Source organism: Paraburkholderia sp. SARCC-3016, assembly GCF_031119615.1.
Lineage (GTDB): Bacteria > Pseudomonadota > Gammaproteobacteria > Burkholderiales > Burkholderiaceae > Paraburkholderia.
In genome coordinates this window covers 1-55,876 of the sequence record NZ_JAVHZD010000006.1, presented here as the reverse complement: position 1 = coordinate 55,876, position 55,876 = coordinate 1, and the positions used below count along the sequence as shown (strand labels likewise).

Here is a 55,876-nt window from a genome sequence, read left to right as displayed (position 1 = left end):
CTTGACCTGGCGCTGCTCGGTCACGAGCACGAGGTCCGCATCGCGCACCATCCGTTTGTTCAGGCGCCGCGCATGGTGTTCTCCGGCTACGATGCCGCGCTCGGCGAGCAGGCGCTGCATGACGGGATCCATGCTGTCGCCGTCCACCGCGCGGATGCCGGCGGAGTGGAACGCAATTGGCGCGCCCGATTGTCGGTACTGGCCCGCCTTGAACAGCATTTCGGCCGCGGGCGACCGGCAGACGTTGGCGTGGCACACGATCAGGACATTGGCGAACATGTCAGTATCCCTGGATGTCTTGCGGGTTGAACGGTTTTTTGTCCGATAGTGGTCAAAAGTTCTCAAGCGGTTTGTCAAAAAAACCTGGTCGCGGCCTTGCGTACGTGAAAGCTTGCAAGGCCGCAGCGCACGGCGCCGATGCCTAGAGCGTGGTCGCGGGCGTGGCCGCCGCCAGCGCTTTCGATCCATCGCGCACGGCCGCATCCTGCTGCGCGTGCTGGCGGCCGATCGCGTGATACTCGATACCGAGCTCGCGCATCGAATCGGGCTCGTACAGATTGCGGCCGTCGAAAATCAACGGTGTCTTCAGATTCGCCTTCAGGCTGTCGAAGTCGGGGCTCTTGAAGACTTTCCATTCGGTCAGGATCACGAGCGCGTCGGCGCCGTGCAGCGCATCCATTTCCTCGTCGACGAACGAGAGACGCGCGTGGCGCTGCGGCATCGATTCGAGATCGAGCGCGAGCACGCGCTTCGCTTCATCGATCGCGACCGGGTCGTAGGCCTTGACCCTGGCGCCGCGCGCAAGCAGCTCGGCGATCAGCGGACGGCTCGGCGCTTCGCGCATATCGTCGGTATTCGGCTTGAACGCGAGGCCCCAGACGGCGAACGTGCGGCCCGACAGATCGCCGCCTAGACGCTCGACGATCTTGTTCGCGAGAACCTTCTTCTGCGCGTCGTTGACCGCTTCGACGGCTTCGAGAATCTGCAGGCCTTCGCCGTGCTCGCTGGCGGTGCGGATCAGCGCCTGCACGTCCTTCGGAAAGCACGAGCCGCCGTAGCCGCATCCCGCATACAGGAAGTCGTAGCCGATGCGCGGGTCCGAGCCGATGCCGCGGCGCACGGCCTCGATATCGGCGCCGACGCGGTCCGCGAGGTTCGCGAGTTCGTTCATGAAAGAGATGCGCGTCGCAAGCATCGCGTTGGCCGCGTACTTCGTGAATTCGGCCGAACCGACGTCCATATACAGCGTGCGCTCGCGGTTGCGATTGAACGGCGCATAGAGCCGCTTCATCATGTCGCGCGCCTTCTCGCCGGGTACGTCTTCGTCGCAGCCGATCACGATGCGGTCCGGCCGCGTAAAGTCTTCGACGGCCGCGCCTTCCTTCAGGAACTCGGGGTTCGACACGACCGAGAACATCTGCTTCGAGCCGCGCGCGGCGAGCTCTTCGGAAACCGCCGCGGCGACGCGGCGTGCGGTGCCGACCGGCACCGTCGACTTGTCGACGATCACCTTGAAGCCGTCCATATGCTTGCCGATGTTGCGCGCGGCGGCGAGCACGTATTGCAGGTCCGCGGAGCCGTCTTCGTCGGGCGGCGTGCCGACCGCGATGAACTGGATGTCGCCGTGCGCGACCGACGCCGCCACGTCGGTCGAGAACGTGAGGCGTCCCGCCTTGCGGTTGCGCGCAATGATCTCGAGAAGACCGGGCTCATGGATCGGCACGCCGCCGTTGTTCAGCACATCGATCTTGCGCTGATCGACGTCGAGACAGAACACGTCGTTGCCGATGTCGGCGAGACAGGCGCCTGTCACGAGGCCTACATAGCCGGTTCCAATGATCGTCACGTTCATGAATCACACCTCAAATAGTGAGTAGTCCACCGTGGACACGAATGACACAACCGAATAACGAATGAGTCGCGGCGCCGCATCGATGCGAAAGCGCGACGCAACCCATGCTTGCATGCGTGGGTTGCGCAAGCCGTCCGCCGCTTTCAATATGCGTTGCTGCCGACGAAACCTTTCCAGAAAGTCAGCACGACGATCTTCATGTCGAGCCAGAAGGTCCAGTGCTGCATGTAGTACAGATCGAGCTTCACGCGGCCCATCATCTTTTCGATGCGGTCCGTTTCGCCGCGATAGCCGTTGATCTGCGCCCAGCCGGTAATGCCCGGCTTGATCCGGTAACGGTGCATATAGCCGCGCACCAGGTCCTTGTAGATGTCGTCGTGCTCGAGCGCGTGCGGGCGCGGGCCGACCACCGACATTTCGCCCCTCAGCACGTTGATGAACTGCGGCAGCTCATCGAGGCTCGTACGGCGCAGGAAAGCGCCGACCGGCGTGATGCGCGGATCGCGCCGCGTGGCCTGCGTCACCTTGCCGGCCTGCTCCTTGTGCACCTTCATCGAGCGAAACTTGTAGATCTCGAACTCGTTGCCGTCGATGCCCTTGCGCTTCTGCCTGAAAAACACGGGCCCCGGCGACGACAGCTTGACGAGCACCGCGATCACGAGCATCACCGGCGACAGCGCGGTCAGCGCGGCGAGCGCGAACAGGCGATCGAACACGCGCTTGGGCAGTACGCGCAGATCGGTAATCGGCGACGCCGCGAGGTTGATGGCCGGCACCCCGAGCAGATCGACCATCGGCTGATTGAACAGCGTGAGGCTGCGCACGTCCGGAATAAAACGGATGTTCACGAAGTCGTTGCGGAACTCGGTGACGAAGCGATGGATCGTGCGCTCCTTCGACATCGGCAGCGCCATCCACAGCTCGCGCACCGCGCCACGCCGCACCATCTGCACGAGGTTCTCGTAGTCGCGCACGACCGGCACGCCTTCGATATCGGGCGGCCCGAACTCGCTCGCACCGGGATCGTCGAGCGGATCGTTCTCGCGGCGGTTGTGCGCGCCGTCCTCCGTATAGAAGACGACCGGCGCGAAGCCCGCCTCGGGGCGGCTTCTCATCTGCTCGATCAGAAACTTGCCGTACGGCACGCTGCCGACGATCGCCACCGCCTTCTGATTGAAGCCTTCGCGGCGCAAGCCCTTCAGCACGGTATGCACGAGCGCCTTCGTGACGATCAGCAGCACGACGCTCGCCACGGCCCAGTAACCGAGCCACAGTCGCGACAGAAGTTCCGCGCGATGCAGGCTGAAGCTCATCAGGATGCCCGTCACTTCGACCAGCAGCCAGCCGCACGACACACGCCACATCAGGTCGTACAGCGATTTGCCGCGCCACGACTGGTAGATGCCGAGCGCCGGAAAGAACAGCACGATCAGCAGACAGTCGAAGGTCAACGAAATGCTTTGCATATCGTCGAGCCACACGAAATGCCCGCGGTGCACCGCGGCCGCGATCATGGCGCCCAGGGCGACCATCGCAATGTCGATGATTCTCGATAGCACGCTCAACATACTGCTGCACCTCGTTGATCAACACGGTCCGGATCACGGCCGCAACCCATGCAGGACACCTCTGAAGGCAATCCGGCTGGTCCGTTTATTCGCGCGGGGATGCACTGGCGAATTGGTGAATACCCTCGTACTAGTATGAATAAAGAGGCATTAAAATTCGCGCCGCAAGTTTCTAAAAAAAACAATTTGTATCGGAAACTATTTCGCGATTTTTTTCTGATTTCTGCGGCAACAATTACCTCTTTTCTACCGGTGGGAATGCGTTTCGAGCGCCATCCGGCCGTGCTTCCCGATATTTTTTACATTTCTTTCCTGCAACTGTTGTATTCATGCATGCGCGATTCCGCCGGAACAGCGCCAGGGATATTTCGCTAATTCTCATATTTATGTGAATTTTTTGGGTCGCTCTGACTTAAATCTATCGCAATTCCGGGCGGGAAGTTTTCTGGAAAAATTCGCTTTGAATTAAGCTTTCTTTTATTGACCAATTACTACGTGTTAAAACTCCGAGAACTCATTCCAGCTCGAGGAGTCAACCATGAGTGCTCTCGGCACGGCGTCCACTGCCGTCCAATCCCGCTCCGCGTCCACCGCGCCGCTTTCCGTCAAGCTCAAGGTTCAACCGGTGATTCTGGCCGGCGGCTCAGGTACGCGCCTATGGCCGATGTCGCGCGAGCAGCATCCCAAGCAACTGATCGGCCTGCTTGGCGAGGACTCGCTGCTGCAATCGACGACGCGCCGTCTCGACGCGCTCGACGCCGGTTACGCGGTGGCCGACCAGCTCGTCGTGGTGTGCAACGAAGAGCATCGCTTTACGACGGCCGAACAGTTGCGCGTGGCCGGCAAGGCGAGCCGGCTCATGCTCGAGCCGGTCGGCCGCGACACGGCGCCCGCGCTGACGGCGGCCGCGCTGTCGGTGGCGGCGCAGGACGACGATGCAATCATGGTCGTGATGCCCGCCGACCACGCGATTGCCGACCTCGCCGGCTTCCAGGCGGCCGTGGCCGCGGGTGTCCAGTACGCGGCGGCCGGCCATGTCGTGACGATGGGCATCGTGCCGACGCGCGCGGAAACGGGCTACGGCTATATCCGCCTCGGCGCGCCGATGCCGGCGACGGCGGGCGAAAGCGGCGAAAGCGCGCCGGCAGGCGGCGCGCGGCACCTCGACCGCTTCGTCGAGAAGCCGCATTTCGAACTCGCGCAGCGCTATGTCGAATCGCAGGATTACTGGTGGAACAGCGGCATTTTCATCATGCGCGCATCGACGTGGCTAAAGGCGATCCGCCACTTCCACCCGGCGATTTACGATGCGGCCGCCGCCGCTTACACGGGCGGCACCGCGGACGGCGACTTCTTCCGCCTGCAGCGCGAGGCGTTCGCCAGCTGTCCGTCGAACTCGATCGACTACGCGGTGATGGAGAAGCTCGGTGGCGACGCGTCGGTGGCAAGCGGTGTCGTCGTGCCGCTCGCGGCCGGCTGGTCCGACGTCGGTTCGTGGGATGCGATCTGGCAGATCTCGCCGAAGGACGACGCGGCGAACGTGAGCCGTGGCCGCGTGATTTTCGAAGGCGCCGAATCGACGTTCGCGCATTCGGAAGGACGGCTGATCGCTTGCGTCGGCACGCAGGATCTCGTGGTCGTCGAAACCGACGATGCGATTCTCGTCGCCGATAAATCGCATGTGCAGGATGTGAAGAAGGTGGTGGGCCGGATTCGCAGCGAGCGCGGTACCGAAGCGACGAACCATCGCAAGGTGCATCGCCCCTGGGGCCACTACGATTCGGTCGACACGGGCGAGCGCTTCCAGGTGAAGCGCATCGTCGTCAAACCGGGCGCGCAGCTGTCGCTGCAGATGCACCATCATCGCGCCGAACACTGGATCGTCGTGCGCGGCACGGCGCTCGTCACGCGTGGCGAAGAGCGATTCATCGTGTCGGAAAACGAATCGGCCTATATTCCGCTCGGCGTCACGCACCGGCTCGAGAATCCGGGCAAGATGCCGCTCGAAATCATCGAGGTGCAGTCGGGCTCGTATCTCGGCGAGGACGATATCGTCCGGTTCGACGATACGTACGGGCGGCGGTAAAGGGGCGGCCAACGGGGGCGGCGCGAGGGGTCGTGCGCGCCATTCCTTCGCTTCGCGCTACTGTGCTTTCGCGTGCTTTGCTCCGCCGCCATAGCGATAAGGCAACGGCTCGCTTCGAAAACTGCATTGGCCCGTAGGCCAATGCTTGAAACGCCAATGCTTCAAACGATCGCGCCGCGGACCTCGAAAGGTTCGCGGCGCGATCGTGTTTGCAAAATGAAAACGCCGGCGTGTGGCCAACGTACGACGTGATGAGACCGTCCGCCTAGCGGACGTGCGAAAGGATCTTGCGCGTCGGCGGGAAGCGGTCCGTCGTTTTCTCGGCGGGCGCACCACTGCCGTTGCCTTCACTCGGATACCGCCGCAATTGCACGCGGTGTGCATTCGCATGCTGCGGATAGGCGCCCGACGCAGTCGCCGAACCATTGCCGGCGTTGCCGGCGCTTGCGCTGCCGCCACTGCCGTTGCGGTTCGCGCCGGCCGGCAACGCATTCTTCACCGCGGCCGACTCCGGCATCGCACGCGCCACCGGCGCTGTCGCAGGCGTGGCCTGCTCCGGCGTACGCGCAGTCAGCGCGACCACGCTCTGCTGCGCGCTCACCGTCTTGACGTTGACCGACGCATAGCTCGGCATCTGCTCATGTCCGGCCGCCGCCGCGCCGTCATCGCCGTACGCGTGCGCGCCGGTCTCGCCACCCGTCTCGCCACATTCGCGATCGATCCATTCGGTCGCCCATTCGAGCGCGAAACGGCGCGCCGCTTCTTCGTCCTCGAAACGCGGGCCGATCAGCCCGGACCGCTCGATGCGACGGCCATCTCTCAAGATTTCGGCCCACGCGCGATACATCGAACTGGCGACCTGCTCGGCAACGACGTAAATCACATAGCCGCGATCGTCGTCGAACTGCGCGCCGCCCGGCATCGCGAGATTCATCCACAGCGGCGCGTGATAGTTCGCAAGATCGTGCTGACGGCTGTGGCCCCAGTCGTCGTCCGACGCGCCATCGGCTTGCGTATGGCCCGCGTACGCCCGCTCGTATTGATCCTCGTGACCGCCGTCGAACCGGCGGCCGTCGGCGCGCCCGTCGAAGGCATAACCGCCGGCGCCCTCCGGGTGATCGTCGAACTGGCGAGTGCCGTTCGGCAGATCGTTGAATCGCGAACCGTCGAACTGCTCCTCGTCGGGCGGCGCCCGGTCCGATGCAGCGTCGTATGCCGCGCCATATCGCGTGTCGCGTTCGACATGTGCGTCAAGCATCTCACGCGACGCACGCGCGTGCGCCGCATGCGCAGCGGTGATCTCGCGCGTCACGTCTTCGTCGGGCGAACTCGACGCGCCGGCGCCCGATGCATCGGTGTGAGCCGGCGGCGCGACGTCGTCCGCGAAAGTTTGCTCATCGACCGCGCCCGCGAGCTGGCGCGTGATATCGGCCATTGCGCCAAGCGGACGCCAGCCGTTCGCGACGCCGGTGGCGGAGCCGCCGGTTTGCCAGGACTCCGGGCTCTTCCAGTAGACGCCGCGCACGGTGTCGTCGCGCGGCTTCGGCTGCTCGACTTCAGGCGCCGGCTTCGCCACGGCGGGCGGAGTCGGTTCGGGGATATACGCGAACGTGCGGCCCGTCTCGGAAAGGAGACGAACCATTTCGATCAGGGTTCCATTGGCCTGCCATTCTTCGAAACGGCGGCGGCAGGTCGGGCCGGACGGATAACGCCCGGGCAGCTTCGACCAGGGTTCGCCGGTTGTCAGAATCCACAACACAGCGTTGGCGACGATGCGTGGTTCGGCTCGCGGCCGTCCACGGCGATTTAACCGGACGGCTGGCTCATCGGAAACGAGCGCGGATAGCCGAGCCCATTCGTCATTGCTTAGCTCATCGAAAAACATGCATTTCTCCACGCGGGCCAGGCCAGGCCGCGGCTTTGGGCCGTCACGAACTTCTACGGTTCGTGTAAGCGCCCCCGGTTGCACAATATGTTTTTCCGTTCCGGCTGCATTGCGAAGAAAGCGCATGGCGCACGGCGCCAGTGCGTGTTTTCCCAATTAACGCGCACGAAACGTGGTCTCACTCATGCATGGGAGAATTTGTGCACGAAGCATACCATTACCAGGGTAAGCGTGAATGGCCTGCGGGCAAGTGTTACGGATAGAAACAATCTTGTCCTGTTTGCCCGGCTGTTTTGAATGCGTTTGTCACGCAAACGTCGTGCATTGTGTTGCAGCGAACGCGCGCTTCGCGGCAAGCATCGGCTGCTTATGCGCTTCTTCGTTTAACTTATTCAAACGATCGCGCCAACCGCCGCACAACCCACTTTGCAAGCGATTCGAACGGCATGCGTTGCGTGATTCATACGCTTCGTCACGCGTCGCTGTTGCGCCACTGTTGCGCCTCGCTTACGCGAATCTAACCGGCGAGATGCTTTCGATGTGCACGCATTCGCCTGGCGGGTTCGCAAATCGCGAGTGCCGCTCGCGTCCACGCATTCTGCAGCGCGACTTCGATCGCCGGTGACGCTTGCCGATATGCCGCAATCGCGCGTTTATCCTGCTCGTCATCACGGTCGTGATCGCGGTTGGAGAATGACGAAGCGCAGGCTGCACGGATTCGTCTCAACGCACGGGCGTTGCCGCGTCCTCGCCGACGACCGTTGTCCATGGACGCACGCGCCAGCGCTTGACGAGTCCGGAACGTACATATGGATCGGCTTTCGCAAAGTTTTCGGCGACCACCGGCGACTCGCCGCTGAAGAGCAGCACTGCAAGGTCGACGGGTTCGCCGACCGCGCCACCGAGTTGCAGCTCGCCGCGGCCGGCCGCTTCCCATGCAAGCTTCAGATGCTCGGCGCGAAATTCGCCGCGCCGTTCGAGGTAGTCGTCGACGAGGTCGTACATCAACAGGTAATGCATTGCGAGTCTCCTTCATTGCGAAAAGCGGGTGGACGAAACGGCAACGCTATTGCGCGAATCGCGCATCGGCGCAAGCCCCGTTACCCCGGATATCCGGATACCAGGGAAACACCTGCCCTGCCCGCGCGTATAAGCGTCAACCGGTGCACCCGTTTGCCCGTTCTGACATTTACCATTCAATACGATGGTGCAGTCAACGGGCCGGACGTCTTTGCCCCGGATCGAATAACGACGAATAACCGATAACCGATGGAGTCTCCCATGAAGATCCAATCCGCAATCGCCGCGCTCGTACTCGGCGCAGTCCTCGCAACGCCCGCCTTCGCCGAAAACAGCCAGCAGAACAAGATGACGATGTGCAACAAGCAGGCCGGCGACAAGAAAGGCGATGAACGCAAGGCGTTCATGAAGAACTGCCTGTCGGCATCGTCGGCGATGGCGGCTTCCGCGCCAATGACGCAGCAGGAAAAGATGAAGGCGTGCAACGCGCAGGCCGGCGACAAGAAAGGCGACGAGCGCAAGGCATTCATGAAGAGCTGCCTCAGCAACAAGGGGTAAGCGCGGGTTCGCCGCCGATACGCTGCGGCGAGGCGGCACGCCTCGCCTGAACCGGCGCGTTCGCGCGACGCGCCGGCCAGTCGTTGCACCCGCAAGCATCGACACCTCCCGAACGACGGCAAGTTACGCCGGGGCCGTTTTCTTCTATGATGGCGGCACAAACGGCCCACAATACGCAATAGAAAAGACAGCCGACACACCAGAAAGGGCCGCCCGCTTGGTCGTATGCCAAAGCGCATGCACGGAGGCAACAATGGTTGGGAGACACAAGAATCGATGGCTGCGCCGCTGGCTCGTCACGATCATCTTCTGGTCGGTGCCGGTGGGGATCGTGGCAGTGCGCGAAATTCAGGAGGAGATGGCCTATAACCGGGTCGACCTGAACAACGCGCTGACGAGCTGGCAATTCACCGATGCGCAGCGCGCCGCCGGCGCGCCAGCTCATTGCCGCGGCACGCCCGATGTCGCACGCGACGCCGGCTGTCCGGCCGACGTGCTCGCCGCGAACGCGCCACGCCAGCAGGAAGCGATCGACGAATACAACCTGCGGCGGCGCACGCTCGCGTCCTACCTGTGGCATGCGTTCGTCGGCTACTGGGTCGTGCCGGCGGCGACGCTGTTCGTGATCGGCGCGCTGATCGGCGGCATCCGGCGCGCGCTGCGCCGGCCGCCTGCCGATCATGTCGCGAGCCACATCGTGCCGGGCACGGCTCCCGGTGCCGCGCAGCATCCTTCGAAGGGCACGGCGAATCGTTAGGCCCCAGTCAGTGATGCGCAGCCGCAACACTTTCAGGAACATTTCAGTGGGCGCGGCAGCCACGCGAATCGAGTAAAAACAACCCGTTTTTGCGACCTTGCCCGGCCTGCCAATCATCAGCCAAAAGCCGCGGCCGCAAGAGCCGCGCACCGTGCGAATCTGCCGTGCGCGCCTATGCGGTACAGGTCACGGGCGAGGTCAGATTTACCCGAAGTTTTGCCCATACGGCCGGAAACGCCCATCACACAAGGCGTTGCGGGCGGCCCCCAAAAGGCACTCTTTACTCATCTGTGTGTTATAACTAAACGGCAACCCGCGTGAACTGAGGCTGCATCCCCGGAACCACGATGGAGAAAAACGATGCAAAGACGAAACTTCATTCTAAAAAGTAGCGCTGCGCTCGCTTTCGGAAGTCTTGCACTGGCAGGCTGCACCACCACCGGGAAGTCTGGAGAATCGGCCGCGACAGACATGTCGAAGCGCCAGTCGATCGACGCGAGCGTCGACGGCACGATGTCTCGGCTCTATTCCACGGTCACCGGTTCGCGCGAACTGGTCGCGAAGTCGCGCGGCGTACTCGTGTTCCCGTCCGTGCTCCAGGTCGGCTTCATCGTCGGCGGACAATACGGCGAAGGCGCGTTGCGCGTAGGCGGCAGTTCGGTTGGGTACTACAGCACCGTGTCGGGCTCGTTCGGTCTGCAAGCAGGCGCGCAATCGAAAGCGATCATTTTCTGCTTCATGACCCAGGATGCGCTCGATCGATTCCGCAGCGCGGATGGCTGGTCGGTCGGCGCCGATGCATCGGTTGCGCTCGTGAAGGTCGGCGCAAACGGCGCGGTCGACTCGACGACGGCAACTGCGCCCGTCGAGGTATTCATCCTGACGAATGCCGGCTTGATGGCCGATGTGTCGCTGGCCGGCACGAAGGTGACAAGGCTCAAGATCTAGCCGGCAGCCGATCCGCCATCGGCATCCGGGGAACTCGCGCGGCACTCCCGCCCGGGAATCCGCGTGCGGCACCGACGGACATCGGCAGGAAAGTTGGCCCCACGTCTGCTTACCGGGACGTGGGGTTTTGTTTTGCGCACGGTATCCCCGCATTGCCTCGTCGAGCGGCTCGCTGAACAGAATAGGACGTGTCGTCGCCGTCGAACGACACGTCGAATGCCCGGCCCGCGTCACCCGCGTCACCCGCGTCACCCGCGTCACCCGCGTCAACCGCGTCAGGGCCGCGCAACCGCCAACTTCTTCTTTTGCAGGAAGGTAACGATGAAAATCACGAATCAGCAGCAACCGTTTGCCGCCATGCAGGCTGACACGTCGGCGTCTCCGGTAACAGCCGGACTTAACGGTCCGCGCATCACGCCCTTGCCGACCGTCGATCGGGACGCGGCCAACGACTTCGCCAATGGGGGCTGGGAGCGGCGCTCGTCCCTGCCGCCGATGCTCTCGAGCAAGCCATGGCAGCCCACCACGGACCACCATGCCGATTGCCGCTGCGAATCGATGACGAAGGTGAAGTCGTCGGAGCCGAAGGGCAAGCACCTTTCCGAGCCGCCCGTGACGTTCCTCGCCCGCGATTCGCTGTTTGGGCTCGCGCGCGAGACCCGCAACGACGCGGCGTAAAAGCGCTGTGCAACGCACGCTTGCGTGCCGCCCGCACGCCTCGCACGCGGTGCAACGCAGGCGTGTCGGCGTCACACGTTCGTCGACGACGCGTCGATAACCTTGAATCGCGAACGCTTCTGCGCGCGGATCACCGACTGATAGGCGTCGACGTACTGCTGGGCCATCCGGTGCGACGTGAAGCGCTCTTCGAAGCGTTGACGCACGCCCTTGCGCGGCACCTTGTGCAACCGGTTCAGCGCCGCCACCGCGCCGATCTCGTCTTCGACGATAAAGCCCGATATGCCGTCATCGACCACTTCCGGCACCGCGCCTCGATTGAACGCAACCACCGGTGTCCCGCAGGCCATCGCCTCGATCATCACGAGGCCGAACGGCTCGGGCCAGTCGATCGGAAACAGCAGCGCGTGCGCACCCGACAGGAACTGGGCCTTCTGCTCGTCGGCGATCTCGCCGATGTACTCCACGTACGGCAAATCGAACAGCGGCTTGATATCGCGTTCGAAGTACTCGCGGTCGGCCGCGTCGACTTTTGCCGCGATGCGGATCGGCATGCCGCAGCGGCCCGCGATGCGAATCGCCGTATCGACGCGTTTCTCCGGCGAAATGCGGCCGAGAAACGCGAGGTACTTCTGCTCGACCGGCTGCGGCGTATAGAGCGTTTCGGGCAGCCCGTGGTAGACGGTCGTGAGCCAGCGCGCCTGCGGCAGCGGCTGGCGCTGCGAATTCGAAATGGAGATGACGGGCGCGGTGTTGAAGGTGTCGAACACCGGCTGCTGTTCGGGCAGATCGAGACGGCCGTGCAAGGTCGTGACGAACGGCGTCTCCTGGCGCTTGAACACCGAAAACGAGTAGTAATCCATATGAAAATGCAGCACGTCGAACTGACTGGCCTGGCGGCGCACCAGTTCCATCAGCAGCATGTGCGGCGCGACGCGGTCGCGAATGCCGGGGTCGAGGCGCAGCGCGCGCGGCCAGACCGCTTCGAGCTTCGCGTTCGTCACCGAATCGCCGCTTGCAAACAGCGTCACGTCGTGGCCGAGGTCGACCAGCGCCTCGGTGATGTACGACACGACGCGCTCGGTGCCGCCGTACAGCTTCGGCGGGACCGATTCGGTCAAGGGGGCGATCTGTGCAATTCTCATGGCGTCTCCGTAGTGGCGAGCGACTGTGCCATTGCGGCGGGCCTGCGGGCAAGCGGAGCGAACCGCGGGGTTCGACGATGCGTCGACCGCGCGATCCGCTCCGCATGCACGCCCTCCCATGCACGATGGCTTGTTGCCTTGTCTGCTTGTGTCCTGCTTTTGTCGTTTTAGCCGGCCCGTTTTTGCCTGGCCGTTCATTTTGCTTACATGTGTCGATTATTGCCTGGCTCGCCGAAAAAAACTGCGTCTATTTCACTTGAAGAGCGCTGTTACAGTCGGGAAACATTCGCTCACGAATCGCCATGCGCGGCAATCAGGCGCGACGCGCCGCTGCGCATCGCGTGCCGCACGGCTTAACGCGCCGGCCATTTCCACGCCGGGATGTCGAGCTCGTCGCTGCCCATGATGCGCGTCGCGCCGAGTTCCTTTTCCAGCACGAGCGACTGGCTGCCGCTTTCGCGTTCGAGGGCCGCGATCAGGCGCGCCGCATGCGAGACGACGAGCACCTGCGAATGCGCCGATGCTTGCACGATCAACCGTCCGAGCGCGGGCAACAGGTCCGGATGCAGGCTCGTCTCCGGTTCGTTCAGCACGAGCAGCGCGGGCGGCCGCGGCGTCAGCAGAGCCGCGATCAGCAGCAGGTAGCGCAGCGTGCCGTCCGACAGCTCGGCGGCCTTCAACGGCCGCAGCAGCCCATGCTGGCGCATCGTCACCTCGAAGCGTCCGTCGAGGTTCGCGATGTCGATGCGCGAGCCCGGAAACGCATCGGCGACTGCGTCGTCGAGGGCCTGCGGCGAACCGATCTCGCGGATCGTCTGCAGCGCGGCGGCAAGGTCGGCGCCGTCGTCGGCGAGCACCGGCGTATGCGTGCCGATTTGCGGCAGCCGCGCGGGCGCGGTCGCGTCGGTGCGGAAGTAGTCGTAGAAGCGCCACGAGCGGATCTGCTCGCGCACCGCGAGCATTTCCGGCGCGCCGCGCGGATCGGCGAACTCGGTCATCATGCTGTCGAAGCTCGCCACGCTTTGCGGCACGGTTTGCCATTCGCCGTCGTCGGCGCGCGTGCGCAGCGAAGCGCCGTGGCGGTCGACGAGCAACGCCGACGGACGCAAGACGGGCCCGCTCCAGATGCATTCGCGCTTGATCACGGGGTCGAGGCCGAACTGCGTGGGTCCCGGAACCGGCAGGCCGAGGTCGATCGCGTAGCCGAAGTCGTCGCCGGCAAAGCCCAAGCGCAGATTCACGGGCTCGTGGCGGCGCGTGCCCTGCACCGGCTGCTCGCCTTCGCGCATCGCGCGCGAGAAACGTTCAGGGCCCGCCCACAGCGTCGATTGCAAGCCGCCTTCGCGCGCAAGCGACGGAATCACGCCGCCGCGCGCGGTTGCCGCAAGCAGCCGCAATGCGCGATAGACGTTCGATTTGCCGCTGCCGTTCGGGCCCGTCACGACATTGAGCCGGCCAAGCGGCACGATCATGTCGCGCAGCGAGCGGTAATGGGCGATCGCGAGTGTGGTCAGCACGCGGATGTCGGGTTGCCGGTTGAATGCGCGGCGCTCAGGACGACGCCGCCCCGCGCGCGTTGCCCGACGCGCCCGCGGTTTTGCCATCGGGCCTCGCCTTGGCGAGCGGCACGGCGCGCAGATCGCGCAGATACGTATCGCGCCACACGCCGAGATCGTTCTTGCGCAGCGCGGCCATATTCGTTTCATAGCGGCGCTTGCGCTCGTCGAGCGGCATCGACAGCGCGCGCTGCAATGCCTCGCACATGCCGACCGAATCGTGCGGGTTCACGATCAGCGAGCCGGTCAGCTCGGCCGCGGCGCCGGCGAACATCGACAGCACGAGCACGCCCGGGTCGTCCGGGTTCTGCGCGGCCACGTATTCCTTCGCGACAAGGTTCATGCCGTCGTGCAGCGGCGTGACGAAGCCGATCTGCGATTCGCGGAACAGCGACATCAGTTTCCAGCGGTCGTAGCGCTGGTTCAGATAACGGATCGGCGTGTAGTCGAGGCCCGAGTAGCGGCCGTTGATGCGCCCTGCTTCATATTCGAGGTCCTGACGGATGTGCTGGTACGTCGAAACGTCGGCGCGCGTCGGCGGCGCGATCTGCACGAGCGTCACGTTGCCGCGCCACTCGGGCGAGCGCTCGAGCAACTGCTCGAAGGCGCGGAAGCGCTCGACGAGCCCTTTCGAATAATCGAGCCGGTCGACGCTCATGATCAGCTTGCGCCCTTCGAGGCTCTGCTTCAGATCCATCACATGCTGCCGGCTTTCGTAGCGCTTGGCCTGCTCGGCGATTTCGTCCGGGAACACGCCGATGCGATAAACGCCGGTGCGCAGCTTGCGGCCGAACGCTTCGACGTAGCCGCCCGGCTTCACGGTGCCGCGTGCGTGGCGCTCGATATAGTCGTGAAACGCGAGCTGATCGGTCTCGGTCTGAAAGCCGATCAGGTCGTAGCAGCACAACGATTTCACGAGCTCTTCGTGCGGCGGAATGTTGATCAGAATCTGCGGCGACGGAAACGGAATATGCAGAAAGAAGCCGATCCGGTTCGTGACGCCCTCGGCGCGCAGCGCTTCGGCAAACGGAAGCAGATGGTAGTCGTGCGCCCAGATGATGTCGTCGGGCTGCAGCAGCTTGACGAGCTTGTGCGCAAGCCATGCGTTGACGCGCCGGTAGCCCGCGTATTCGTCGCGCTCATAGCGCGCGAGGTCGTTGCGGTAGTGAAATACCGGCCACAGCGTCGCGTTCGAAAAACCGCGGTAGTACTGGTCGTAGTCCTTGCGGGTCAGTCCGACGGTCGCGAACGTGACCGCCCCGTCCTGCTCGAGCGTCGGGCCCGCGTTCGCAACCGTCTCGCTGACGACGTCGCCGCTCCATCCGAACCAGACGCCGCCCGTGTCCTTCAGCGCGCCGAACACGCCGACCGCGAGTCCGCCGGCGGAGCCTTTGGTTTCAGTGGGCGTCGCCACACGATTCGATACGACAATCAGTCGGCCCATGCTGTAGTCCTCCTTATCCCGTTCAGGTTCGATCAGGCCGAGCCCTGTGTCTGGTTCGACCGGCGTGACGCCGGCCCCGTTGCACAATCATCCGCTTGCGCGGCGGCGAAGCGCTTCGGCTCGGCGCTGCGTCTGCGCTACGTGCGCGCTGCGTGCGCGGCTACGTCGTGCGATCGGGTATGCGCGTGCGGCCCGCTGACGCGCGCGGCCCGTCGGACGGCTCATTGGACCGATCGCGCTCGCCACGTGCGCCTCGTTTCGCCACCGGGTCGGCCGCGGTGTCGGCCGCGGTGCTCGATGCCGGCGAGGGCGTCGCCTTCGGCATCCAGTCTAGCTCGCCCGTCTGCGCACCGGGGCCGGTCCGGTCCGCGGCGCCCCCCTTCGTTACGTGTTCCAGATCGCCGGAAGCCGTGCCCCAGTTCGCCGCGAGATCGGCGCGTGCGCGCGGCAAATACTGAGGATAGTGCCGCTGCACGAAGCTCACGAGCCCTTCGCGCACGCGGCAGCGCAAATCCCAGTTGAGCCCCGAGTCGTTCGAGCTGACGAGCACGCGCAATTGCATCGCACGCTCGGTCGCGTCGGTCACCTGCAGCACCTGCACGCGGCCGTCCCACTCGGGCGCCGCCTCCACGATGCGCGCGAGCTCATCGCGCAGCGGCACGAGCGGCATCCGGTAATCGACGAACATGAACACGCTGCCGATGATCTGCGCATCGTTGCGCGTCCAGTTCTGGAACGGGTTTTCGATGAACCATTGCAGCGGCACGATCAGGCGCCGCTGGTCCCACAGGCGCACCGAGACGTATGTACCGGTGATTTCCTCGATGCGCCCCCACTCGCCTTCGATCACGACCACGTCGTCGAGGCGAATCGGCTGGGACAAGGCGATCTGCAGGCCCGCGATCAGATTGCCGAGCACCGGCCGCGCCGCAATACCGGCGACGAGACCGGCGACACCGGCCGACGCGAGCAGGCTCGCGCCGATCTGCCGCACGTTCGGGAAAGTCATCAGCGCGGCGCCGATCCCGATGATGACGATTACCACCATCACCGAGCGCGCGAGCACGCGCGCCTGCGTATGGATGCGGCGCGCCTGCAGATTGTCGGCGGTATCGAGCGGATGCGCGGCGACGATCGCTTCGCCGATCGACGCCGCGATGCGCACCGTGAGCCACGTGATGGCCGCAATCAAGGCGAAGGCCGCGGCATCGCGCAAGCCGCCGATCAGCAGCAGCGTATCGGGCGCTTCCCACCAGACGATCTCGAGCGCGACGATCGCCATCACGAACTGCGTCGGCCGGCCGATATGGCGCACCACGACGCTCATCAGCGGATAAGGTCGCACAATGCGCATCAGCACGCGCTGCCCGACCCAATGCAGACCGATCGAGCAGGCGACGAGGCACACGGACACGATCAGCGTGCCGAACCACGAATGGAGCGGTGCCGCGGCGATGCGGCTGAAGTCGTCGAACGTCACCATCAACGCAATGATTCCTCGTCAAGGTTTCGGAGCAAAGGTCCGGCGCGAGTCCGGCGCAAAGCCGGGAACCCGCGGGCCGGTGCGGTCCGCGCGGTTCATGTCGACATGCAGTCGACATGCAGTCGACGCACGGCGAACTGCGCGCGCACGTTGCGCGCGAGATATCGTCCAGAGCGCCGCCCCATGGGTTCACCGCTGGGTTTACTGCTGCGTTCACCGCTGCGTTCAGCGATGTGCACGCTGCGGTGCGCATCGCAGGCAGGCCGAGCGGAGAAGCAGCGCTCGTGCCTGTGTCCGACGGCGCGGAGCCGATCGAGGCAGCAACGCCGCGCAACGCGCGGCCATCGGCCTGGCGGTACAACCGGTACTGCAAGTGATCAGGCGCGGTGGTCACGCAACGACCCGCATCAGCGTGACGGGGTCGCACGGTACGCCCGCGTACGCCCGGGTACGCCTGGACGCACGCCCTGGTTCGTCCGTCAGTTGGACGACCCTTTGCATGGAAATGCCTTGCCAAGCCCGAGCGAGACGGCCGTGCTCGCGTTGAAACTCGCCGCGCCCGGATTTTCCGCGATGTATTTGCGTACTGCATCGGTCAGCTGTTGCGAGCGCGCCTCGGGCGGCAGGCAGAAGTACTGCCCGACGCGCGGCCCGGTCGTGCCGCCGATCGCATCGATCGTATTGAATACCCCGTCGGCCGCGCCTTCGATATACGCGCCGCATGCACTTCGCGAAGCGATATCGGTCTTCGTGCACAGCTTGTTGAGGTCGGCCCCCGTAAACGCATTCGCTGTCAGCGGCACGGCGAGCACGCTGGCGCAAATCAGAACCCGCAGCATGTTGATCCTTCAAGGTATAAGCGGAGCAGATTTTTTCCGGCCACTCCGTGCTTCGGCCGGTCCGCTATTTTGCACTGTTTTGCGAGGCCGGCGCAGTGGCGCCGGCGGGCGTCTGCTGCTGGGTCTGCCGCAGCCGCGCCGTCAGCCCGTCGACGACGTCGGGCTCCTTGTACTGCTTCGCGAAGTCGAGCGCCGTCAGACCCAGCTGGTTCTTCACGTTCAGGTCCGCGCCGCTATCGAGCAGCAGCTTCACCGTCGACACATGGCCGCCGCGCGCGGCCATCATCAGCGGCGTCGTGCCGTTCGGCGAACCGGCGTCGATATAGGCGGAGTGGTCGAGCAGCACCTTGACGACGTCGTCGTGGCCATTGGTGGCCGCATAGTGCAGCGGCGTCCAGCCCTTCTTGTTGACCTCGGCGTCCTTCGAGATCAGCAGATTCACAAGCGCGACGTCGCCGTTCAGCGCCGCCATCATCATCGCGTTTTCGCCAGCCTTGTCGACGATCTCGATGTTCGTCTTCGGATTGTCGAGCAGCAGCGCCGCGACGTTATCCGACTTTTCGCGCGCGGCCAGCACGAGCAGCGGGTAGCCGTACGAGTCGGCCATGTTCGGGTCCATGCCGTTGGCGAGCTGCTTCTTCACTTCGCTCACGTCGTCGAACTTGACGGCTTTGATCATCGTGTCCGCGGGCGCCGCCACCGCCGGCTGCGAGACGAGCGCGGCGAATGCCGCGCAGACGAGCGTGCCGGCCGCGACCGCGCGAGCGGCGGCGCGTGCGATGCCGGCGCGCGCTTGCGACGGCCCACGCAGTTCACGAATACGGAGATCGGTGAAATAGTTTCGCATATTTAACTTTAATAATATTCGGTATCTTATTGATATCAAGGAATAAAGACTTTGGACCCGAACGCCGTGCGGCGTTACGCGCCGGCCGGCGCCTGAAGGGCGAACAGCCGGAAGAAGTTGCGCGTCGTCGCGGCGGCCAGTGCCTCGTCCGGCATCTCGCGCTGCTGCGCGATGAAGCGTCCGACATAACTTACGTACGCAGGTTCATTAGGCTTGCCGCGATACGGCACCGGCGCGAGATACGGCGAGTCCGTTTCGATGAGCAAACGATCGAGCGGCACGCGACGCGCGACGTCCTGCACGTCGACCGCGCTCTTGAACGTCACGATCCCGGACAGCGAAATATGGAAGTTCTGCTCGAGCGCCCGCTCGGCGACCGGCCACGGTTCGGTGAAGCAATGCATGACGCCGCCGGTGTCGCCCGCGCGCTCTTCGGCCATGATGCGCAGCGTGTCGTCGGCCGACGCGCGCGTATGGATGATGAGCGGCTTTTTCGTCGCGTGCGCGGCACGGATGTGCGTGCGGAACCGCTCGCGCTGCCATTCCATATCGTCGATCGTGCGGCCTTCGAGGCGGTAGTAATCGAGGCCCGTCTCGCCGATCGCAATCACCTTCGGGTGCTGCGCCAGTTCGACGAGCTCGGCGACGCTCGGCTCGCGCGCATCTTCGTGATCCGGATGCACGCCGACCGACGCGTAGATGTTGTCGTGCCGCGTGGCGATATCGAGCACCGACGGCAGCGTTTCGAGATCGACCGAGACGCACAGCGCATGCGTGACCGCATGCTCGCGCATCCGGTCGAGCACCTGCGGCAGGCGGTCGGCGAGTCCTTCGAAATTGATATGGCAGTGTGAATCGACAAACATGGCAGGTCCTGGTCAAGCGTTAATCCGGCGTCCAATGTCGGGCCGCATTCGACGCCGCCGTCGAGCACGGTCCCCTGATCCACATGCGCTACGCAAACAGGTCGCGGTATCCGAGAAATAGCTCTTCAAATACAAGTCGCGCATTGAGGGGATGGTTTTCGACAGCCCGCTGCCGCGTGACGGTTCTCATGAAACGCGCGAACGCGCCGGCATCGGCGGCCTGCGCGCAGCGCGCAAGCGCGGCCGTTGCGTCCGGGAAATAACGCGGCGCGCCGGCCGTGCGCTGCGCGAGCAGATCGTAGAGCCAGCGCTGCAGCCAGCCGAGCACGAGCGGCACCGGCAGCTTCTGCAGCGTTTCGCCGCACGCGAACGCATCGCACTCCGGGCCGGCCGCGAGCTGTTGCAACGTCCAGTCGCGCAGCGCACGGTTTTCGTCGTGCGCAAGCGCAAGCGCCGCGAGCGGCGCGCCGCCCGCTTCGGCGAGCAGTGCGCGGGCGTCTTCGATATCTTGCGCGGCAAGCCACGCGGCGGCCGCGTCGGGCGCCGGCGTCGGCATCGGCCACTGGCGGCAGCGGCTGATGATGGTCGGCAACAGCCGGTCGATACGCGCCGACACCATCAGGAACACGACGCCCGCGGGCGGTTCTTCGAGCGTTTTCAGCAATGCATTGGCGGCCGCGACGTTGAGTGCCTCGGCCGGATACAGCACGACGACGCGCAGACCGCCGCGATGCGAGCCTACGCCGCAGAAGTCGAGCAGCGCGCGCACCTGTTCGATGCGGATTTCCTTGCTCGGCGCGCGGGTCTTCTTGCCGTCGTCAGCGTCGGCTTTGTCTGCCGCCTTATCGGCCTTCTCGTCGCCGTTCGCCGCGACGAAACCCGCTTCGGCCGCCAGCGCTTCGGGCAGCACGATGCGGTAGTCGGGATGATTGCCTTGCACGAACCAGTTGCATGCCGCGCATTGGCCGCATGGCTGCCCGTCGGCTTGCGGCGCCTCGCATAGCAGACCCTGCGCGACATGCTGTGCGAAATGCAGCTTGCCGATGCCCGCCTGGCCGTGCAACAGCAGCGCGTGCGGCCACGCCGCGCGCAATTGCTGCAGGCGGTTCCATTCGTCGGTTTGCCAGGGATAGATCATTCTTTTTAAATTCAGATATTTGTGATCAATTCTTCAAGTTGTCTCTGAATAAACGGCATACTCAGCGTCGAATCGATAATGGCGAACCGGTACGGTGCCTCTTCGGCGCGCCGCAGGTATTCGGCGCGCGTACGCGCGAAAAACGCGTCAGATTCCCCCTCAAAACGGTCCGGCGCGCGCACGGCGCCGCGGCGCGCGCTGGCGGTGTCGGGCGGTACGTCGAACAGCACGGTCAGATCCGGCTGGAAACCGCCCTGCACCCAGCGCTCGAGCGCTTCGAGCTTGTCGCGCGGCAAGCCGCGCCCGCCGCCCTGGTAGGCGAAGGTCGCGTCGGTGAAGCGGTCGGACAGCACCCAGTCGCCGCGCGCGAGCGCCGGCTCGATGACCTGCGCGAGATGTTCGCGGCGCGCCGCGAACATCAGCAGGGCTTCGGTTTCGAGGTCCATCGGCTGGTGCAGCAGGATGTCGCGCAACGTCTCGCCAAGCGGCGTACCGCCCGGCTCGCGCGTGACGACGACCGACCGGCCGCTGCCCGCCACCTTCGCCTCGAGCCGTTCCCGGAACCAGCCGAGGTGCGTGGTCTTGCCCGCGCCGTCGATGCCCTCGAATGTGATGAATTTGCCGCGCGCCATCATTGCCCTCGAATGTATTTGTCGACGGCCTTGTTATGATCGCCGAGTGAGTCTGAAAAAATGCTGCTGCCGTCGCCGCGCGACACGAAATACAGTGCGCTCGTCTGCGCCGGGTTCAGCGCCGCCTGCAACGAAGCGACGCCCGGCAGCGAGATCGGCGTCGGCGGTAAGCCGAGGCGCGTGTAGGTATTGTAAGGAGTGTCCGTCTGCAGGTCCCGCTTGTGCAGATGGCCCGTATAGCTTGCGCCCATGCCGTAGATCACGCTCGGGTCCGTTTGCAGCGGCATGCCCACCTTGAGCCGGTTCGCGAACACGCCGGCCACCATCGGCCGGTCCGACGCCTTGCCCGTTTCCTTCTCGATGATCGACGCCATCGTCAGCGCTTCATACGGCGTGCGGTACGGCAGATCGGCCGCGCGCGTCGTCCAGGCTTCGTCGATACGCAGTTGCATGAGCCGGTACGCGCGGCGATAGACGTCGAGGTCGCTCGTATTCTTGTCGAATAGATAGGTGTCCGGGAAAAACAGGCCTTCCGCGTTGCCGGTCGGCGTTGGCGGCGCGCCGATCGCCTTCAGCAGATCGGCATCGCTGAGGCCCGCGGAATCGTGCCGCAACGCCGGGTTCGCATCGAGTTCCGCGCGCATCCGTTTGAGCGTCCAGCCTTCGATTACCGTCGCAACGTATTCGTTCACGTCGCCGCGCGCGATTTTCTGCAACACGTCGTACGGCGTGATGCCCTGCTTGAACTCGTAGTTGCCCGACTTCAGCTCCGCCTGCAAGCCGAGCGCGCGCGCCATCAGGACGAACAGTTCGGGCGCGACCGGCACGCCGCCGCGATTCAGCTGCGCGGTCACGCCGCGCAGCGTGCTGTGCGGCTTGATCGTGACGTCCAGTTGGGGGGTGGCCAGATTGACCGGCGTGGTGGCCCAGTGATAACCGCCGGCGACAGCCGCCGCGGCCAGCACGACGAGCGCCGCGCAGGCCAGGAGACATTTCTTCAAAAGGGTCATGCGGAACAGGGCTCAGGTGAAGACCCATATAATAACTGGTCGCCTTACCCCGAGTCATGGCCTACCCTGGTTTCCTCCTCCATGAACGCATCGCACGATTCCACCTCCGCCGCCGGCGTCGCTTCCGGTTCCGTCCCCACCGCCGGCGCTACCGCGCGTGCGCCGCTTGCCGCGGCCGCGCCCGTGCCGCCGCTCGCGCCGCTGCCGCGGCCGGCGCGCGACGAGTTCGACGCCGTGCTCGCGCGCGGCGCGTATATCCCGCTCACGCAATTCGGCGTGATCGACGTGACCGGCGACGACGCCGCGACGTTCCTGCACAGCCAGTTGACCAACGATACGCAGCATCTCGACGCCGCCAGCGCGCGTCTGGCCGGCTACTGCACCGCGAAGGGACGCCTGCTGGCGTCGTTTCTCGCGTGGCGCGCCGGCGATGCGATCCGTCTGCTGGTCGCGCAGGATGTCCAGGCGGCCGTGCAAAAGCGCCTGTCGATGTTCGTGCTGCGCGCGAAGGCGAAGCTTGCCGACGCGAGCGGCACGCTCGCCGCGGTCGGTTTTGCCGGCGACGTGCGCAATGCGTTGTCGACTGTGTTCGATGCGTTGCCCGACGGCGTGCACGTGAAGGTCGACGGTCCGCATGGGTCGCTGATGCGCGTGCCCGATGCGGCCGGGCGTCCGCGCTACCTGTGGGTCGGTCCGAAGGCCGACGTCGAAGCGCGCCTGCCTGCGCTCGACGCGAAACTCACGCGCGCGTCCGCCGCGGTGTGGGACTGGCTCGACATCCGCGCGGGCGAACCGCGCATCACGCAGCGCGTCGTCGAGCAATTCGTGCCGCAGATGGTCAACTACGACGTGCTCGGCGGCGTCAACTTCCGCAAGGGATGCTATCCGGGCCAGGAAATCGTCGCGCGCAGCCAGTATCGCGGCACGATCAAGCGGCGCACCGCGCTCGCGAACGTCGCGGGCGAACCCGAGACGGTACTGCCCGGCACCGAGCTTTTTCATGCGGACGATGCGGGCCAGCCATGCGGGATGGTCGTCAATGCGGCCGCGGCGCCGGACGGCGGCGTCGACATGCTCGTCGAGATGAAGCTCGCAGCGCTCGAAGCAGGGACGGTTCGTCTGGGGTCGGCGCACGGGCCCGAACTGACCTTCATGCCTTTGCCGTACGCGCTGTCCGTCGACGACGCCTGAGCGCATCAGGTCTGTTCGCTGCAGTTCGCACCGGGGCGCGGCTACGGACGTCCCCGCGGCCGGCATCGGCCCGGATATCGAATTCCTGCCATCATTGTCGCTTTAGGGGCCAGGCGTCGTTGCACGCCTGCCCGAGTTCATGCCTTATAAAAGCGACTTCAAACGATGTGCCTGATTGTCTTCGACTGGCGGCCCGCCACGGCCCATGGGCCGCTCTTCACGCTCGCCGCGAACCGCGACGAGTTCCTGCGCCGCACAGCCGAACCGATGCATTGGTGGCAGGATGCCCCGGCGCTGCTCGCCGGCCGCGATCTCGCAGGCGGCGGTACATGGCTCGGCATGACGCGCGACGGGCGTTTCGCCGCGCTCACGAACTATCGCGCGCCGCAGTCGACGCGCCCCGATGCGCCGACGCGCGGCACGCTGGTAAGCAACTGGCTCACGCGCGCAAGAGGCGCGACGCCGCTCGACTATCTTGACGAAGTCGCGCAAAGCGGCGACATGTACAACGGCTTCAATCTGCTGGTCGGCGACTGGATGCGGCGCGAACTCGCGTGGTACTGCAACCGCTCGCCACAGGCGCCCGCGCTGCTCGCCGAAGGCACGCACGGCATTTCGAACGCGGTGCTCGATACGCCGTGGCCGAAGCTCGTCAATCAGCGCGCGGCGCTCGCCGATGCACTGGCCGGCAATCCGCTCGTGCCGCTCGATCAGCTGATCGACCTGATGCGCGACACGCGCGTCGCTCGCGACGACGAATTGCCGGCGACCGGCGTGACGCTCGAATTCGAACGCGCCCTGTCGGCACCGTTTATCGAAATGCCCGACTACGGCACGCGCGGGACGACTGCCTTGCGCGTGTGCGTGCTGGCGAAGGACCGCGACGAACGCGAGCGCCTGACCGTGCAGACCGTCGAACGCAGCGACGACAACGGCTCGCACATCGTCAGGCGGCCCGGCGATTACGAACGCAGGTTCGAATTCGATATCGAGGCGTGAGCTGCGCCGCGTGCGGGGATCTGATTTCGAAGCGCAGTTTCCGGGCCCAGCTTCGAACCGCGGCTTCACTCGATACCGAACGCCGCGCGCAGCGCAGCGGCCGCATCGGCATGCGCTTGCGCAACTTCGGGTACATAGCCGCCCATCTTGAAGAATTCGTGGATCATCCCGTCGTAGCGTGTGAGCGTGACCGCATTGCCGGCCGCGCGCAGCTTTTCCGCGTAGGCAGCGCCTTCGTCGCTTAGCGGGTCGTATTCGGCGATCGCGATCCACGCGGGCGCAATGCCGCTGAAACCAGGCGCGCCGAGCGTGCCGTCGAGCGGCGCGAAGCGCCAGTCGACGCGGTCCTCGGCACGGCGCAGATACTGCGAGAAAAACCACTGGATCGTCGTGCCCGCCAACAGGTAACCGTTCGCGAGCCGTGCGTGCGAATCGGTTTGCTGATGGCTCGACGTACCCGGATAGATGAGTAACTGCAAAACGATCGGAATACCGGCGTCGCGTGCAAGCACCGCATTGACGGTCGCGAGCGTACCGCCCGCGCTGTCGCCGCCGAGCGCGATACGCGACGCGTCAATCCCGTAAGCTGCGGCGTTTTCATGCAGCCAGCGCAGTGCGTCGAACGCGTCGTTCACGGCAACCGGGAATTTGTGCTCGGGCGCGAGCCGATAGTCGACCGACAGCACCGCGCATTGCGCATCGCGCGCGAACATCCGGCATATCGCATCGTGCGTCGCGACGCTGCCGACCGTGAAGCCGCCTCCATGAAAATAGACGAGCGCAGGCGCAGGCTGCGCCCAGTGCGGCTCGACCGCGTGATAAAGGCGCGCGCGGATCGTCGTGCCCGTCGTGCCCGTCGTTCCTGTCGTGCCATTCGGCCCTGTCACGCCGTCCTGCACGGGCACTGCGAGGTCTTCGACCGAAAACATCGGCGCACTGGCGATCTCGAGAATCGGCGCGCTCTTTTCATACGACGCGCGTGCCTGTTGCGGTGTCAGTTCGTGAAGCGGCGGGCGCTTCGCGCGCCCGACCATGTCGATGATCTGTTCGATCCTGGGGTTCAGCGGCATCGTGCTTCGGGTGGCGCGGCGGCGCCCGTACGGAGGTGGCGAAGCGGGCAATGATGCCACGAAGCGTTCCGAACGGCAGGCGGCGCGCGCCGTCCCCTCTCGGCTTCCGGAGGGGAAAGACGCGCCAATCGCGAATGCTCGTGCAGCGCTCGCCACGTGCTGCGTGTGGCGCGCGTCCCGCAGCAAGCATCATCCTTCGCGCTTCGCCTCGCGCCGCAACGACATCGGATCGGTCGGCGCGCGTCCTTCCTCGATATCGGCGTGACGCAGCTTCACCGCTGCGAGAATCGACGGATGCGTAAGCACATAAAAGCGCCCTTCGCGCACCGCATCGAACGTGAGCTTCGCGATATCGGCGGCGCTTTTTCTGCCCGACTGCACCGCGCGCAGCAGTTGCCGGTCCGCGGCGAGACGCGACGCGCTCGGCGGCGCATCGTCGCGCAGTTCAGCGGGACGCGCGCGCGCGGAATCCGCGATGCCGGTCGGCACATACGCGGGACACAGCAACGAACAGCCAACCGACGCTCCCGCATTTCGCAGATCGTGATAGAGCGTTTCCGTCAGCGACACGACCGCGTGCTTCGACGCGTTGTAAATCCCCATCGCCGGCGCCGACACGAGCCCCGCCACCGACGCCGTGTTGACGATATGCGCCGGCTCGTTCTGCCGCAGCATGATCGGCGTGAAGACGCGCACGCCATGCGCGACGCCCAGCACGTTGACGCCGAACACCCACGCCCAGTCGTTTGCCGAGCATTCCCACAGATGGCCGAGCGCGCCGACGCCCGCGTTGTTGAACAGCAGATGCACACGGCCGAACGCGTCGAGCGCCGCCTGCGCGAGCGCTTCGACTTCGTCGCCGCGCGATACGTCGGTGCGCACGCCGATCGCCTTGACGTGCGCCGCGCGCAACTCGTCGACGGCGCGCGCAAGCGCCGCCTCGTCGACATCGGCGAGCACGAGCTTCATGCCGAGCGCGGCGCCATGGTCGGCAAACGCGCGGCCGAAGCCGCTTGCCGCGCCCGTGATGACGGCCACCTTTCCTGCGAAATCGTTGAACATCGAATCGTCCTTTCAGACTGCGAGACACCGCGCGAAAGAGTCGAAGTATGCCGCGAAAGTCCGCTGCTATCCCCCGAAGGAGCCGTTACCTCGCGTCGTGAAGGATCCCTGCGCGTGCTCGATCTCGCGATAGCTGAAACTTCGCGGCGAGTTTCTCATGTCCTCCAGCTTTCCTCTCGATGCCACGACGCGCACTGTCACCCTGCCGTCCATGGCTTTCGTGATGACGGCTTTCGCGTTTCCGACCTCGCCAACGTTCCGGTCCGGAGCCAGATAATTAAAGTTCAGCATGCTCCATAACTTTCCTTGCGAATTCAGCCCTGCGTCGACCGGAGGACCGTACTTCGGGTGAGGCTGAGTGCCCGACGCATTGTCATAGCTGTACACGACTGCCGAGAACGGACTCCCCGTGGCCGCACGAAGCAGGCTGTCGAAACCGCTGCGCGGCGCTTTCGAGGTCGATACGGGCGCACCGCTTGCGCCGAAGCGTTCCGCAGCCGTGGCGATGCTGCTCGCCGCCGCGTCCGATGCCTTCGCACTCGACCTTTTCGGCACCTGCGCATGATAGGCGTACAGACTGCCTTCGTCCGCCGTGAATAGCATCGTGCTGCCGCGCATCGGCCCGCCCGTCACGATCGTCGTGGTACCGGGCTCGAGATCGGCGAAGTTGACATTGATCGCCGCCACACCGTTCCTGCCGCTACCGAGCTTGATTACGCTGGCTTTTGCGAGATCGGCGCTCACGCTTATCGGCGCGCTGCGGTTCAGGTCGGCCCCCATCCCGGAGTCGTACGACGTGAGGTCCTTGCCTGTGCCGACCGACAGCACGCCAAGCCGTTCCTGATATCCCGTGGCATGGATGACCGCGGGAAAATCCGATGTCGCCTGCTTGTCACGCCTGTAGAACGTCACGGGAGCAGCGAACGCGTCGATCCTTCGTCGATCCTCCGCCCGGTTGAGCGCAGGCGCGAGATTGAGCGGTCCGAACTTCGCGAGCTCCTTCGTTTGCGAAACCGACGCCTGCTCAGCCGAAGATGGCGCGCTCGCAGCGCCGCCATCTCGGCGGTCGCTTCCAGCCGCTATCGGCCCCGCGCCCGAATTCGCGGGCCGCGTTTTGGCGCCCGGAATAACGACATCCACCATCGCTGCCCCGTCGGCCAGATCTTCAATCAGCTCTTCCCGCGTCGGCATCTTGCCGTTGGCAGCGCTGTTGATCCGATTGAGCATTTTCCCAACCGTCTGCATGCTGCCGGCGGCCGGCACGATGCCCGCGGCGGTATCGAAGTGTTCAGTGATGCTTCGAATCGCGTCCTTCTGTTGTTGTGTCGCCGGCCGCCCGTCGATAAGCAGCGAGCCCGCGTTCGCCGTGCACTCGAGAAACGCCGTGAACGGCTTTGCAAGCGCATCGCCCGCAATCTGCAACACTTCCTTCGCCGTATAGGATGTCTTGATCCCGACGCCCTGGATTCGTAACGCGCTTACCCAATTGTCCTTCCCGGCACCGCGCTTGCCGGCGGGCACCGATGCGCCGGTTCCCGTGATGGAGGAACGCGGCGGCGGCGCCGCGCTGCGTGCAGTTCGCTGCAGCGTCGCCGCGTCCTTCCCGGGTTCCTGAGTTGACGGGTTATCGGTCTTGCCGGCATCACCCTGCGTTACATCGGAACCTCGTTGAACCTCGCCTGTTTTCATTTGATAAGCCCTCGCATTGATAAGCATGCCGAAATAATCGAATGATTGTCTCAACGCTCGGAAATCGAGCGAGCTCCGGACATGCGAGGCTTATTTTCGAGTTCAAGAATCTGACTCGCGCAATAACTGCTCACAGCAACATACTTTTTACATCTCAGGTACGGATTTTCACCGCGCGAGTGCATTGCGCACTGCGCGAGTGCGTCGGCGGCAACACCGCAATACCGTCAGTGCGGCACGCCGGCCCTCGCACGGCATGCGTGCGTCCCTGCGATGACCGGCTCTTACAATCGCCTGCGCCCTAGCTGTCGCTCGGGCCGGGTCTTGCAGATGGATCCGTACGCTGGCGCTGCTGCACGACGTCGCGGCCGACGGCGAGACGCCGCATGTACTTGAACGTGCCGAGCGCCTTGGCGACGAAATGGCCTTCTTCGTCGCGAATTTCGCCCTCGCAATAGGCCATCGTGGTCGAACGGTGCAGCACGCGGCCCGTCGCGCGCAACTCGCCGCGCCCGGGCTGCATGAAATTCACCTTCATCTCCACCGTGACGACGCCCACGCCGTCCGCAGCGAGACTGCGTGCCGCCATGGCAAGCGCGACATCGGACAGCGTCATCGTGACGCCGCCGTGCGCGACGTTCCATGTGTTCAGGTGGTCGGGGGCGAGCGGCAGCACGACTTCGCTCGCGCCGTCGGCAGCGCTCACGACGCGCACGCCGAGATGTTCGACGAACGGGCTTTCGATGACCAGCGACAGCGCATGGTTGAGCGGCGCGGCACGATCTTGCGGCGCCGCGTTTTGCGATTCATTCATCTGGAAATCACACTTCGTAATCGACGCATTCGCGCGACTCGCGCACCTTGCCGACAAATGCCTTCAGCGCTTCGTGCGTCGGATGGATCTGATAAGCGTCGAGCGCGGCCTTGTCGGCGAAATCGGAGACCAGCACGACGTCGTACGTGGATTCGAGGCCCGGCTTTGCGAGCCCGGCTTCGAGATGCACAATGCCGGGCACGATCGAGCGGCAACCTTCGAGCTTTTCCTTCAGTTTCAGCGCATTTTCCGCGCGCGTCGCGCCTTCGGCGTGTTCCTTCAGTTTCCACATCACGATGTGACGAATCATATTTTCCACAGCGATCCACGCCGCTCCATGAAATGAGTTGAAATCCTTGCTGCTCTTGGGGTTCCGGCCATTCTGACATCCACACCCATCTACACAACGATACCCACATCTAATGAAAAAGCGGGTACGAAAGTGGGTATCGCCCCAGAGAAAGCGGGTATCATCATCCAACCTCTTACCCGATACCCCGTTCCTATCATGCCCCTTACCGACGTAAAGATCCGGCAGGCAAAGGCAGATGTTAAGCCTCTCAAGCTGACCGACGCAAACGGTCTCTATCTTGAGGTTAAGCCGAACGGTTCAAAGCTTTGGCGGTATCGATTCCGGCTCGGAGAAAAGGAAAATCTGTTCGCGATCGGCGAGTACCCGACGATGACCCTCGCCGACGCGCGCAAAGAACGCGATGCGGCTCGCGAGTTGGTGAGGCAAGGAATCAATCCCGCGCACGAACGCCGGAAGCAGCGACTCGAAAACCTCGCCGCCGGCCAACTGACGTTCAAAGCGACTGCCGAGGAATGGCTCGAAAAGAAAGCACGACGCGCGACCGCGAAGCACATTCGCGAACTGCGCCGGATGTTCGAAATGTACGTCTATCCGCACATGGGCGCGCTGCCGCTTGGTGCGATCAAGCCGCAACTCGTTCTAACTGTCATCCGCAAGATCGAGGCGGCCGGCTCGCCGTCCATCGCAATTAAGGCTCGAACATATATCTCGAATGTGTTCGCCTTTGCTATCGTCGAGCAGCGTTGCGAATTTGACCCAGCCTCGCCGCTGCGCGCGGTCACCATCGAGAAGCCGCCAATCGAGCACGCGCGTCCACTCTCACGCGAGGAACTGAAAGCGATCTTCCGCGCCGCTGCCATCTACAAGAACCGGCGCACGGCAATCGCGATGAAACTCCTACTCATGCTTTTCCCGCGGACCATCGAGCTCGTACGCGCGGAGAATCATGAAATCAGCCTGAAGGCATCCGAGTGGCGCGTGCCGCCCGAAAAGATCAAGAGCCGGCGCCTGCATATCGTCCCGCTGCCGCGACAGGCGAAAACCCTGATCGAGGAATTGCATAGCCTGTACAACGCCAAGGGCTATTTGCTACCCGTCTTGCATAGCAACGCGAAGCGCCCGCACATGAGTCGCGCGACGATCAATGCCGCCCTCGAGTACATGCTCCCGAACTCGCCGCTACCGATCACGGGTCACGATTTCCGCGCGACGGCATCAACGCAGCTTCACGAAATGGGATGGCCTACCGAAGTCGTCGAGATGCAGCTCAGCCACCTGGATAAGGACAAGACGCGCGCTACGTACAACCACGCGAAGTACTTGCCGCAGCGCCGCGAAATGATGCAGCAATGGGCAGACTGGCTTGATGCGGTAGAGGCAGAGGCTCTCGCCGAAAACCAAGAGACCCGTGTGGCATAGGGAAGCCGACCTTACCGGTGCGTGCTGACCGCTCCTATCAGCTCGCGGGCGTACTCCACATCCCGCTTCAATGGCGCTGCTTCGCTCTCTGCCGATACCTGAGACATCGCCGCCGCCACTCTTCCCAGAACATCATCGGCGCGATCTAGCGCGGTTCTCATGACTGCGATCTGCCGCGTCAACCCGTCGATGATCGCCTCATCGCGTCGCCGTATCTCGTTGATGATCGCCTCCGCGTGATCCGCCCGGGGGTCACGCTGCAACCTCAGAATCATTTCGGCGTTGATTGTCAATCCGGCGGCGTCAGCCACCCGCTCCAGTTCGGCGTGCAGTGGCTTGGGCAGGCGCAGCGAAGTTTTGATCGTGTCATTGGTCGGCATGCGGCGGATTCTAGCGACGCGCAATGTTGACCGCCACAAACCGCAATTTAGGCGTCGAATTGCCACCCAAACAGGCACCTTTTCGAAGCCTACGGGATACTCAACGATCATTAAGATGTCATGGACCGGGTCGATGCCGCGGCGCATTGTGGCCGGAGGAGTTGCGGCCGTGACGTGCGGAATTACCTTTCTATACCCTTTCCGAGTAATTTGTCCCTTGCGGTTCTCTTCGTCTTAGGATAGCCTTATTAGGCTATTATTAGTCGACTTGATGAATCACAAAAATCTCGCCCTAACCCTTGGGCGGATCGCAGCACCGCAGTGAGAGCCCGCGTTTCACAGTGCGCACCGGGGCACTGGAGATGTGAATGAGATCAGATGAGTGAGACCCACGAACCATGAAGAAGACGATACGCGGCGTCATAGCCGATAACGTGAAGCAGTACATGACAGACCACACCCCCGCTACACTGGCCGCCCACTCGGGGATTCCAAAAACGAAAATCAATCGCATTCTCGCAGGTACGGTCGATTGCGATATCGATACGATCAGTGCACTCGCGAGCAGCCTCGGCGTCAAGTCGGGCGCACTGCTTGATGACGCCCTCGACGAAGGCGCCGCAGCCTTCCGAAGCAAACTCCTCTCCCTTCCGCCCGAAGCGCGAGCAAAGATCAGTCAGTTTCTCGACACGATGACCGGCGCGCACGTTGAGCAACGCGCTTCCAATGTAGTCAATACGCATATCGCGGTAGCGGTCTAAGCCTTCGCATTCAGGAAAAAGAACTCGCCGGTGCGCTGCCCCAAAGCAACCGGCTAATTTTTCTTGACCTTATAGCCATATATGCATAATATCATCCACGAATCAACGTTGTAGTTGGTCCCCCTCCCTGCCAGCAGTTTTCCTGCGGCGAACACTTTGGAGAAATCTGTGCGTCTTTCAACTCTCCTGAAACTCATGCTGGCGGCGGCTCTCCCGCTGTTCGCGACCGATGACGACACCGCGGCGGCTCCTGCTGCAGAACCGCCGGCTGGCGATGCCGTGCCCAACGACGCTGCTGCTCAACCGGCCGCCGCGAGCGAAGTCGCCCCCCTCGACGCGCCGGTATCGGAAACGACCGCGACTACCGATGCCCCGTCGACTGCTGCCCCGGTCCAGACGCCGACTCCCGTCGCGCAATCGGGCAGCGCCGGCGATCCGGTTCTCGAAACCGTGAAGACGCCGGCGCATAACGTCGCGGATGAAATCCAGGCCGCGATCGAAAAGATCGAGGAACTGCCAGAAGAAGTCGCGGCATGGTTCAAGTCGAAGTTCGTCGAACTGGCCTCGCATATCAAGGCGCTCCTCTAAGCAACCCGGATGCACCCCGAGAGGGCCGCGCTGCAGCAGTACGCAGCAATCCGAGTGGCGCGCGAGCGCTGAACGCCATGAGGTAGGTCCGCCACGAATGCCAGTCGTTGAGCCTCTGATGACTGGCATCCGCCTGTGGATTGCGCAGGACACCCGGCTCAAGATGGCTCCGCCGCAGGAGCATGACGAGTCTGTCGGACGAGGGTAACCGGCCTCGAACACCCGTGAGCGGCAGTACCCTAGGGGCAGCGGACTTAGCGCGTAAGACCCCGGGACGCCCGCCACGTCGCCATCCCCGTAAGGGATGACCTTCAGGTGTGACCGCGGGCAAGTGTGGGTGGGCGCCGCACCGATCCCCGACGCTGTGGACCGCTTTAACAAACGCTGCCAGATGCGAATGTTCGCGGTCACGCCTGAACGTACACGTCAAAGGACATGCAATGCTTCGCGATATCCGCACTCACGAAACCGACTCCCTGAACAAAAATATCTCGATCCTTGTGCTCGATGATCCTGATCCGATGACGCGAGCGAGTCACACTTATTCGGTCGCCGTCCCCGGACAGAAGTCGACGCTTATTCGTTTTCAGCACGGCAACCCTACCGTCGAGGTCAACGGTCTCACGAATGAAGTGCTCTTCGCGATCATGGCTGACCGCTTGGCGGCCTTCCAGACCGGCCCGTTCGCGTGCCAAGAAAACGCGGAAATGCTCGCTCATATCGAGGGCGCACTCTCGGCATGTCGCGCTCGCGCGCAACGCATGAGCGGCAAATCGAACTGACTTACCCCGGACTTCCCCGTAACTGGAGCGGGCCCATCACGGGTAAATGATGGGGCTTCCGACGGTAACCGATCGACCGCATCCAGCAAGATCGTGGCACCCATCTGTGCGCAAGCATAAGGCCAAAGGTGGGGATTCGGTGCAGCACAAAGGGCGCGGCCTCCAAGGCGCGCCCTTTTCTATTCCTGGCGCTCAACGGAAAACGCGCGCCTTCTTCCCTAGCCGCTAACCCCACACTAGCCACGTAGACATATCTGTTGCCGCATGCCGGGTTGAGCGGTGCTGCGCTTAGGCGCAGGGGAAACGAGTGTCGCACTCGCATTACTCAACGAGAGTGCTTCCGCAGCAGCCAGCGCGCAGCGAGCTTCAGGCGCGTAGTCGGATGGCTGCGCTTTCTCTTTTCGAGGGCATATGGAAATCAAAGACGTGCTGGAAGCGATTCAAATCGAAGGCGCCGCAAGTGGCGACGTCGTGTTCATCTCGTTTCCGCCGGAAACAACCCGCGCGGATTTTGAGAGGTTCGGAAAAGAGCTTGGCTCCAATGTCGCGCAGTTGCGCGCGGGTGGTGACTACTTCCCGCGTTGCATTATCGTGCCGCCGGGTGTGACGGTCGATATCGCGCGTGCGCAGGTTCAGGATCGAATTGAGATTGTTGCCAACAGCGTATCTATTGCGGGCGGCATTCAGGGGAGTTCCGACTCTGCGCGAGCGCTCGATTGATTGCTTTGCCTGACCAGGAGCCACAGATGGAAATGAGCATCCCGCAAAGACGAGCCGTTGATGGCGAAGAAATCGTTCGGTGCGATATCGCCAAGGTTAAGGGCTATAAGCATTCGTTTCTCGTGCCTGAGCGCACCATATCGCACGCCGAGGCCGACGAAGTCAATGCAATCCTGCGGCGCAATGGCATTAACGATTTGACTGCGTTGCGTGAGCCGCTTCCGAAGCGTCGAGGATTTCTGAGCAGACTGTTCGGTCAATGAGTCCCATCCAGTGTTTCGCGCGCAACACGGTCGGCCGTGACGTTGCCATCGGTGATATCCACGGGTGTTTCACGAAGGCGCGCGCAGCGCTTCGGGCCATCCGCTTCAACCCGGCCGTCGATCGTCTGTTCAGCGTTGGTGATCTCGTCGACCGCGGGCCCGAGAATGAGGAAGTGCTCGACTGGCTCCGCGAGCCTTGGTTCCACGCGGTACGCGGCAACCACGAGGAGATGGCGATTGAATTCGCGCGCGGCCGCTTGCCGGCAGAGTACTACATGCGAAATGGCGGCGGCTGGAACATCTCGAACCCGGCGCCCGCGCGCCGCGAGATTGCCGATGCATTCGAATCGCTCCCGATCGCAATTGAGGTCGAAACGTCGAACGGTCTCGTCGGCATAGTCCATGCTGACTGTCCCCTTCAGCGCTGGCAAGACGTCGAGGCAACTCTGGCCGGACCGAACGGTGAGGCTTTCCAGGAGGCCGTGCAGTGGAGCAGAGACCGTTTTGACCGTGAAAATCGTGAGAACGTAGACGGGGTGCGTGCCGTCATCGTGGGTCATACGCCGATGCAACGATGCTCGAGCCTCGGCAACACGATCTACATTGACACCGGCGCATGGATCGCGCGCGAGAATCGCCAGTTCACGATCCTTGATCTTTCGACGTTGCAGCCGGTTCACCAGCCATCCGTGCAGCTTTGGGATGAGCGGTAGCAGCCGGCGCCAAGAGCCGCCGCAGCAGCCTGATCAGTCCTTTCAAGACTGGCTCGTCGAATGCGCCACTCGGTATGCGCGCTCAGACGATGCACCAGAGTTCTTTTCGTTCGACGACGACATAGACGACTGGCTCATGCTGCACGGTTGCGGCCTGACGCCGGCTGAAGCGTTGCTCCGGATGTTCGGCGCGCTGCATTAGAAAACACGGAGGCGATCGTCTTCGCGCGCGCATGACAATGAGCTATGGCACAGACCGTATCCTTCTCTCCCGCCGATATTGAAGCGCAGATCCAGCATTGGCTGTCGACAGAGGTCGATGGCTATCTGGGCTCAACGTACGGAAGCCCGATACGTGAACTTCTACAGAATCCGTTTAGCGCCGGGCTCGCGGACGCTTTCCTCGCGAAGCTCCGTGCGGACGTGCCGCTGCTCACGTTGTTACCCGCGAATGCTGTCGATCTGAACTACGTGAACACCGGGCCGGACAAGCAGCAGATCTTCATTTCGGTGATGGGCCGCTCGATCAGGATCAACTAAATGTACTCGAAAAGCGACTTCGATACGGCCGTCGAAAACACCATCGACAACTACCCGACGGTGGCGGCGCGCTACAAGACGGGCGATCCGACAGTCACAGCGCTTATCGGCTCGGTGACCCAGATTGCGGCCATGCTGTCGCAACAGATCGAAATCGAGGGCATCGAGGCCTTTGAAAAGGTGCGCGACGCGACGATTCTTGCCGACGCCGCGGTGCGCGGGCTCGTGCCACAAGGCATTCCGACACGCGTCAGCGTGAATGTGGCAAACAGCGACGTCAATCCGTACACGCTCGCGGCTGGCCGCACACTGAGCGACGCCGGCGGCAATGACTATGTGGTCGACACGCCGGTGACGGTGGCAGCCGGCGAATCCGGCACAGCGCAGTGTCTTCAGCAGACGACTCGCAACATCACTCACACGGTCACCACGTCGCAGCCGTTCTACATGATCCCGGTGCCGCCGGCGGCCGACGGCTCTTTCATTGCTGGTATTTCGGTTGCCGACTCCGCTGGTAATGAGTTCACCTACGCCCCCGGCTTCACGAACATCAGCAATGGCCAACAGGTCTACACGGTCGAGGTCGACGAGTACCAGAACATCTTCGTGAAGTTCGGCTATGGCGGTGTCGTGGGCTACCAGCCCGCTGCCGGCGAGGTATTCAATGTCACGATCGTCGACACTGCAGGCGATATCACCATCGCAACGGGAAGCCCATTCTCGCTCGATAACATCGAAACGCCGCAGGATTCGCTCGTCAAACTGACGCTCGCGACAGTCCTCATTCAGGGGCAAGACCCGATGGACATCGCCACGCTGCGCGAGCTGTGCAAGTATCCCGCTGCTTACGATTCGAATGCGGTCTACCTGGGTGAATTCGACTATCTGATCCGGCGTAATGTGCCGGGGCTGCTGTTCCTGTCTGTGTGGAATGAACAGGTCGAAGAGGCGGTGCGTGAGGCGAGCGAAGACAACATCAACAAACTGTTCATCTCGTTCGTTCCGCCCGTCGGCGGCGACCAGGCGGCGTACGAGGCGCAAATCACCGCCCTCATTCAAGGTGCGGACGATTCGTACAAGATTGGCTTCGTGGCAGCGAACGTCGTGAAAATCGTTGCGAGCGTGGATGCGACGATTGCGCGCGTGTACGACCAGACTGCGGTGACGCAACAGATCGTCGACGTGGTTCTGGCTCAGTACGGTCAAACTGCGCCGGCCGTCACATTCGGCCAATTCACCGTCCAGAACAAGGTCATCAATCAACTGCTGCGCGCGAACGTGCCAGCGTTGCAGGATAGCGCGTCGGACTACTCCGTCACTCTCGCTCCGGTTACCGATCAAAAGCCTGAGGACTACCGGTACATGGATGCGACCAGCCTCACCGTCACGGTAACGCTGTCGAAGTATACGGCCGGCAGTTGGGGCGTGTGATGATCACCCCGCCGACACTAGGACCACTGGTCAACAGCGCCGAATACAACGAGATCGAGAGCGAGCTCAAGCAGATCTTTCTCGACCTGTTTTCGACGTACCTGCGCGCGAGCGAGCGGGACCTGAATGTCTATGGCGTGGCGCACCTTGGCTCCCTTGATCTGCTGACGAAGCGCATCAAGGAAGATGGCCTCGCGGTCTTCGGCGACGATGTCAATGCCGTGGAATACCTGTATCGCGCATGGAATTTCCGCAATCCGAAGCGCGGCATGATCTTCCTGCGGACCTATCTGCAACTGCTCTGGCCAAATAGCTTCGTCATCGACCAATTGTGGCAGCAGAAAGGCGCCCCCTATCCGACGGCGCTCGTCACGCGCGCGCAGATCACCGATGCAAATCCGGAGACGAACTACTACCTGACAAGCCGGCTGAGGGTGTCGATCGATGATGCGAGCGAGAGCGGTGTCAGCGCGACGCGTGTCTTGCCCGCGTTGCTCGCAGTACTCGCGGCGCGGTTCCTGATCGAACTCCAAGTGTTGAAGCGCTTCGCCGATTCCATCGGCCTCGCGGACGGCATGTATGCGGAGAATGTCGCTTTTTTCGAGGGCACTCTCGCGCTGCCGTTTGCGACAAGCGACAGCATCGGCAGTGCGGCCGGGATGTATGGCGAGAACATCGGCTTCTTCTCTGGCTCGTGCAAACTGCCGGGCACCTGACAAGAAAATCCAAAAGGATGAACCACGCGCGCAAGAACAGAATCGTTCCATCAGATTCCCGTAAAGCGCCATGAAGACCGACATCATCCGTTACAACCTGACCGAGCGCGGCCGAACGTATCGCGGGAAGCCGCGCAACTTCGATATCCCGAGCATCGTGGCCGCTATCAACAGCGGCCCCTGTCAGGAAAAGGTCAAGCACCGCGACATGCTGGGCTACTACGGTCACTGGCCGCGCGTGAAGTTCGGCATGAATCCGGCGGAAGGTGGCGTTGTCGATGGCAAAGCCGTGCGCGTCGAGCCGGCGATCGTCACGACCTACCTCAAAGCGCTCGATGACGGCACGATTGAACACCAGGAAGAATTCCTGGACAACGATGCCGGGCGGCTCGCCTACAACCTCTACAAGTCAAAGGCTGGCGGCTTCTCATCGGCAATCGACGAGTACAAGCGCAATGGTCCGGAGTTTTACGGCTTCGACTATGTGCTCGAGCCGAACTACAGCACCAACCGCGGCTACGACATCGCACTGGATAGCGCGTTGACGCTTGACGCCGTCGAGGCGATCGAAGCTTATCAGGAGCACATCGGCGGAATGGCCCGATTGCTCGATTCGGTGATGTCAGACCGGAACAATGTCGATGCAGCATACCGGGACGCACTTAAGGCCTTGGCCACAGTATCCGCTGAGAACGAGACATACATTTCGCTGCTCACCCGCAACAAGACGCTCGACAGTGTTGCGTCGCTCGAAAGCGTGGGCTCGCCTCTTTTGGTTGATCGCTCCGGACTGAGTGCACTCGAGCGCAACATCAAATCGTTTAAGACCGCGGATCTGGGCCGCTTCGAGCCACTCGACGATGAGGCCAAGCCGACGGACAAGACCGTCTCCAACGTACTCGACAGTATCACGCGCCGATGAAAGAACTTCAGACCGCCCTTGGCGGGTACCTCGAGCGCTGGCACAAGCACCTGGTGCCGACAACGCCGGCCATGACCGAATACGCGGCGCGTGCCTTTGCTACGAGCGTTGCGTGGGCTCCCGGCCGTATGGTTGACGCAGCCAATGAGATGCTCGCAGCGTGGCGTCGCAACGACAACATCGGCAAGACGAGCGGCGCGTTGTTGCCAATCGCGCTTGTCGCACTAGCCAAAGACTACACACCGGTTTCGGGAGACGAGTCGCGGCAGATTGCGAACGAAATCGAAATCATCATCCCGAGCGATCCGAAAGAGCGCATCTTCAAGTTGCGGACGATTCAAGGCCTGCGCCGGGGCCAAATCCTCGTCGCAGCATCCGAGGAAGAGACCGCGCGCAACATCATGCAGCAGCTCATTTTGCACATGACTCGCGTCGAGAACCGCTATTTTCAGGCGACGTACCGGTTCGCGGGCATTGATCAGCCGTGGCCTATCACAATCCAGACGACGGACATCCCGGCCGAGGTGGCGCCCGATGGCGAGGAGAAGAACCTAACGCTTCTCGTCATCGACGTGCATTTCCTCGAATTGATTCCGCTATTCAAGGCGCCCACGCAATCGGAACCGAACGACGGTCAGGGAGACGGCTCGCCGGACAACCCGAGCGGCTATCCAAAGGTCAACGTCATCACATTTCACGACATGAACAACGGCATGCAGGCGCAGCAGCGTTCCGACCATGCCGGGCCGATCTTCGGTGAAAGCAACTTCCCGCCCGACGACCAATGAATATTCAGGCGATTTTCAAGGGTTACGCCGGCGACGCCGTTACCGTCTATTCGAAGTGGACGAACGGCATTCTCGTCGTGAGCAAAATCACAGCCTATCGGGAAGAACGCTTCAAGGACTGCCTTATCATCGCTGACGCCGATGTGCCTGCTCGAGAGTCTTTCTTCACCGACGAGCACATCAGCGACGCGATCGCGGCATACATGCACATGAAGGCCTGCGGCGAGCTCGACATTAGCGATGCAGCCGCTCGCAGCAACCCGGAGCATTCCGTGCAGGACGCAGACACGAATAATGGCCTGCGCCGCTTCATGGTCAAGCCTCAAGTCGATAACGCGGTCGTGGCCGTGCTGGCCACCTGTTGGCAGGTGAAGCGCTCGAAGACTGTCGCCAAAAGCCTGTCAATGATGGACGCACTCCTCACGCAGCGAGGCACGATCCAAACGATCTAGGCGGAAAACACGCGGCGAGGCGTCGGTACTCGCAACGAAAAATGGGCAATCCATAGGAGTTCGGAATGCCCACTTCAGTACCCGTAACACCGACCATCACGACGGCCGGTCTCGCAGCCGTTTTCAATGACCAGGACACCGGGGTCGAGTTTGCGTTATCGCACATAGCGTTCGGAACGGGGCAATACAATCCGAACGGTACTGAAACCGGCCTTCAGGCGGAAAAGGTACGCGTACCGATCGCTGGAGGCGGTCGCATTAGCGCCACGCAAATCCAGATCTATGCCGTGGCCATGGCGGCGGCCGGTGATCCGTTTTTCGTCGGCGAAGTGGGCTTCTTCGGCGATGACGGCGACACCCTTCTGGCGGTCTACAGCAGCACCAATCCACCGAGCTTGTTCCTGTCCGACACTGTAGCAACATCTGTGTCGTATGGGCTTGGGCTCGAAGCTCTGCCCGCCAACTCGGTCACCGTCACCATCGACCCGAGCGCATCGGCTGCGCTACTGATCATCGGACAACACGTCGCCTCGGCCGATCCCCATCCGCAGTACGTCGAGAAGGTCAACGGCATTGCCTTCTACGACCCAAATATCACCTTTGTGAACGGCGCGCAGGTCATTGGCGACGACCTTCTGGTCTATCAGTCTATCCAGGCGAACAACATCGGGCATCCGCCCTCCTCGTCGCCGACGTGGTGGGTACCGCTTTACAACTACGGTGATTCGGCTGTCGGCGGTCTCGCGGCCGCAAATGTCACGCTAACGTCGACGCAAGCCGCACGAGCTCATATCACGCTGAGCGGCAACCTGACCGCGAACGTCAATGTGATCTTCCCCAATTGGGTAAAAGAATGGACCGTCGTCAATGAGACGACCGGTGCATTCACATTGACAGCAAAGACGGCGGCAGGAACCGGCGTCGCGATCCCGCAAAACGGCGCACCAACAGAAATCTACGGCGACGGCACGAATATCACGCAGCCGCCGAAGAACATCGCCCCCGCTACTGCAAGCAATCAGGCGGTGACGTTGGGGCAGGTAGTAGGTGTGATCGGCGATAGCCGAAATCTCGTCGGCACCGGCACAAACACCGCGATCGCGTTTACGGCCGATCAGATCGTCGTCGGGACTGCAATTGGTGGATTGCTGGACCTCATCAGCAATTTCAACGCGACGTTCACACTAACTGCGTCTGGCCTGAATGGCATGGACAATGGCACCGCTCCGAGCAGTGGCTATGTCGGTATCTACGCGATCAAGAACCCGACGACCGGCGCAAGCGGAACGCTCGGTACTGCGGTCGCGGCTGGCGTCGTCGCTCCGCAGATATATTCCGGTTCGAATCCTGTTTCTGGGTATACGAGATCGGCGTTGATTGGCGTGGTGCGCATTGTTGCGGCCGGTGCGATGATTGAAACCCACATACGAGGGCGAGCTCATGTGATCGGAGGCGCGGCCGTCTTTGGCTCTACGACTATTAGCGCAACGCCAACACAATCGTCTCTCGCGCCAACAATCATTCCTGCCAATGCGAAGCGATTTCGCGGCAACGTGTCTATACAGTTTGCGTCCGCGGGAATTACCGCCAATCTCACAGTTTTTGGGACGGGGACTCAGGCGGGGGGGAAAGTGGCATCCGACACGTCCAGCGTGAATTCACAAACAAGCTCATGGCCGATTGACTTCATCATCCTCGTGCCTGGCAGCGTGTGGTACACACTATCAGCGTCTTCCGGTGTGGTGAACAGCGCACTTTCATGCAGCGAATACGACATCTAAGAGCGAGAAATGACAACGAACATTTTTATCTCCACGAACGAAGCAGGAGACACGATGACAGCCTATTTCGGGCCTGCACCGGCACCGCTGCCCGATCCGATTGCATATCCAAATGACTCGGCAGTTTGGCCGCATCAGAAAGTCGTGGCTAGCACGGACCCGCTTTACGAGACCTACTATAATTTGTGGGATGGGGCACTTCTTGGTATGGTCGCACCGGGGTCATGACTTAAGCGATTCCCGCTGGCCGCCTGACGATCCAATGAGAGAATAGAAGGTCTGAGGACGAAGCGACTCAGTATTTCTGCTGCTACGTAGGAGCCAACTATCCCCATGAGCGTCGCTAGCGGGAGGTATGGAACCTGGACAAATGAGCCAATCAATGCCAGGACGAATGGATGCAAGCAGTAAAGCGAGAGCGATTGCCGCGAGGCATATCGTATAAAAAATGGGGCCTCTCGCTTGATCGCAAGACATAGAGAAAGTATTGCGATTGACTCAAAAAGGACGGACACCCTGCCGTATTCAGGAAAACCGATAGATCCAACCAGTGGCGCATCCGTATTGACATGAACCAAAGTGCCCCACTCGACTGCTGAAGCGATTGCGCATAGAACCAACATTACGCCAACGAACGATGCGATATTCTTCCTTAGTTGGTCCTGGTAACGTATGAGAAGCGTGATCGCAGGCGGAAATGAGAGGTAGTTGAACGGCGACCAGAAAGCCTGCAAGTCGATGTTATGTCCAGCAACGGCCGACCAGTTGAACGCGGCAGTCGCGAACATGCCGACCACGAGTGATAGAACAACCACGGCGGTCTTCATTCGAAGGACAATTTCGCAGACTGCCAGCGTCACCGATAACGCGAAGAAAAAGTAATAGATCGATCCGAAGCCTTGTGCGGTGAAAATGAATGGCGACGCCTGGATTGCCGCCCAACCCCTAGAAATTCCGGCTATCGATTCGAAAAACACCAAATTGGCCAAGCCCCAGAACAGCATAAGCCCGACGAGCCGCTTGATCCTTCTTGATAGTAAGTCGATTCCACCGCCTCTGGAAATGTACAGATAGCATGAAATCGCTATGAAGACAGGCACAGCCTGAAGCAACAGGTAGTAATTTGCGATGTCGGTAAATGACGGACGATATTTGGCCGCGTCACTTATTGACCACACGGATGGAGCCGGAAAAGCATGTGTATGCCAAATGACAACAAATGCAGAAAACAGGGCCCGCGCATAGTCTAAGCCATGGATGTGCTTGCTACTCTTCATGCGGCTTCGAAATGGTTGTCGTGGATGCGGCATGTTACCCCACTGTCAGGGGGAGTGCCTTGCAATCGCCATATTGTGCCGGTAGGATGCCCCAAAAATATCGGGGAGCATGAAGATGACCAGTGTGGAATGGGTTCTTCTGTTTGCACTTTGGGTAACGATAGGCGTTATCGTGCAAACTCATTATGAGAAGTACACGGGGTTCCTGGGCCTCAAGGATCGCACCCTCGGCATCATTATTTGGCCGCTCATACTCGTCTTCACGCTTCTTGAGGGCGAGCCCAGGGAGCGGCGGTAACCGAAATATCCGTATCGCATTAAAACAGCCCATTCGTATTGACCGTCAGCATCAGCACGTGCGCTCCCTTGTACATCGCAGGATTGTGCTCATCGTCGTACCGGGTCGGCAGACGGTAGTACTGGTACGAGATGCCAAAGTTGCCGCGCTGCACGTTCAGGCCGACGACTTGCCCCCATTGAAGGGTATGCGGCGTGTCGTAGGTGTGCGTTGAGCCGTCCAGATGCCAGAACGCGCTAACGGAATACGACGGGCGGTATGGGAACAGGCCGGCCTCAACGCCAATGTGCCAGCCGCGATAGAGAAAGTACGGTTCCAGCGTCAGCGCGACGCCCTGCGCGTTGCCCGACCCGGACAAATTCGCAGTCGGGATGGACGGATCGAGAACTTTCTTCGTGGCCAAATCGTAATTGCGGTCCTCGGTGCACTCGCAGCGGGCCGACAGGTGGCCGAGATTCACATAATCGACGTGCGCCCGGACGCCGAACTTCTCGCCCTCGTAGACACGAAAGTTCGTCCCGATCTTGAACGCAGGGAAATCGACGTGCAACGCGCTTTGCGGCGAACCTTGCTGATTCCATCGACCATCGGGGATGTCGAAGTGCGTTACCCCTAATCCGGCCTCAACTTCGAAAAAGCTTTCAGCGTGTGCGCCCGATGAAAGGCTAAGCGCTGCCCCCGCAGCTAATGCCGCGATACAATGAACGCGATTCATGGTTCTTTCCTGGAAGGTTGGTTCCGTGGGTCACCGCGCCCGCTTCGGTTGCAGCCGAAGCGGGCGCTCCTGTTTTGGATGCGCGTCGCTATCACGAATTCATCGCATCACGGGCCTAATACTAGCCATATATGGCTATTCCATCAAGAAATACTTCCGCGTTGAGGCGGAAAGTTGCGGCGTTGACACATAGGCTCGGCGGCGATGATGGATTCACATTCGCAGTGAATCCTCATGAGCATCGAAACAAACACCTCGGCCGTCGCCATCTTCTATCAGTTGGTGCGGCAATACGCCCTGACCACCCCTGCATGGGCCGTCACGCAGAGCTACCAGACCAAGCCGGATGAACGGTGGGATCTGACGTTGGCGAGCCGGCGCGCGTACGGCATTCCGGATGAGTTTCTGACCATCATGGCTGCGGCAGGGCTCGATTCGGTCGAGCAGGAACTGCCGGAGCAACTTCTCATTCTCCCGGACGCGGCGACGCTCAAATCCTTCAAGACGCAGGCGAAGTTCGTGAATCTCGCCGATGACCGCGATCCGACGCCGGCGAACTTCATCCCGCCAGAGTACGTTGCCCTCGTTACAAGACAGACGATCCCTCCGACGACTTAAGCCGTACCGATACTAGAACGGAAAATGTCCGCCGCGCGCAGCCGCAGGTCAGCGCAGCATGAATGAATGGACACAATCCAATGCGGCGTCTACATCATTCAATCGCCCTGCCGAGGCTTCTATATCGGCTCTACCACGAATTTTCGAAAGCGTACCGGCGAGCACGTGTCGCTTTTGCGCGGCGGGCGCCATCACAGCGCGGCATTGCAGGCTGCTTCCGATACGCATGGGATCGACGCCCTCAAATTCGTGCTGATCTTTCCGTGCTCCGGGGAAGAGCTGCTCGATCTTGAGCAAGCCGCGATCGAATGCCTCGATCCCCCGTTCAACCGTTCGAAGAACTCTCGCGAATCGCTGTCGACGCTTTGGAAGGATGCCAATTTCCGGCATGCCAATTCTGAACGCGCGACGGCGCAAAACAAGGCTCATTGGCAAGACCCGGTATATCGGGAAAAGCATCGCGACCGCGTCAAGGCGATGTTGACGCCCGAAGCGATGCAGAAGTCGGCGATCGGCCGCGCTCGGTTCCGCGAAGAACAACCCGAGGAAGCCCAGCGCATTGACAGCGCCGCATCGGAGCGCTTCGTCCGCATGCATGCCGATCCGGAGTTTGCCGAACGCCATGCACGCCGTATGGCGGGCGTCATGCGCGAGCGTCGGCAAGATCCCGAATTCAACCGGCGGTTCAAGGACGCGGTGACGAAATCGAACAGCCGCCCGGTTCAATGCGTCGAAACCGGCCAGGTCTTTGAGTCGATAAAGCTGGCCGCCGAATGGGCGGGAATTGCACCTAAGAGCGCCGGCAACATTGGCAGCGTTTGCCATGGCCGCATCAAGTCGTGCGGTGGCTACCATTGGAAATTCCCTGATGGCGAAAACTAAACCCAACGCTCGCCCGAAGTCGCGATCGAGCCATATTCCGCACGTCACGAAGACGCGCGGCGCGATCAAGGAGGCAAACGCCCGGTTTGCACGCGATGATGCGATCAAGCGTCGGTCGCCAAACCTGCTGTCGCCCTCCGATCTGCGCGGGAACTATGACGCATCGCGCGTCTTGATGACTACGTTAGGTGGCGAAATCCGGCCACTGAGTGACGATGACCTTGCTGCATTTCGGGATAACGTCGCGACCGTCGCGCGCCACTATTCCAAAGGGCTGACGGCGCAGAAGATCATTAATCTGTCGCGAGATGCGGATCGCGAGCGAGCCAACGAGCAGATTCACTACGCCATTCCGTCGTCGGCAAATCGCGGCACGATGCGATTTATCACAAATGCGAGCGAAGAATCGGACGTCAAGCGGCATTACACGATCGTCAAGATACTCGACTTCGTTTCTCAGGCATCGCAGCCCGATCAACCGAGAACGATCGCGTCAAAAATGCAGAGGTCCAGCCCACTTCAGGTCTGGTGCGATTGCGGGTCGTGGCGCTTCTTCTATGCATATGTCGCTACTGTGGGCGGCGTGAATGCGGGACCTCCCGAAACCAACTACCCCAAGATTCGCAACCCCTTGTTGACGGGCCTCGGCTGCAAGCACATTCTGCGCACCCTTACCGAGTTCCAGCGCAGTTCGGCGATCCGCGAGGTCATCGCGCGCATGGTCTCGCGTAACCAGCACGAGCACCCGCGGCAGAACGAGGCGATCACAACGGAAGAGGCGCGCGCCATCGCCAATCGCCAACGCAAGGCGGCTCGCGACGTCGAAGTGCGCCTCCCCGGCCCCAAAGCCGAATGGGACCCGCTTCGCGCGCGCCTGAAAAAGAAGTGGACCGCCGAGAAAGAAGCGCAGCCGAAGAAGACGGCCGACAAGGCTCGCGCCGACGCTCTGAAGAACCTTCGCAGACTGAAAGACCTCGGCCAGTTGTCGCAGGCCGACTACGACAAGATCCACGCCACCCTCTCAAAATAGGCCCGTCATGCTGAGCACCGTCCCCCAGCAAATGAATCTGATGGCGCGCAACGTGACGCTGCGCCACCCCAATAGCATGGATTGCGAGGTCTATCGCAAGGTCGTTACACGTACGTCCGATACCGAGACGGAGGGGTACCCCACACTCGGTGGGATGACGGTTCTTGACTCCGAAGACGAGGCGGCGATTGACTGGGAAGAGATCGGGCCCGCGAAACTTCTAAACTGTGAGCCATTCGTTTCGGCGCAGATGGTCAACCGCGATGACGGTATCGACCAGGCAAACGCAGAAATGTATGTGATGGTCGAGTTCCTGACTCCGGCCGCCGACCCGAATGCCAAGGTCGTCGACAAGCACGATGTGCTCGTGATCGAGATATCAACGGACGTGAAAATCGCCTACGAGGTGATGGAAGTGGATGCGGTCGTGAACGTTCCGCCGTTCGCGCGGCGGTACAGGATCGAGAAGCGCGACTTGCTCTTGTTTGCGTTCGACGACTAGCAGGTAGGCCTTATTTGGCTTGCAGGTCTTTGGCCCGCCGTGCAGTCATATCGAGTACGCACGACGCGCTATTCACTTGAGCCGCGGTTCCGCCATCTGTGTCGAGCGCGCATTTTGAGTCGCGATCTTTGATCCAGGCCCGTTGAGCGTTTCGCAGATCGAGGCGCTTGTTCGGCGGCAGCGCGGCCATGGTCGCTTGATAGCTTTTATTCAACCGGCCGTCCTGCTTGCTCGTCTCTGCGGCGATGCAATCCAGCATCGCGACCGTGACGCCATTCGACTTGGATACGCAAATGTCAAAGGCCTGACTGTATCCACTGGCGACAATGGGCGCCGGCGTCGCGGGTTTGGCATCAGCCGCCGGATTTTCGTCGACTGATTGCGCGCGATCGTCCTCGCACTTCGCGGCCGCCAGGTCGCTGAGCATCTGCGGGGCGACGTCGAAATGCTTGAACGCTGCCGTCACGACGAGCTCGAGGTTGTAATGGCTCGAGAGACTGGCGAAGTTCTTGCGGATATTTTTCGTTACTGCATCTTGCGGAATAGCTTGATCGCGCTGCGTGGCAGCGCTGAAGTACATCTGCCCTACTTCTGCGCATTCATCCGCCGCGAAGACATGAGCGGAAAGCATGAGCGCGAAAATCGCGATGATCGATTTCATGGTGACTGGTCTCGGCATATTATGAGTTCGCGCGCTGAGCGAATGCACTCTCGAGCGCAGAGCATTGCAAGGAAGCCGGTCACTATTATGTATGGTAGGAAGTGCATATACGTCCGTAGTCGGTGGTTATCTTTCACTGACAAAGCCCGGTCTGTGCCGGGCTATTAGATTCCTGCTGGTCACGAAGCCGACGTTATCGGGACATTCTCATACGCATGCCCCTGACACGACGGCTTGTTCACCCGATCGAAATTCGCTTCATCCGCAAAGCTTTTCTCGATTATGTAGAGGAGGCCTCGATACGGCCTACGCTGCTCGCTCGACTCCTCTCGAACAGGCTCCGCCGATGCCCGTACGCGCTTGAACAGCGCCCGAGCAATCATTGAAGCAAGCCAGCAGACGGCCTTTAACAGTATGGTGCGGTTCATCTGGGAAACCTTTCATGATCCCGTTCCGGCGGGATATCCGTTTGCCCGACGTGGGCTGACAGATCGAAATGGTGTTGTCCGGTCCCTGATTTCTCGCTGTCAGGGCTAAGAATAGCCATATACGCCTATTTCCGCAAGTGGTGCATCGCGAAATTTGTAACAAGGCTTGACGCAGATGGGTGCCAAAGCGCACACGCAGGCGGGCGATCTGCGGAAAAACCGCGCCGAGCAGCGATGGGCAGAGCCACACAATGAGGCTTCAAATAGGCTCTTTCCGCATATGGACGACTTCCTCGCGCTTGAGCGCGCCGCGCATGATGGCGCATTTGGCCTCGACAAACAGACCCTGCCGACACAAGCCCAGCGCGAGGCTAACGACTATCGCAAGGGATACGTCCGATTGCACGGACTCAATATCGCCATTGAGAACCCTCGAGGTTCGATGCGTTCAGGCAAGACCGCCGACGGCCGCGAGTGGGCGAACGTCATGGCCGCGCACTATGGCGAGTTCGTCGGCACGACCGGCGCGGACGGCGATCCGGTCGACGTGTTCGTTGGCCCATACCCGGAGTCGCAGCGCGTCTGGATCATCAATCAAACCTTTGGCGGCAAGTTCGATGAGCACAAAGTCATGCTCGGATTTGTGGACGCTGACAGTGCGAAAGCCGCCTACGTCAATTCATACACTCGCGACTGGAGGGGCCTGGGTTCCATGGTCGCGATGAGCCTTTCCGACTTCAAACAGTGGCTGGGCACGAATCCCCAAGCGCCCGTAGCGGAGAAACCCGTGGAAAAAATCCTTTGGTCCGGCGACGCGCCGCGCACCCTTACGTTTGATGCGGTCCTTTACCAGATCCGCAGGCGCGACACCGACGGCCTGATCTTCGACGCGGTGACCGAAGGTGAGGTTTTACAGGATGCGGACGAAGTATTGACGCTCGACGCCATGACCTCCCCATATCAGCAGTTGCCGAAACGCGCGCAATTGCTGATGAACATGATGAACCGGGTTGGCGATGCGCAGGTAGCGGGCTTCACGATCACGAAACCGTATCGTGTCCGCGGCGTCATCAACATCGCGGTCATCTATCGGCTGGCCGACGGACAGACCGTCACGGTGTATTTCCATACCGGCGGCAGCAACATCCGCGTGCAGCCGGCCGACGAACTCATCTCATGGAAATGGTCGCTTAACAAGCTCGATATCACGATCGCCGTCGCACCCGAACAAGGCGTCGAGCTCGACCTCCGCACCGTCGCGCGGCGCGTCATGCAACTGGCGATGAAAAACAGCCCGACGTTCGCAAAGCAGAATGCGAAGAAGGCTGGGACGATGGCGAACATCGAAGCGCTGAAAGGCCAGATCACTGCGGCAGAAATGGAACTCGCAGGCCTGCAGGCGCAGATCGACGCGCGCGACGCGGAGGCGCTCGACAGGGCTGCACGCGAGAAAGCCATTGAAGAAGCAAAGAAGCTTCCGCCCCCCGTCGTCGACGTGCTGCGCGTCATGGGCATTTCTGAGGACGTGATTGGCGCTGCATTTCCTTACGAATTGTTCGATGCATTTGTGGCCGCGAGCCCGGACGCCGGAAAACCGATCATCGCGCAGCGCAAGAGCCTGGTGCGGAATGCGCTGCGTCAATTGGGTTGGGAGGGTGACATGTACCGACCGCTCTCGCTCGGCGCGGCAAACGCGACCTACGTGGTGAACTTCACGGATCGCCCAGACCTCCGCATTGAGCTGGGCCGCTGGACTGGCGCACAAGAAAGCGGTGTCGCAGTGTATGACGATGACCTGATGCAAAGCGCCGAAGAGATGGCGGGCATCATCGACAATTGCGCGCGCGACGACGGCAGCAAAGTGGCTGAAATCGACGAGGCGGCGAAGGCCTCTGGGGAACCGCCGGTCGGAGCGCCCGCGCCGGAAGATGTGCAAGACGCCGTCGTTATGGACGTCCCGGCGGCCGTTGCTGATGTCGCGCCCACGACTGAATCGACCGCAGTCGACCCGACTGTCGTTTCGGAAGAGTTGGTTGCGGCACTCGGCGATGCTCCCGCCGCAACCGAAGTGCCACCCGCAGAAGCGCCTCCCGCCGAAGCAGTCGCCGTGGTCGAGCCGCTGCCTGTCGCCGGCGTTGATCCTTCGGACGATGGCAAAGCGGGCGTTGTGATCCAGATTCAGGAGAATGGCCTCGTGTCGCCGGATGTCGCCGCCGAAGAGGCGGAAGGCGGCGCGCGTGCTGTCGAGTCGCTCGCGACCTACGATCTGAATCTCCTCTGCTCAATCGTCGATGGGAAACTCAACGCTTTCACCGACGGCCTCGCGGAACGCATCGAATCGATCATGTGCGCGCATCCGGACAATCCTGAAATCCAGGCGAAGGCGAAATGCGCAATCGACGTCTACAGCGCCGCCGTTCTGCAAGCCGCTCGGGCGTCGATGGATGCGGTCGAGCAGGTTCCCGATCCCCTGCACGACACCCCGCCTGCCGGCGAGCGTGCCAATGAATCGGCGGTGCCCACCGATGAACAGAAGGCTGCAGGCGCTATCGCCGTGCGTCAGGAGAATGGCAACGACTGGCCCGCTCCCCCGACATCGACGCCGGTCCCGGAGCAACCTTCGCTCGACACTGCCCTAGTTGAGCCCGGCAATCCGACGGGCGTGCTCACGCCTCCCGCCGAGCCGGTGACGCCGGAACAGGCTGCAGCGCCGAGCGGCAGCGACGCGCTGCCCGCAGTGGACACGAGCGGCAAGCTCGCCAACCAGCCGACCGATCCCGATGCGCCGTCGATCGACAAGCCGGTCACGACAGCAGCTCTCGACACTGCAGTGGCCGACGTGGCGCAGATCGAACCGACCGAGTCGGGCCGGGAAGACGCGCGGCTCATTCAGATCCAGCAGAACGGCCAGAGCGAGCCGATCCTCGCCGAGGCGAAGGCAGAGGTCGGCGCAGAACTGCTCGCGACCGCGCCGAATCAGCCGATCCCGGTTCCGGACGTCGAGCCTGCGCCCGAAATCAAGCCGGTACCCGACGCCCCGCCCATTCCCGAAACGCCCGAAGTGCAGGAGCCGAACCCACTGCCGGTGAATGGCGATACGTCGACGCCGCTCGATGCTTCGGCGGCCGGCGTGCCGCAGGCGGTCGAGGATGTGCCGCCGACCGGGATCGAACCGGTGGAACAGGTACCGGACCCTCTCCACGATACGCCCCCACCGGCGCAGCAAGCGGCGGTTGATATGCCCATCGATGCGGCGCAATCGCAGTCCGAAAATCCGCCCGAAGCCGTTCGTCGTGAGGCAGATCAGGCTTATCTCGATTCCGTGATCGACGGCAGCGAGCGCGGCGAAAGCGGTCGCATCGGTGCGCTGTTCGAAACGTACGAGAAGGATGAGCCGATGCTCGAGAAGTGGCGAGCGGCTGTCGGCGCCTTCACGGCGCGGATGAAATCGTAATGGACATCATGACGCAACAGCCGGGCGAAAGCCCGCTACCTGATGCGGTACCGCTCGACGGCATCGCACCTACGCCGCCGTCTCTCGCGGTCCGAGTTCAGAGCGATGAGCCGATCAGCACTGGGCACGCAACGACGGCGCTCGACAGCGCGAACATTGACCGCCTGCGTCGTGTCGCGGCGCTCTCGCGCGCGATATGTGGTCTCGGTGCGGCCTTGGGGCCGGTCGAGAAGTTGCGCGCGGCAAACCGCATCCAATGGCTTGTCACGCACCCCGATGAACTCTCGGAAAACGTCGGGACGTAAGGCACATTCGGCAGCCTAAGATTGGTCTGTCTCCTTCACGTTTCGACGTGAATTCGCCCCGCCGCAGTGCGGGGCTTTTTTCTTTCGCAGTGGAAAACGCACCCGCGTGACATGTTCGCCGATGCCGACAATGAACGGCACACTCTGGGACCCTATTCCTGATGGCGGATGATCAAAAAAGCTTCCTGAAGCGAATCGGCAGTGCCGCCAAAGGCTTCTTCTCGAAGGCGGACAAGGACGCGCAGGAAATCAACCAGGCTGAGGCGCTGGCCTATGACGGTGGCAGTTCGATATCCACCCTGCTCGGCAGCGGGCGGCGCATGGCGCGCTCGCGTCAGCAGATCTATCAGAAGTGGTCGTTCATGGAAGGCGACGCGATCGTATCAAGCGGCCTGCGCCTTCATGTCACGTCGGCGTTGGGCGGCCATGAAACGACCGGCGATGTCATCTTCGTCGAAAAAACTCCTGAGACCGAGAAGGACAAGCAGTTGGCTCGCATCGTCGACGAAATATCGGCCGACATCTCGCCGCTGCTCAACAAGGTAGCTTACACGGTTGCCTATAACGGTACTGCGTTTGGCGATGCGTTCGCGCGCATGTACCCGCAGAAGGGGGTCGGAATTCGTGATCTATACGTCGACGAACTCGTGCGCCCACCGATCGTTCAAGCCTACGAACGCGGCTCGGAGACGGTGGGCTTCGTCGTGTACGCTGGCAAGAACAGTCAGGAACGCCTGACAGTCGCGCAAATGGCGCGCCTCAAGATGCCCCGTCAGCTTTGGGTGCCGCAGAATTCGGTGATCGAAAAGTCGTTTCGCGTCGCCCTGCTCGAAGACGACGTCGACGACCTTCCTATACTCCCCTCGTCTGTCGGCGGTTCCTTCCTGTTTCAGGCCGAAGAGGCCTACGACAACATGCTGGCGTCGTTGCTGGGCCTTGTCGCTCAGCGATGGATGGATTCGATCGATGAGCAGATGGTCGGTGTCAACCTGGAGTCAATGACGGCCGACGAGCAAAAGCGCTATCTCGATTCGATTGTCGCTATGCTCAAGCTTTCGAAGGAGCGTGCAGCGAACGCCGTTCAGGCGGGTCAGCCGATCATGGAGCGCATCCGCCACATCATCCCCGTATTCAACGAAAAGCAAGTCGTCCGCATGGACACGATGCATCAGGGGCGCAGCTCTAACATTACGATCGATGACGTGATGCTTCACGCAAAGTTGCTGGCCGGCGCACTCGGCACGGACCTGTCGATGCTCGGCTTCTCCGAAATCCTCTCGGGCGGCCTCGGTGACGGTGGCTTCTTCCGCACAAGCGCCCAGGCAGCGGAGCATGCGCGCGTAATCCGTATCGCGCTGTCGGACTTCGTCGAATGGATCCTGGACGTCCATACCATGTACCGATATGGCATGGTGTTCCCTAAGGGCAAGAAGCCGTGGCGCGTCAATTTCTACGGCACGATATCGGCGCTCGAGTCGGAACGTCAGAAGACCGAGCAGGACGCGATGGCAACCGGTGCCACGCTCATCCAGGCCATTCGTGACCTGAGGGACATGAACGCGTCGAAGGAATTCATTGTCCAGTTCCTGGTGAAGCGGATGAAACTCGACGAGGACGAGGCAAAGCTCTACGCGAAGATCGTGGACCAGCCACCGCCGTCCGGTGCATTCGGCGCGATCCCGGTGCAGGCCGAAGATCCGACCGCAAAGCCGCCCACCAAGCCAGCCAAAGAACCCGAGGACGCGTAATGGGTCTCTTCGATACGATCGCATCTCAGGCTGAAGGCTTCGCGGTTGGGCAACTCAAGGCTGTTGTCCCACCGAAGATCATTACGGGCGTCACGGCGGGAAGCAATGTCCTTAATCAGCTCGCGAGTGGCAACTTCCTCGGCGCCGCGGCGACGCTCGCCAATTCGTTCGCCAGGCAATTCGGAATCGGCCAGGACGTCGCAACGCAACTGTATTTTCAGAATACGCCGACTCCTCTTTTCGGAGGCGTAACTCCGGCCGAGGCGAAGCAGATCTACAGCGCAATGGCCGCGATGCAGATCGCTAAAAAGAACCTATTCCTCGTCGAAGTGCGGGACGTGGATCCTCAAAGCACGCTCTTCACGACCGGTCCCTACGCGATCTATGCGCCGGGCAATCGCGCTTTCAACATGTTCGTGACCGACCTCGATTACGCACCGGCCACGATTTCGGGCGACAAACATCGCATCGGCTCCGCGTCGATGGATAGCGTTGGAGGCTTCGAGCCAATCGAAATGCGTATGACCGCGATCGATGACGTTATTGGCACGATCAAAACATGGATGCAATACAAATGCAGTCTCGTCACCAATGCGGACGGGACAGTCGGCGTGCCCTTCGATTATCTGTTGAAGATCCGCGTTTTGCATTCCTTCATTACCGACGCCTCAAATCAGGGCGGTTACGAGGATGAATACATCATGCGGCCCGTCAGTGTGAGTTCGTCACTGTCCCGTCGCGAAGATGCGATTCAAGAGGTGCAGCTAGCCTTCACGCAGTTCGACACGTTCATTAGCTGATGGCTCTTAAATCTGACGCTTATGGCTTTCTGGTTGGCGCACCCGTTGAATGGGGGCGCGCCCTTCAGATCTTCACGGAGATCCGCGACGAAGTGCGCGGTCTCCGGAGCGACATTGCTGGCGGCGCGAGCATCAAGGCGCTGGAGCGCGCGGCGGACGCTGTCAGCCGGCAGGCGTCAACTAGCGCTCGAGCATCGACAAAAGCCGCAGCCGCGACGCCCACTCGCGCGGCCCCGGCCAGAGGCGCGAACGGCCGGTTCGTTTCAGCTACCCCGGTTGCGCCCGCGCGCACGGCGGCGTTGCGTGGTCCCAATGGGCGGTTCATTTCTTCATCGCCGGCGCCAGGCCCTCGGCGGCCCTATCGCATCCCTGTAATTGGCGTCGAAGAAGTAGCTACACCGGCGCGGCCGACCGGCACTTTGACTGCTGAGGAATTCGAGGCGCGACGGGCGCGCGCTGCGCGGCCATCGAGTCGCGATGAGATTCGTCGGCAGAACGCCCAAATGGCGCAAGCACGTCCTGCGCCGTTGGACGCCGATGCGAAGACGGAAAGAACGGTCGGTACGCCCGAGCAACGGGCAGCCGATCGGGCGACAAAGCAGGCTGCACGACAGGAAGCCAGAGAAGCCCAGCGCGCCGAAGCGCGCGCGGCACGAGCCGACGAGCGCGAAAAAGCCAAGGGCGAACGCGATGCCGCTCGCCAGAAGAAGACTGAAGAGCGTGAGGCAGCCAAGCTCGCGAGCGAACCGGGGCTCGCCAGTAAGGCATATGACGCTGTTGGAAGTGCGCCCGAAATCGACCCGGCCATTACGGCCGTGCACGAAGTTCAAGCCGCTATCGCCCCAGTTGGTCGCGGTCTATCCCGACTGTTCGGCACCGGAGGTCAAGATGCCTGGTACAAACGCATCTGGAAAGAACTCGTCGGGCAGCGGAAAGACCAATCGACTTATCACAAGGCGGAACAGAAAACCCTGCAGCAGATCGACGACAAGACTGGCGGGTCGAGCGGCGGCGGTTTACTGGGCGGACTACTCGGCAAGATACCGGGCGTCGGGCTGCTTGGCCGCGTGCTCGGCGCTGGCGCAAGTGGCATCGGCTCGATTGCCAGTTTGGCAATGCGCGGCGGCAAAGGCCTGTTCCGCCGTCTTCCGCTGCTGGGCGCTCTGTTTGCCGGCGGCTCCGCGGCGGCGAGCATCGCTGGCTTCGGCGACGACCCGAATGCATCACCGGAAGAGAATCGCGAGAAGCGTTTCACAGGCGCCGGGTCTGGTATCGGCGCACTCATTGGCGGTGGACTGGGCACGCTGGTCGGTGGCCCGATCGGCTCTGTCATCGGCGGGATGATCGGTGACAAGGTCGGCGAGCTCGTCGGCAAATAAGTCGGAGGCCAAGCGGTCTTAGGAAGACAAAACATTCTACCAACTCCTTGGCTCACAGAACGACATGGCTACG

General features: G+C 62.1%; 55 protein-coding genes and 2 pseudogenes (1 of these 57 cut by a window edge). 32 read left to right on the top strand and 25 right to left on the bottom strand.

The features are described from left to right. From QYH69_RS08035 to QYH69_RS08025, 3 genes are all read right to left on the bottom strand, one after another. A protein-coding gene (locus QYH69_RS08035) for a low molecular weight phosphotyrosine protein phosphatase (protein WP_308831361.1) crosses the window boundary here: on the bottom strand, nt 1–279 show its 5' portion. Its footprint begins 165 nt before the window's first position; the window shows 279 of its 444 coding nt (coding positions 1–279); its start codon is at nt 277–279; its stop codon lies off the left edge, out of view. Nucleotides 280–421: 142 nt separating this feature from the next. After that, complete coding sequence (locus QYH69_RS08030) at nt 422–1,852, bottom strand: UDP-glucose/GDP-mannose dehydrogenase family protein (protein WP_308831360.1); 1,431 nt, start codon at nt 1,850–1,852, stop codon at nt 422–424. 143 nt (nt 1,853–1,995) lie between these two features. Further along, entirely contained in the window at nt 1,996–3,420 is a 1,425-nt protein-coding gene (locus QYH69_RS08025; RefSeq protein WP_308831359.1) for an undecaprenyl-phosphate glucose phosphotransferase, read from the bottom strand. Between the two features lie 48 nt (nt 3,421–3,468). Here QYH69_RS08025 and QYH69_RS08020 point away from each other — a divergent pair, with 48 nt between their 5' ends. Further along, nucleotides 3,469–3,795 carry a hypothetical protein gene (locus tag QYH69_RS08020; protein WP_308831358.1) on the top strand — a complete coding sequence of 109 codons (327 nt, stop codon included), beginning with the start codon at nt 3,469–3,471 and terminating at the stop codon, nt 3,793–3,795. A gap of 163 nt (nt 3,796–3,958) precedes the next feature. Continuing rightward, entirely contained in the window at nt 3,959–5,506 is a 1,548-nt protein-coding gene (locus QYH69_RS08015) for a mannose-1-phosphate guanylyltransferase/mannose-6-phosphate isomerase (RefSeq protein WP_308831357.1), read from the top strand. A 265-nt stretch (nt 5,507–5,771) separates the two neighbouring features. Here the strand turns inward: QYH69_RS08015 and QYH69_RS08010 are convergent. The 3 genes and pseudogenes from QYH69_RS08010 to QYH69_RS08000 all read right to left on the bottom strand — a co-directional run. Continuing rightward, nucleotides 5,772–6,389 (bottom strand): annotated as a pseudogene (locus QYH69_RS08010) (hypothetical protein); the annotation flags it as partial. A gap of 435 nt (nt 6,390–6,824) precedes the next feature. After that, nucleotides 6,825–7,391, bottom strand: a pseudogene (locus QYH69_RS08005) (transposase); the annotation flags it as partial. 723 nt (nt 7,392–8,114) lie between these two features. Then, the gene (locus QYH69_RS08000) at nt 8,115–8,411 is read right to left on the bottom strand and encodes a YciI-like protein (protein ID WP_308831356.1); all 297 of its coding nucleotides are present in this window, start codon (nt 8,409–8,411) and stop codon (nt 8,115–8,117) included. Between the two features lie 261 nt (nt 8,412–8,672). Here QYH69_RS08000 and QYH69_RS07995 point away from each other — a divergent pair, with 261 nt between their 5' ends. From QYH69_RS07995 to QYH69_RS07980, 4 genes are all read left to right on the top strand, one after another. Further along, nucleotides 8,673–8,969, top strand: a complete 297-nt coding sequence (locus tag QYH69_RS07995) for a PsiF family protein (RefSeq protein WP_308831355.1) — start codon at nt 8,673–8,675, stop codon at nt 8,967–8,969. Nucleotides 8,970–9,222: 253 nt separating this feature from the next. After that, nucleotides 9,223–9,726, top strand: a complete 504-nt coding sequence (locus QYH69_RS07990) for a hypothetical protein (protein WP_308831354.1) — start codon at nt 9,223–9,225, stop codon at nt 9,724–9,726. Nucleotides 9,727–10,086: 360 nt separating this feature from the next. Further along, entirely contained in the window at nt 10,087–10,674 is a 588-nt protein-coding gene (locus QYH69_RS07985) for a YSC84-related protein (protein WP_308831353.1), read from the top strand. Nucleotides 10,675–10,995: 321 nt separating this feature from the next. After that, nucleotides 10,996–11,352 carry a hypothetical protein gene (locus QYH69_RS07980; RefSeq protein ID WP_308831352.1) on the top strand — a complete coding sequence of 119 codons (357 nt, stop codon included), beginning with the start codon at nt 10,996–10,998 and terminating at the stop codon, nt 11,350–11,352. Nucleotides 11,353–11,423: 71 nt separating this feature from the next. On the opposite strand, the gene QYH69_RS07975 is transcribed toward QYH69_RS07980, so the two are convergent. The 10 genes from QYH69_RS07975 to mltG all read right to left on the bottom strand — a co-directional run bounded on the left by QYH69_RS07975 (nt 11,424) and on the right by mltG (nt 22,312). Then, a complete protein-coding gene (locus tag QYH69_RS07975; RefSeq protein WP_308831351.1) occupies nt 11,424–12,497 on the bottom strand; it encodes a glycosyltransferase family 4 protein in 1,074 nt (357 codons plus the stop codon). A 353-nt stretch (nt 12,498–12,850) separates the two neighbouring features. Next, on the bottom strand, nt 12,851–14,014 hold the full coding sequence (locus tag QYH69_RS07970; protein ID WP_308831496.1) for an AAA family ATPase: 1,164 nt from the start codon (nt 14,012–14,014) through the stop codon (nt 12,851–12,853). Nucleotides 14,015–14,048: 34 nt separating this feature from the next. Further along, nucleotides 14,049–15,497 (bottom strand): alpha,alpha-trehalose-phosphate synthase (UDP-forming), encoded by a 1,449-nt coding sequence (gene otsA / locus QYH69_RS07965; protein WP_308831350.1) that lies wholly within the window; start codon nt 15,495–15,497, stop codon nt 14,049–14,051. Nucleotides 15,498–15,657: 160 nt separating this feature from the next. Beyond that, nucleotides 15,658–16,980: a mechanosensitive ion channel domain-containing protein gene (locus QYH69_RS07960; RefSeq protein ID WP_308831349.1), complete on the bottom strand. Its 1,323-nt coding sequence runs from the start codon at nt 16,978–16,980 to the stop codon at nt 15,658–15,660. 479 nt (nt 16,981–17,459) lie between these two features. Then, nucleotides 17,460–17,819, bottom strand: a complete 360-nt coding sequence (locus QYH69_RS07955; RefSeq protein WP_308831348.1) for a Rap1a/Tai family immunity protein — start codon at nt 17,817–17,819, stop codon at nt 17,460–17,462. Between the two features lie 64 nt (nt 17,820–17,883). Then, nucleotides 17,884–18,666, bottom strand: a complete 783-nt coding sequence (locus tag QYH69_RS07950; protein ID WP_308831347.1) for an ankyrin repeat domain-containing protein — start codon at nt 18,664–18,666, stop codon at nt 17,884–17,886. A 74-nt stretch (nt 18,667–18,740) separates the two neighbouring features. After that, entirely contained in the window at nt 18,741–19,532 is a 792-nt protein-coding gene (locus tag QYH69_RS07945) for a TatD family hydrolase (RefSeq protein ID WP_308831346.1), read from the bottom strand. 88 nt (nt 19,533–19,620) lie between these two features. Next, nucleotides 19,621–20,670 carry a DNA polymerase III subunit delta' gene (locus QYH69_RS07940; protein WP_308831345.1) on the bottom strand — a complete coding sequence of 350 codons (1,050 nt, stop codon included), beginning with the start codon at nt 20,668–20,670 and terminating at the stop codon, nt 19,621–19,623. Nucleotides 20,671–20,681: 11 nt separating this feature from the next. Further along, entirely contained in the window at nt 20,682–21,302 is a 621-nt protein-coding gene (gene tmk, locus QYH69_RS07935) for a dTMP kinase (protein ID WP_308831495.1), read from the bottom strand. Continuing rightward, complete coding sequence (gene mltG, locus QYH69_RS07930; RefSeq protein WP_308831344.1) at nt 21,302–22,312, bottom strand: endolytic transglycosylase MltG; 1,011 nt, start codon at nt 22,310–22,312, stop codon at nt 21,302–21,304. The genes tmk and mltG overlap by 1 nt, the downstream gene beginning before the upstream one ends. Before the next feature lie 81 nt (nt 22,313–22,393). Here mltG and QYH69_RS07925 point away from each other — a divergent pair, with 81 nt between their 5' ends. Both QYH69_RS07925 and QYH69_RS07920 read left to right on the top strand, forming a co-directional pair. After that, nucleotides 22,394–23,503 carry a folate-binding protein gene (locus tag QYH69_RS07925; RefSeq protein WP_308831343.1) on the top strand — a complete coding sequence of 370 codons (1,110 nt, stop codon included), beginning with the start codon at nt 22,394–22,396 and terminating at the stop codon, nt 23,501–23,503. A gap of 165 nt (nt 23,504–23,668) precedes the next feature. After that, nucleotides 23,669–24,502, top strand: coding sequence for an NRDE family protein (locus QYH69_RS07920; RefSeq protein ID WP_308831342.1), 834 nt, complete (start codon nt 23,669–23,671; stop codon nt 24,500–24,502). Between the two features lie 65 nt (nt 24,503–24,567). Here the strand turns inward: QYH69_RS07920 and QYH69_RS07915 are convergent, their stop codons facing one another. The 5 genes from QYH69_RS07915 to QYH69_RS07895 form a co-directional block, all read right to left on the bottom strand. Then, nucleotides 24,568–25,572 carry an alpha/beta hydrolase gene (locus QYH69_RS07915; RefSeq protein ID WP_308831341.1) on the bottom strand — a complete coding sequence of 335 codons (1,005 nt, stop codon included), beginning with the start codon at nt 25,570–25,572 and terminating at the stop codon, nt 24,568–24,570. A 189-nt stretch (nt 25,573–25,761) separates the two neighbouring features. Then, a complete protein-coding gene (locus QYH69_RS07910) occupies nt 25,762–26,634 on the bottom strand; it encodes an SDR family oxidoreductase (protein WP_308831340.1) in 873 nt (290 codons plus the stop codon). Between the two features lie 66 nt (nt 26,635–26,700). Next, nucleotides 26,701–28,323 carry a hypothetical protein gene (locus QYH69_RS07905; RefSeq protein WP_308831339.1) on the bottom strand — a complete coding sequence of 541 codons (1,623 nt, stop codon included), beginning with the start codon at nt 28,321–28,323 and terminating at the stop codon, nt 26,701–26,703. Between the two features lie 301 nt (nt 28,324–28,624). After that, nucleotides 28,625–29,137 carry a PaaI family thioesterase gene (locus tag QYH69_RS07900; RefSeq protein WP_308831338.1) on the bottom strand — a complete coding sequence of 171 codons (513 nt, stop codon included), beginning with the start codon at nt 29,135–29,137 and terminating at the stop codon, nt 28,625–28,627. 7 nt (nt 29,138–29,144) lie between these two features. Continuing rightward, nucleotides 29,145–29,447 carry a Dabb family protein gene (locus QYH69_RS07895; protein ID WP_308831337.1) on the bottom strand — a complete coding sequence of 101 codons (303 nt, stop codon included), beginning with the start codon at nt 29,445–29,447 and terminating at the stop codon, nt 29,145–29,147. A 198-nt stretch (nt 29,448–29,645) separates the two neighbouring features. Here QYH69_RS07895 and QYH69_RS07890 point away from each other — a divergent pair, with 198 nt between their 5' ends. Further along, a complete protein-coding gene (locus QYH69_RS07890; RefSeq protein ID WP_308831336.1) occupies nt 29,646–30,869 on the top strand; it encodes an integrase arm-type DNA-binding domain-containing protein in 1,224 nt (407 codons plus the stop codon). 11 nt (nt 30,870–30,880) lie between these two features. Here QYH69_RS07890 and QYH69_RS07885 read toward each other — a convergent pair whose 3' ends face one another. Next, entirely contained in the window at nt 30,881–31,249 is a 369-nt protein-coding gene (locus tag QYH69_RS07885) for a hypothetical protein (RefSeq protein ID WP_308831335.1), read from the bottom strand. A gap of 398 nt (nt 31,250–31,647) precedes the next feature. On the opposite strand from QYH69_RS07885, the gene QYH69_RS07880 reads away from it, so the two are divergent. From QYH69_RS07880 to QYH69_RS07815, 14 genes are all read left to right on the top strand, one after another. Beyond that, nucleotides 31,648–32,010 carry a helix-turn-helix transcriptional regulator gene (locus QYH69_RS07880; RefSeq protein ID WP_308831334.1) on the top strand — a complete coding sequence of 121 codons (363 nt, stop codon included), beginning with the start codon at nt 31,648–31,650 and terminating at the stop codon, nt 32,008–32,010. Nucleotides 32,011–32,178: 168 nt separating this feature from the next. Next, nucleotides 32,179–32,598 (top strand): hypothetical protein, encoded by a 420-nt coding sequence (locus QYH69_RS07875; protein ID WP_308831333.1) that lies wholly within the window; start codon nt 32,179–32,181, stop codon nt 32,596–32,598. A gap of 440 nt (nt 32,599–33,038) precedes the next feature. Next, a complete protein-coding gene (locus QYH69_RS07870) occupies nt 33,039–33,380 on the top strand; it encodes a hypothetical protein (protein WP_308831332.1) in 342 nt (113 codons plus the stop codon). A 411-nt stretch (nt 33,381–33,791) separates the two neighbouring features. Beyond that, nucleotides 33,792–34,100, top strand: a complete 309-nt coding sequence (locus QYH69_RS07865; protein ID WP_308831331.1) for a hypothetical protein — start codon at nt 33,792–33,794, stop codon at nt 34,098–34,100. 26 nt (nt 34,101–34,126) lie between these two features. Further along, nucleotides 34,127–34,363 (top strand): hypothetical protein, encoded by a 237-nt coding sequence (locus QYH69_RS07860; RefSeq protein ID WP_308831330.1) that lies wholly within the window; start codon nt 34,127–34,129, stop codon nt 34,361–34,363. Next, nucleotides 34,360–35,076, top strand: coding sequence for a metallophosphoesterase (locus QYH69_RS07855; protein ID WP_308831329.1), 717 nt, complete (start codon nt 34,360–34,362; stop codon nt 35,074–35,076). Before QYH69_RS07860 ends, QYH69_RS07855 begins: the two co-directional genes overlap by 4 nt. After that, the gene (locus QYH69_RS07850) at nt 35,066–35,278 is read left to right on the top strand and encodes a hypothetical protein (RefSeq protein WP_308831328.1); all 213 of its coding nucleotides are present in this window, start codon (nt 35,066–35,068) and stop codon (nt 35,276–35,278) included. The genes QYH69_RS07855 and QYH69_RS07850 overlap by 11 nt, the downstream gene beginning before the upstream one ends. A 44-nt stretch (nt 35,279–35,322) precedes the next feature. Then, nucleotides 35,323–35,616 (top strand): hypothetical protein, encoded by a 294-nt coding sequence (locus QYH69_RS07845; RefSeq protein ID WP_308831327.1) that lies wholly within the window; start codon nt 35,323–35,325, stop codon nt 35,614–35,616. Beyond that, on the top strand, nt 35,617–37,047 hold the full coding sequence (locus tag QYH69_RS07840) for a hypothetical protein (RefSeq protein WP_308831326.1): 1,431 nt from the start codon (nt 35,617–35,619) through the stop codon (nt 37,045–37,047). Further along, nucleotides 37,047–37,763, top strand: a complete 717-nt coding sequence (locus QYH69_RS07835) for a hypothetical protein (protein WP_308831325.1) — start codon at nt 37,047–37,049, stop codon at nt 37,761–37,763. Before QYH69_RS07840 ends, QYH69_RS07835 begins: the two co-directional genes overlap by 1 nt. A 70-nt stretch (nt 37,764–37,833) precedes the next feature. Continuing rightward, on the top strand, nt 37,834–38,685 hold the full coding sequence (locus tag QYH69_RS07830) for a hypothetical protein (protein ID WP_308831324.1): 852 nt from the start codon (nt 37,834–37,836) through the stop codon (nt 38,683–38,685). Then, complete coding sequence (locus QYH69_RS07825; protein ID WP_308831323.1) at nt 38,682–39,473, top strand: hypothetical protein; 792 nt, start codon at nt 38,682–38,684, stop codon at nt 39,471–39,473. The genes QYH69_RS07830 and QYH69_RS07825 overlap by 4 nt, the downstream gene beginning before the upstream one ends. After that, complete coding sequence (locus QYH69_RS07820; protein WP_308831322.1) at nt 39,470–39,925, top strand: hypothetical protein; 456 nt, start codon at nt 39,470–39,472, stop codon at nt 39,923–39,925. The genes QYH69_RS07825 and QYH69_RS07820 overlap by 4 nt, the downstream gene beginning before the upstream one ends. A gap of 65 nt (nt 39,926–39,990) precedes the next feature. Further along, nucleotides 39,991–41,706, top strand: a complete 1,716-nt coding sequence (locus tag QYH69_RS07815) for a phage tail protein (RefSeq protein WP_308831321.1) — start codon at nt 39,991–39,993, stop codon at nt 41,704–41,706. Between the two features lie 176 nt (nt 41,707–41,882). Here the strand turns inward: QYH69_RS07815 and QYH69_RS07810 are convergent, their stop codons facing one another. Next, nucleotides 41,883–42,983: an acyltransferase gene (locus QYH69_RS07810; protein WP_308831320.1), complete on the bottom strand. Its 1,101-nt coding sequence runs from the start codon at nt 42,981–42,983 to the stop codon at nt 41,883–41,885. A gap of 317 nt (nt 42,984–43,300) precedes the next feature. Further along, entirely contained in the window at nt 43,301–43,996 is a 696-nt protein-coding gene (locus QYH69_RS07805; RefSeq protein WP_308831319.1) for a hypothetical protein, read from the bottom strand. 234 nt (nt 43,997–44,230) lie between these two features. Between QYH69_RS07805 and QYH69_RS07800 the strand changes: the two genes are divergently transcribed. The 4 genes from QYH69_RS07800 (at nt 44,231) to QYH69_RS07785 (ending at nt 47,028) form a co-directional block, all read left to right on the top strand. After that, a complete protein-coding gene (locus QYH69_RS07800; protein WP_308831318.1) occupies nt 44,231–44,614 on the top strand; it encodes a hypothetical protein in 384 nt (127 codons plus the stop codon). A gap of 66 nt (nt 44,615–44,680) precedes the next feature. Continuing rightward, nucleotides 44,681–45,496 carry a GIY-YIG nuclease family protein gene (locus QYH69_RS07795; RefSeq protein WP_308831317.1) on the top strand — a complete coding sequence of 272 codons (816 nt, stop codon included), beginning with the start codon at nt 44,681–44,683 and terminating at the stop codon, nt 45,494–45,496. Then, complete coding sequence (locus QYH69_RS07790; protein ID WP_308831316.1) at nt 45,483–46,526, top strand: hypothetical protein; 1,044 nt, start codon at nt 45,483–45,485, stop codon at nt 46,524–46,526. Before QYH69_RS07795 ends, QYH69_RS07790 begins: the two co-directional genes overlap by 14 nt. Before the next feature lie 7 nt (nt 46,527–46,533). Then, nucleotides 46,534–47,028, top strand: coding sequence for a hypothetical protein (locus QYH69_RS07785; protein ID WP_308831315.1), 495 nt, complete (start codon nt 46,534–46,536; stop codon nt 47,026–47,028). 10 nt (nt 47,029–47,038) lie between these two features. Here the strand turns inward: QYH69_RS07785 and QYH69_RS07780 are convergent, their stop codons facing one another. Then, a complete protein-coding gene (locus tag QYH69_RS07780; RefSeq protein ID WP_308831314.1) occupies nt 47,039–47,689 on the bottom strand; it encodes a lysozyme inhibitor LprI family protein in 651 nt (216 codons plus the stop codon). A 603-nt stretch (nt 47,690–48,292) separates the two neighbouring features. Here QYH69_RS07780 and QYH69_RS07775 point away from each other — a divergent pair. From QYH69_RS07775 to QYH69_RS07755, 5 genes are all read left to right on the top strand, one after another. Then, on the top strand, nt 48,293–51,571 hold the full coding sequence (locus QYH69_RS07775; protein WP_308831313.1) for a hypothetical protein: 3,279 nt from the start codon (nt 48,293–48,295) through the stop codon (nt 51,569–51,571). Next, complete coding sequence (locus QYH69_RS07770; protein WP_308831312.1) at nt 51,571–51,876, top strand: hypothetical protein; 306 nt, start codon at nt 51,571–51,573, stop codon at nt 51,874–51,876. The genes QYH69_RS07775 and QYH69_RS07770 overlap by 1 nt, the downstream gene beginning before the upstream one ends. 161 nt (nt 51,877–52,037) lie before the next feature. Further along, nucleotides 52,038–53,624, top strand: a complete 1,587-nt coding sequence (locus QYH69_RS07765) for a hypothetical protein (protein ID WP_308831311.1) — start codon at nt 52,038–52,040, stop codon at nt 53,622–53,624. After that, nucleotides 53,624–54,424 carry a hypothetical protein gene (locus tag QYH69_RS07760; RefSeq protein WP_308831310.1) on the top strand — a complete coding sequence of 267 codons (801 nt, stop codon included), beginning with the start codon at nt 53,624–53,626 and terminating at the stop codon, nt 54,422–54,424. The genes QYH69_RS07765 and QYH69_RS07760 overlap by 1 nt, the downstream gene beginning before the upstream one ends. Beyond that, nucleotides 54,424–55,803: a hypothetical protein gene (locus QYH69_RS07755; protein ID WP_308831309.1), complete on the top strand. Its 1,380-nt coding sequence runs from the start codon at nt 54,424–54,426 to the stop codon at nt 55,801–55,803. Before QYH69_RS07760 ends, QYH69_RS07755 begins: the two co-directional genes overlap by 1 nt. Nucleotides 55,804–55,876 lie beyond the last annotated feature (73 nt).

What these genes read in the sequence shown, in the direction of transcription:
- QYH69_RS07925 (WP_308831343.1), top strand. Translation starts at nt 22,394, where the DNA reads ATGAACGCATCGCACGATTCCACCTCCGCCGCCGGCGTCGCTTCCGGT.
- QYH69_RS07860 (WP_308831330.1), top strand. Translation starts at nt 34,127, where the DNA reads ATGGAAATGAGCATCCCGCAAAGACGAGCCGTTGATGGCGAAGAAATC.
- QYH69_RS07895 (WP_308831337.1), bottom strand. Translation starts at nt 29,447, where the DNA reads ATGATTCGTCACATCGTGATGTGGAAACTGAAGGAACACGCCGAAGGC.
- QYH69_RS07825 (WP_308831323.1), top strand. Translation starts at nt 38,682, where the DNA reads ATGAAAGAACTTCAGACCGCCCTTGGCGGGTACCTCGAGCGCTGGCAC.
- QYH69_RS07760 (WP_308831310.1), top strand. Translation starts at nt 53,624, where the DNA reads ATGGGTCTCTTCGATACGATCGCATCTCAGGCTGAAGGCTTCGCGGTT.
- QYH69_RS08000 (WP_308831356.1), bottom strand. Translation starts at nt 8,411, where the DNA reads ATGCATTACCTGTTGATGTACGACCTCGTCGACGACTACCTCGAACGG.
- QYH69_RS07830 (WP_308831324.1), top strand. Translation starts at nt 37,834, where the DNA reads ATGAAGACCGACATCATCCGTTACAACCTGACCGAGCGCGGCCGAACG.
- QYH69_RS07985 (WP_308831353.1), top strand. Translation starts at nt 10,087, where the DNA reads ATGCAAAGACGAAACTTCATTCTAAAAAGTAGCGCTGCGCTCGCTTTC.
- QYH69_RS07785 (WP_308831315.1), top strand. Translation starts at nt 46,534, where the DNA reads ATGCTGAGCACCGTCCCCCAGCAAATGAATCTGATGGCGCGCAACGTG.
- QYH69_RS07810 (WP_308831320.1), bottom strand. Translation starts at nt 42,983, where the DNA reads ATGAAGAGTAGCAAGCACATCCATGGCTTAGACTATGCGCGGGCCCTG.
- QYH69_RS07950 (WP_308831347.1), bottom strand. Translation starts at nt 18,666, where the DNA reads ATGCGAAACTATTTCACCGATCTCCGTATTCGTGAACTGCGTGGGCCG.
- QYH69_RS07920 (WP_308831342.1), top strand. Translation starts at nt 23,669, where the DNA reads ATGTGCCTGATTGTCTTCGACTGGCGGCCCGCCACGGCCCATGGGCCG.
- QYH69_RS07955 (WP_308831348.1), bottom strand. Translation starts at nt 17,819, where the DNA reads ATGCTGCGGGTTCTGATTTGCGCCAGCGTGCTCGCCGTGCCGCTGACA.
- QYH69_RS07885 (WP_308831335.1), bottom strand. Translation starts at nt 31,249, where the DNA reads ATGCCGACCAATGACACGATCAAAACTTCGCTGCGCCTGCCCAAGCCA.
- tmk (WP_308831495.1), bottom strand. Translation starts at nt 21,302, where the DNA reads ATGGCGCGCGGCAAATTCATCACATTCGAGGGCATCGACGGCGCGGGC.
- QYH69_RS07845 (WP_308831327.1), top strand. Translation starts at nt 35,323, where the DNA reads ATGGCACAGACCGTATCCTTCTCTCCCGCCGATATTGAAGCGCAGATC.
- QYH69_RS08015 (WP_308831357.1), top strand. Translation starts at nt 3,959, where the DNA reads ATGAGTGCTCTCGGCACGGCGTCCACTGCCGTCCAATCCCGCTCCGCG.
- QYH69_RS07835 (WP_308831325.1), top strand. Translation starts at nt 37,047, where the DNA reads ATGATCACCCCGCCGACACTAGGACCACTGGTCAACAGCGCCGAATAC.
- QYH69_RS07840 (WP_308831326.1), top strand. Translation starts at nt 35,617, where the DNA reads ATGTACTCGAAAAGCGACTTCGATACGGCCGTCGAAAACACCATCGAC.
- QYH69_RS07995 (WP_308831355.1), top strand. Translation starts at nt 8,673, where the DNA reads ATGAAGATCCAATCCGCAATCGCCGCGCTCGTACTCGGCGCAGTCCTC.
- QYH69_RS07945 (WP_308831346.1), bottom strand. Translation starts at nt 19,532, where the DNA reads ATGTTTGTCGATTCACACTGCCATATCAATTTCGAAGGACTCGCCGAC.
- QYH69_RS08025 (WP_308831359.1), bottom strand. Translation starts at nt 3,420, where the DNA reads ATGTTGAGCGTGCTATCGAGAATCATCGACATTGCGATGGTCGCCCTG.
- QYH69_RS07765 (WP_308831311.1), top strand. Translation starts at nt 52,038, where the DNA reads ATGGCGGATGATCAAAAAAGCTTCCTGAAGCGAATCGGCAGTGCCGCC.
- QYH69_RS07890 (WP_308831336.1), top strand. Translation starts at nt 29,646, where the DNA reads ATGCCCCTTACCGACGTAAAGATCCGGCAGGCAAAGGCAGATGTTAAG.
- QYH69_RS07755 (WP_308831309.1), top strand. Translation starts at nt 54,424, where the DNA reads ATGGCTCTTAAATCTGACGCTTATGGCTTTCTGGTTGGCGCACCCGTT.
- QYH69_RS07795 (WP_308831317.1), top strand. Translation starts at nt 44,681, where the DNA reads ATGGACACAATCCAATGCGGCGTCTACATCATTCAATCGCCCTGCCGA.
- QYH69_RS07980 (WP_308831352.1), top strand. Translation starts at nt 10,996, where the DNA reads ATGAAAATCACGAATCAGCAGCAACCGTTTGCCGCCATGCAGGCTGAC.
- QYH69_RS07910 (WP_308831340.1), bottom strand. Translation starts at nt 26,634, where the DNA reads ATGTTCAACGATTTCGCAGGAAAGGTGGCCGTCATCACGGGCGCGGCA.
- QYH69_RS07975 (WP_308831351.1), bottom strand. Translation starts at nt 12,497, where the DNA reads ATGAGAATTGCACAGATCGCCCCCTTGACCGAATCGGTCCCGCCGAAG.
- QYH69_RS07770 (WP_308831312.1), top strand. Translation starts at nt 51,571, where the DNA reads ATGGACATCATGACGCAACAGCCGGGCGAAAGCCCGCTACCTGATGCG.
- otsA (WP_308831350.1), bottom strand. Translation starts at nt 15,497, where the DNA reads ATGGGCCGACTGATTGTCGTATCGAATCGTGTGGCGACGCCCACTGAA.
- QYH69_RS07900 (WP_308831338.1), bottom strand. Translation starts at nt 29,137, where the DNA reads ATGAATGAATCGCAAAACGCGGCGCCGCAAGATCGTGCCGCGCCGCTC.
- QYH69_RS08030 (WP_308831360.1), bottom strand. Translation starts at nt 1,852, where the DNA reads ATGAACGTGACGATCATTGGAACCGGCTATGTAGGCCTCGTGACAGGC.
- QYH69_RS07855 (WP_308831329.1), top strand. Translation starts at nt 34,360, where the DNA reads ATGAGTCCCATCCAGTGTTTCGCGCGCAACACGGTCGGCCGTGACGTT.
- QYH69_RS07990 (WP_308831354.1), top strand. Translation starts at nt 9,223, where the DNA reads ATGGTTGGGAGACACAAGAATCGATGGCTGCGCCGCTGGCTCGTCACG.
- QYH69_RS07790 (WP_308831316.1), top strand. Translation starts at nt 45,483, where the DNA reads ATGGCGAAAACTAAACCCAACGCTCGCCCGAAGTCGCGATCGAGCCAT.
- QYH69_RS07850 (WP_308831328.1), top strand. Translation starts at nt 35,066, where the DNA reads ATGAGCGGTAGCAGCCGGCGCCAAGAGCCGCCGCAGCAGCCTGATCAG.
- QYH69_RS07940 (WP_308831345.1), bottom strand. Translation starts at nt 20,670, where the DNA reads ATGATCTATCCCTGGCAAACCGACGAATGGAACCGCCTGCAGCAATTG.
- QYH69_RS07865 (WP_308831331.1), top strand. Translation starts at nt 33,792, where the DNA reads ATGGAAATCAAAGACGTGCTGGAAGCGATTCAAATCGAAGGCGCCGCA.
- QYH69_RS07780 (WP_308831314.1), bottom strand. Translation starts at nt 47,689, where the DNA reads ATGAAATCGATCATCGCGATTTTCGCGCTCATGCTTTCCGCTCATGTC.
- QYH69_RS07960 (WP_308831349.1), bottom strand. Translation starts at nt 16,980, where the DNA reads ATGGTGACGTTCGACGACTTCAGCCGCATCGCCGCGGCACCGCTCCAT.
- QYH69_RS07800 (WP_308831318.1), top strand. Translation starts at nt 44,231, where the DNA reads ATGAGCATCGAAACAAACACCTCGGCCGTCGCCATCTTCTATCAGTTG.
- QYH69_RS07775 (WP_308831313.1), top strand. Translation starts at nt 48,293, where the DNA reads ATGGGTGCCAAAGCGCACACGCAGGCGGGCGATCTGCGGAAAAACCGC.
- QYH69_RS07915 (WP_308831341.1), bottom strand. Translation starts at nt 25,572, where the DNA reads ATGCCGCTGAACCCCAGGATCGAACAGATCATCGACATGGTCGGGCGC.
- QYH69_RS07870 (WP_308831332.1), top strand. Translation starts at nt 33,039, where the DNA reads ATGCTTCGCGATATCCGCACTCACGAAACCGACTCCCTGAACAAAAAT.
- QYH69_RS07880 (WP_308831334.1), top strand. Translation starts at nt 31,648, where the DNA reads ATGAAGAAGACGATACGCGGCGTCATAGCCGATAACGTGAAGCAGTAC.
- QYH69_RS07815 (WP_308831321.1), top strand. Translation starts at nt 39,991, where the DNA reads ATGCCCACTTCAGTACCCGTAACACCGACCATCACGACGGCCGGTCTC.
- mltG (WP_308831344.1), bottom strand. Translation starts at nt 22,312, where the DNA reads ATGACCCTTTTGAAGAAATGTCTCCTGGCCTGCGCGGCGCTCGTCGTG.
- QYH69_RS07905 (WP_308831339.1), bottom strand. Translation starts at nt 28,323, where the DNA reads ATGAAAACAGGCGAGGTTCAACGAGGTTCCGATGTAACGCAGGGTGAT.
- QYH69_RS07820 (WP_308831322.1), top strand. Translation starts at nt 39,470, where the DNA reads ATGAATATTCAGGCGATTTTCAAGGGTTACGCCGGCGACGCCGTTACC.
- QYH69_RS07805 (WP_308831319.1), bottom strand. Translation starts at nt 43,996, where the DNA reads ATGAATCGCGTTCATTGTATCGCGGCATTAGCTGCGGGGGCAGCGCTT.
- QYH69_RS08020 (WP_308831358.1), top strand. Translation starts at nt 3,469, where the DNA reads ATGCAGGACACCTCTGAAGGCAATCCGGCTGGTCCGTTTATTCGCGCG.